Origin of the sequence: Helicobacter pylori, from assembly GCF_014498195.1 — a bacterium.
GTDB classification, from domain to species: domain Bacteria; phylum Campylobacterota; class Campylobacteria; order Campylobacterales; family Helicobacteraceae; genus Helicobacter; species Helicobacter pylori_DO.
Genome location: NZ_JACTGH010000003.1, coordinates 57,672 through 114,798 on the forward strand (window position 1 = coordinate 57,672; position 57,127 = coordinate 114,798).

The window sequence follows — 57,127 nt, forward strand, 5'->3', positions numbered from 1 at the left end:
TTAAAAAACTCGTGTTGCTATTGAGCGTCCCTGAAAAGACTTTATCGCCGACTTTTTTATAAACCGGCAACGCTTCACCGCTTAACATGCTCTCATCTAATTCCCCTTCGCCCTCTATGATTTCACCATCCACCGCAATCGCGCTTCCAGGGAGGACTTTTAGAATATCCCCCACCACAATGCTATCCACTAAAACTTCAATCTGTTGGTTATTTTGCATTTTAAGGGCGGTTTTTGGGGCGTTTTTCATCAAGGCTTGCATAGCGTCTAAGGCTTTGTCTTTAGAAACGTTTTCAATGCGTTTGCCCACCATCACAAACGTTAAAATCACGCACACGCTTTCAAAATAATAATGCCCATAAGACCACTGATTCGTATAAACGAAATACAATTGCCACAGGCTTGAAGCTAAAGCAGCGCTTGTGCCTATGGCGATAAGGCTACTCATGTTAGGCTGTCTGTGCCATAAGGCTTTAAACCCTTGAATGTAAAAATCCCTCCCCCAATGCATGACAATGAGCGTGCCTATAAGCTGTAAGCAAGCGTTTAAAAAATTACTATGGTTGTTAATCGTAAGCAAGCGTTCAGGTAAAAAGCTAGGAATAAGCATCGCCCCCATAGAAAGATACACCACAAAAAGCGTGAAAATAACCGCCAACGCTAATTTAACATTAGGGCTAAAAAATTCTTTTTTTTCTTTTGTGAGGGTTTTTTTAGGGCTGTAGCCCAATTTTTCAATGAGTTTAAAAATTTCGTCTAAATTGGTTTCGTTTTCGTTAAATTCAATGTTAGCGCTCTTATTTAAAAGGCTCACTTCTATTTTTTTCACAAAACTTTTACGCCCTAAAGAGCGTTCAATCCCACTAGAACACGCCGTGCAAGTCATTCCTTCTATGTAAAAAGATTCTTTCATGCGCTTTTATTTTTATTAAAAATAATTTTTACCATTAAAAAGATCCACCGAATGATGCCATAAATCAAATACAACCCCATAAACACGCTTAAAGCCTCTAAAGGGTGCACAAACACTAACGATAAAAAAATCAACACTAAGATGAAAAGCTTGAGATTCCACTTGACTTTTTTAAAATTAGGGTAGCGGATATTGCTCACCATAAGCACCCCTAATAAGACAATAAAGCCTAAAAATAACTTTTCGGTATTGCCTTCTAAGAAATGGTATTTATTATCTAATAACACACAAAGCACCACCAATACCGCCGCCGCAGGAATAGGGATACCGATGAAAGAATAGGGATCGCTTGTGTTGGTGCTGATATTGAATCGCGCTAATCGTATCGCTCCAAAAATCACAAACAACGCGCTCACCGCCATGCCTATACGCCCAAAATTATACCCCACATAAAAGTAAGTAATAAGGCTTGGGGCGACTCCAAAAGCGACCACATCAGCTAAAGAGTCAAATTCAATACCAAATTTGCTGGTGGTGTTGGTAAGCCTTGCGACACGCCCATCAAGCCCGTCTAAAATAAGGCTCGCTACCACTAACCAACACGCCATGACAAATTGATAACTGGAAGCGTAAAAAATACTCATCATGCCTAAAAAAATACTGCTAGCGGTGAAAAGATTGGGGAAAAGATAGAGAGGGTTAATAGGCATTAGAGATTCTTTTTAACTTGGCTTGGTGTTTTAGAGTAGGAATAAAAACGATTTTAAAATCCATTATGGGAATAAAAATCTTACAAGCGTTAAAAAACTTACAAGAAAAGAGCGTTAGAGCAAACGCTTTATAACGCTGTTGATAAGTGCGGGTTTTTAGAAAACAAAATTTAAAAAAAAGCTTTAAACAAACAGAATGTTTATCATAAGGCTTTAAACCCTTATCAAAAATCTGTTTGCAATCTCGCACTTTTAACTCGCTTGCTCTTCTAAAGGGATCAAACGGCTTTCTAAATTGTTGGCGGTTTCGTATTCGCTGATGATTTCACGCACCCTTTCGCCTGTAATGACTTCTTTGTCAAACAATTCTTTGACCATGATTTCAATCGCCTCTCTATAGTCGCTTAAGGTTTGTTTGACATGCTCATAGCGCTCTTCTAGCAGGTTTTTAATGAAAAGATCCATTTCTTCTGCGGTTTTTTCGCTAAATTCCCTACTGCTCCCATAACCGCCCCCTAAAAAGGCGTTCCGTTGCTTTTCTAACACCATAAGCCCGCTGACACTGCTCATGCCATAATAACTCACCATGCCTTTAATAATATCAGTCGCTCTTTCTAAATCGTTGCTCGCACCGGTAGAAATTTCTTCCAAAAAGACCTCTTCAGCCGCCCTCCCGCCTAAAAGCACATCAATTTCAGCGATGAGTTCATGCTTTTGCATCAAGTATTTGTTTTCTTCAGGCGTGTTAAGGGTGTAGCCTAAAGCCGCCATGCCCCTTGGAATGATAGAGACTTTATTCACCCTAGCACTCCCTTTAGTCATTTCAGAAATCACGGCATGCCCGCTTTCATGGTAGGCGACGATTTTCTTTTCTTTAGGACTGATACGCCTACTTTTCTTTTCTAACCCAGCAATCCCTCTTTCAACCGCTTCTTTTAAATGCTGTTGCCTGACTTCTTTTTGGTTGTTTCTTCCTGCTAAAAGCGCGGCTTCATTGATGATATTCGCTAAATCCGCTCCCGCAAGCCCTGCAGTGAGTTTGGCGACTTCTTGCAAATTCACATCATTAGCGAGTTTCACGCCTTTAATATGCACTTTTAAGATTTCTACTCTGCCATTAAAATCAGGCTTATCCACTAAAACCTGCCTGTCAAAGCGCCCTGGACGCATTAACGCCGGATCTAAGATTTCGGGGCGGTTCGTTGCGGCTAAGACAATCACAGGCGCGTTTTCGCTCCCAAAGCCATCCATTTCGGCTAAGAGCTGGTTTAAGGTTTGCTCTCTTTCATCGTTCCCGCTCACCACGCCTCCAGCCGCTCGGCTTTTACCTATGGCATCAATTTCATCAATAAAAATGATGCTAGGGGCTTGTTTTTTAGCGGTTTCAAATAAATCCCTAACCCTGCTTGCCCCTAAGCCCACAAACATTTCAATGAAACTGCTCCCTCCCATAGAGAAAAACGGCACATGCGCTTCGCCGGCTACCGCTTTTGCTAAAAGGGTTTTACCGGTTCCTGGAGGCCCCACTAATAACACGCCTTTAGGGATTTTAGCCCCTAAATTGGCGTATCGTTCAGGGTATTTTAAGAAATCTACGATTTCTACCACTTCTTCTTTGGCTTCTTCATTGCCTGCCATGTCATTAAAACGCACATTGGGTTTTTCAGCGTTAATGAGTTTTTTCGCACTCCCCATGCCAAAAATACCCCCACCCATATTTTTTTGCATGCGGTTTGCCATAAACATCCATAGCCCTAAAATCACTAAAATAGGCATGAGCCACCCTAACATGTCCGTAAAAAAGTTAGACTCGCTAAAACCAGAATAATTGATTTTCTTCTCGTCTAACAAAGGCACTAAGGTCAAATCAGGCACTCGTTTAGCGATATAGATCACACGATTGTTGCCCTCTTTGTGGCTGGCTTTGATCAAAGTTTGACCGATACTCACATTTTCCACTTCATTATTGCTGATGAGCTGTTTGATTTCATGGTAGCTCACATTTTTAGTGCTAGAAGCTAAGAAATTGTCCGAAAAACTGCCATCAGAATTGAAAGAGCACAGAAAAAAAATGAGTAAAATCCCTCCAAGAACCGCAAGGATAATGGGACTTTGAAAAAAAGGTTTTTTAGGTTCGTTCGTTGGTTTCATTATAATCCTTAATTTATTGATTGTTTTTTAAGCAATTTTAGAGCGACCCATTCGTTACGCTGTCGCTGTTCTAAAACCTCAAATCCATTATAATAGATCTGTAAAACAGAGTTTAAATGGGTTTCTAAAATCCCTGATAAAATAAGAGTGTGGTTACAAAGCCGCACAAATTCACTATACAAACTCTTAATCACATCAGCGACAATGTTCGCCACAATGATATCAAAACGCCCTTTAATTTTTTGCGTAGAGCCATAAATGATTTTATCTTGCGCTAATAGGGTGATTTGATTCAAGCTAAAATTTTTTAGGGTTTCTTCAATGGCTAAACTATCCGTATCGCAAGCTACTAAAGCGCTAACGCCTTGTTTTTTTAAAGCGATGCTTAAAATCCCGCTCCCACAGCCCACATCTAAAGCGTTTTTGCGTTTTAAATCAAGATCAGAGAGCAGTTCCAAACACATAGAAGTGCTTTCATGATGGCCTGATCCAAAGGCCAAAGCCGGATCAATCATTATGCTATCATCTGTAGCGACATGGCTTGGTTTTTGATGCCAACTAGGGTGTATGTAAAATTTGGCGCATTGCACCGGCAAAATAGCTTGTTTGTAGGCTTCTAGCCAGTCTTTTGAAGCCAGATTGCGTGAAAGATAGAAAAAATCAAACTCACTTTGCAGGTTTTGTTTTAAATTCAAACAAAACGCTTCTAACGCCGGAAAAAGCGAATCGCTCAAATTTTTTTCAGAGCGTAAAATAACGAAATTTTTGAGATATGGGGGTTTTTCTTTTAAATCTTCCTTTAGGGGGTCATGAGTGGTGAAATAACGCCAACTGGATTGGCTTACAAATTCAATGGTTTCTTCATCGTCAAACGCTTTTAAATTGTCTAAGCTTGATTCTTCTAAGGCTAGATGTGTGGTGTCTAAAAGAAAGCTCTCAAAAAGCTCTCGCTCCTTAGGGAAGATAAAGAAAAACTCATAATACATTGATTCTAACACTCAATCGTTCGTCCCTAAAACAACCTCTAATTTTTCTTTCAAAACTTGGGGGGTAAAAGGTTTCACAATGTAGTTATTCACGCCCGCTTTTAAAGCCGTAATGACCTCAGCTTTACCGCCCTCTGTGGTGATCATAATGATAGGGATTTCTTTAAAACGGCTATCAGAGCGTACCTTTTTAACAAGATCCAAGCCGTTCATTTCAGGCATGTTCCAATCTGTAATAAGCACCTTAGTGTCCGCATTAGCGTCTAGTTTCTCCCAAGCTTCCACCCCATGCTCAGCTTCTAAAACATCTTCATAGCCTAAGCGTGAAAGTGTATTTTTAATAATTCTTCTCATAGTTGAGCTATCATCTACTACTAGTAGTTTCAAAGTGCTTCTCCTTTTAAGATTGCATTTAAATTAGGCTCTTTTTAAACAGCCAAAGCGTCTCTAACGCCTTATAATAATAAATCATTCCAAATAATAGCATGTTTTGATTAAAATTACCTTGACCGACAATAATCATTGGCTAAATGGAGCGTTTAATGAGCGTTCTCATTTGTAAAAAAATTCAGTTTGTTTGCTATCATAATAGTTTAAAAGTAATAAAATAACTTTTGAGTGCGATAAAGGGTCATTGGATGGTTTGAAAAAAGAAAGACAAGGATTTCACAAGTAAGTGTATTATTTAAGAATTTTAATACTGGGTATAAGTTTTTTAAATATTTTAAATGCTGAAAATTTGAGTTACATGTCTTCTTCTTATCAAATAGGCACGGTGTTTATGCGCCCTTTAAACACTAACAAGCTTTTACAAGGGGCTTCAATCCTTCAAGGCTATGAAGTGAATCCTAAAAACGATTGGGCTTATTCTAGGTATTATTTCTTTATAGATTATGGCAATGTGCTTTTTAATAATGACTCTACTTTGCAAGCGAACATGTTCACTTATGGGGTGGGAGGGGATTTTATGGTCGCTTACGCTAAAAACCCTATCAACCGCTGGGCTTTTTTCTTTGGCTTGCAACTGGCCGCCAACACATGGATACTCAACAATAAAGTCAAAGATTTGGTGGTGAACACTTGGGATTCGTTAAAAGATTTCAATTTTCACAACACTTATTTCAGGGCTATTGGGAAATTTGGGGTGCAGTTTCGCACGATCGTTTTGTATCATAAGGTGGATGTGGAAATTGGCATGAAAATCTTTCTAACCCCTGAAAGGCACAGCTTGTTTGAAAGGAGCTTTTTGTTTTTTATTTCGCATTCGTGGCATTTTTAAATGGCGGAGAGAGAGGGATTCGAACCCTCGAAGGCTTGCACCTTACACGCGTTCCAGGCGTGCTCCTTCAACCACTCGGACATCTCCCCTTAAAAAGGGACTATTATAACTAAGATTTGTTTAAAAAGGGCTTATTTTAAAAGGAGTGAATCTTTAGAAATCACGCCATCTATTTGATTTTTAGCGCAAATTTCCCACGACTCTGTATCGTTTAAATCCATAAAAAACAAGATTTTGCTATCTAACAAGTAATTCGTGGCGTGTTGTTGGGCGAGTATGGCTTGCTTAATATCCTTAAAAATGCAATAGAGCGGTTTGAAAGCGTTGAATAAAAAAAAGGCGTCCGTTTCTATCTTGTGCGATAAAAAGATCACGCTAAAATTGACGCCATTTTCACAGCAATACTTAGCTAATTCCAAATTTTTTGGGTGCGCTTCAAAACACACTATATCGTTATTGGTGCTAGAATGAATAGCATCGGTGTTTTTAATGAAAACAAAACGAGCGCTAGGGATTAAAGGGTGTCCTAAAATAAGCATATTTACCCCTTATTATTCAAACAGGTTTCACTGCAATAGGCTACCGCTCCGCTATAAATAGCGTCTTTGCTAGAGACATAGGTTTGGCATTTAGAGCATACAATCATGTGATCTTCTAATTCTTTGGGGGTTTGTTGCGTGTAAGAGTGGTTGTCTCTGTGGTCGTTTTTGTGGGGTTTTTGCCTCAAAAACAAACGCCATAAAACCCACACAATAATGAGTAGGGGGATTAAAATTCTTAACATAAACTTTCCTTTGATTTGTAAAAATAAACTCGTTTTTGATGCACAAAGCATTCAGTGTCTTTACAAGCGATTTCATCTTTTAACTGCTCGCCTTTGTAGAATAAAAAATGCCCCTTATCTTTTAGGAAACATCGGCTTTTTTCTATCAAAAAAGAAGAGCTAGCGACCGCTCTAGAAGTGATTAAATCCACTTGTAAAAGATTTTGATAATCTTCTAAACGCTTTTTAATGATTTCAATGTTTTTTAAAGGCAAAACGCTTTTAAGGTAGTTTAAAAAAGCCGCTCTTTTTATTCTTGGCTCTAAAAGAATGAATTGCGCTTCAGGTTTTTCAAGGGCTAAAGGGATAGCAGGAAGTCCCGCCCCGCTCCCAATATCCAAGCAGCTTTTAAAATCTTTGATAAATTCTAAGGGCTTTAGAGCGTCTGTGATCTGGGGTTCTAACTCGCTTAAATTCCTCGCGCCGCTCAAGTTGTGCGTTTGATTCCATTCTAAAAGGATGTGCGCATAATCTTGCAATAAGGGGTTCATAAAATCAGCATCCCATCGCCATAAGAATAAAAACGATACTTCTTTTCTATGGCTATTTTGTAGATTTCTTTGGTTTTTTCTAATCCTATCATGGCACTCACAAGCATTAAAAGGCTAGATTTGGGCAAATGGAAATTAGTGAGCAAGTAATTAGCATGCTGGATCGGATTAGCAAGATGCAAGAATATATCGCATTCAAACGATTCTTGATTAGGGTTTTTTAAACGCTTAAAGTATTCCACGCTCCTTAAAGCGGTCGTGCCGATGCATAAAATCTCTTGGGATTCTTGCAAAATTTCTTGGCTCTTTTTAGGAATATGCAAAACTTCTGTATGGATTTGATGCTCTCTAATGTCCTTAGTTTCTACGCTAAGAAAAGTCCCAGCTCCCACATGCAAGGTCAAAAAAGCGTGCTTGAAATCTTTCAATAATTTTTCTAAGGTATTTTGAGAAAAATGCAATGACGCCGTAGGGGCAGCCACCGCGCCGATGTGTTTAGCGAACACGCTTTGGTATTCATGCGCATCCAAACTCTCATCCGCTCTTTTAATATAAGGAGGTAAGGGCATATGTCCGTATTGCTCTAAAAGCTTTAAGATATTTTCTTGATTTAAGGGGGTTTGATTGTCATAAAAAGCGATCAAGCGCTGGCCGTTATGAAGCAATTCCAAGACTTCAGCGTGATAATTTGCATCAAAAAAGATCTTGTCCCCCGCTTTGATCTTACCCTTGATTTGAGTTAAAGCGGTATTGTCTTTAAAAAAGCGGTGGAAAAACACTTCGGTCGTTTTTGATGGCAAAAAGGCATGCTTAGATCCAAAAAGCCTGGCCTTCATCACTTTGGTGTCGTTCAACACCACAAGGGCGTTTTTAGGGAAAAAATCTAAAACATGCTCAAAAGTGGTGTGCGTGATTGTTTGCGAACGCCTTTCATAGACAAGTAATTTAGCCTTTTCTTTGGGCAAAACGGGGTAGTTTGCGATCAATTCCTTAGGTAAATAATAATCATAGCTTTCTAAATCAAATTCTTTCAACTACGACTCGCTCTTTGTATGCTCTTTGGTGTTATTTTCGTTGTTATTTTCATTATCTTTAGGAGCCGGATTGACCATTTTGGCGATTAAAATAGAAAGCCCATAAAGCCCCACTAAAGGCAACGCCATAAAGATTTGACTCACCACATCAGGAGGAGTGATAATGGCTGCTACAATAAAAATCACTACAATAGCGTATTTGAAATACGCTTTCAAACTCGCATCGGTGATCAAGCCCACTTTGGCTAAAAAATACGCCAAAACAGGCAATTCAAACGCCACGCCAAAGCCTAAAATCAAGCGTGTGAAAAAGCTCACGTAACTAGACGCAGAAATATTGGCCGCAAACACATCGCTCCCAAAAGTGGCTAAGTATTCAATAATGAAAGGAAACACCACATAATAAGAAAACGCCACCCCAATCAAAAACATGCCGCTCCCAAAAAACACAAAAGGCAAAATCACTTTTTTTTCATTCTTATAAAGCCCTGGAGCGATAAAGAGCCACAATTGCCAAAAAATAATGGGCATGGAAATGACGATAGCGGCTGAAAAACTGATTTTGACCGCTACCATGACCCCTTCAATAGGGGAGAGTTGAATGAGCGTGCCTTTATAAGAATTTTTAACAAATTCAAAAATATTTTTCCAAAAATGAAAACACCCCAAAAACGCCACTAAAATCGTTCCTACAGAAACCATCAAACGCTTTCTTAATTCCTGTAAATGCGGTTTTAAATCTTCAAACATGCTCTTTTTCTTTGTCGTGTTCTTTGGCGTTGTTATCAGTTGCTAATTGGACTTCTTTAGGAGATTCATCGCTTGAAACCTTTTCATTTAAAGCTTCTTCATTGGAAACTTCTTTATTGGAGTGGTTAGGGAGCGTGTTGGTTTCTAAGCTGCGTTTATAATCTTGCATCAAATCCTGAATGCTTTTAATCTCATTTTCTGCAGTTACTTTAGCGTCTTCTAATTCTTCAATCTTAACGCCCTTAAGACTCTCTACTTTGTTTTCAAAGAGTTTTTGATACTCTAGGGTTTCTTTTTTGATTTCTTCAATATTGATTTCTTTATCTAAAGTGTCCTTAGCGTCATTGAGCGTTTTTTTAACCGTGCGAAAAAACTTCACCATATCCACGACAGCTTGGGGGAATTTTTCTGGCCCTAAAAAGATAATCGCCACAATCAACACCACAAGGATTTCAAAAAAGCCCATGCCAAACATAATAATCTACTTTCACACCCTTTAAATTTTATCGTTATTGTAGTGTAATTTTCTTTCTAAACAAGATTAAAATAAAGTTTGGGGGTTTAAAGTGGGGATTTTTAAAAGCGCGTGGGTTTTAGGCGTGGCGATTCTGCCTTTAGCGGTGCGCTCTAAATAACCATTAGCGAGTAAAAAAGGCTCAATCACGTCTTCAATCGTGCCTTCATCTTCCCTCATAGACGCTGCAATCGTGTTCAAACCCACCGGCTTTCCTTGAGCGTTAGCTAACAAAGATAAATACGTCAAATCCGCTTCATCAAAGCCCAATTCATTCACGCCCAATTCATTCAAAGCATGCAAAGTGATGTTTAAATCCATCAAGCTTGAATTTTTGACTAGCGCAAAATCGCGCACCCTTTTTAAAAGCCTTAAAGCGATCCTTGGCGTGCCTCTACTCCTTTTAGCGATTTCATCAGCGCTTTCTTCTTTGATGTCTTGGTTGAGTTTAGCAGCGGCTTTTTTGATGATGAGAGCTAGTTCACTAGGGCTATAAAATTGCATCCTAAAACTCATGCCAAATCTGTCTCTTAAGGGGTTAGAGAGCATTCCGGCTCTGGTGGTAGCACCGATGAGGGTGAAAGGGGGTAAATCAATTTTAATGGTTTGAGCCGCTGGGCCTGAGCCTATGATAATATCCAGTCTAAAATCTTCCATCGCCGGGTATAAAACCTCTTCAATCGCTGGGCTGAGCCGGTGGATTTCATCAATAAAAAGAATGTCTTTAGCTTGCAAATTCGTCAAAATGGCGGCTAAATCACCGCTTTTTTCTATCATGGGAGCGGCGGTGATTTTGATATTGGTTTCCATTTCTTTAGCGATGATATGGCTGATTGAAGTTTTACCCAAACCGGGCGGGCCAAAAAAGAGCATGTGATCCAAACTTTCTTGGCGTTTTTTAGCCGCGCAAATAGAAATTTGCAAATTGCTTTTAATCTTTTCTTGACCGATAAAATCTTCCCAAAGACTAGGGCGCAAACTCACTTCTTGAGAAGTTTCAAAATCCAAGGTTTCTAAATTGACTATCCGTTCTTTCATTTAATGATAACTTTCTAATTCGTTAGGGAAGTTTCCCTTTTTCACATCATCAGCGTATTGCTTGATAGCGTTTTGAACCAATTCTTTCCCCTTAAGGTATTCTCGCACGAATTTAGGCTTAAAGCTATCAAAAAAGCCTAACATATCGCTCCACACTAAAATCTGCCCGTCGCAATCTTTGCCACTCCCTATGCCGATCGTGGGGATTTTGATTTTTTGCGTGATTGTTTGGGCGATAGGGGTGGTTATACCCTCTAAAACCAACAAACCCACCCCAGCTTCTTCTAAACTCAAGGCGTCTTCTAAAAGCTTTTTTTGTTGCTCTTCATTTTTGCCCTTAATCTTATAGCCTCCATCAAGACGCACGAATTGAGGCATCAAGCCAATATGCCCTACCACAATAACACCCTCATTAGTGAGCGTTTTAACCAGCCTCGCTTTTTCTTTCCCCCCCTCTAATTTGATCGCGCTCGCTTGGGTTTCTTTATAAATCCTAATGGCGTTTTTTAGGGCTGTTTTTTCATCTTTATAGCTTCCAAAGGGCATGTCTGTGATGATAAAAGGAGTCTTAGCGCCCGCGCACACGGCTTTAGTGTGATAGAGCATCATTTTTACACTCGCGCTTAAAGTGTCGTTTTGATTGAAAAAACTCATATTCAAACTATCGCCCACTAAAATCACATCCACTAGCGGATCAAATATTTGAGCGAACAGCGCATCATAAGCGGTAATAGCGATGATTTTTTCGTGATTTTTTTTAGCTTGGAGGTGGTTGAGAGTGGTTTTTTTAATTGGGGCGGTTTGCATGCTCATTAAAAATCCTAAGTGTTAAATATAGTGGCATTGTAGCATGACTTTATTGGGGTGGGTAAAAATTTTACTCCATTTTAACCGGTCATTTTAATTATTTTAGTATAATTGAGAGAAACTTTTAACAAACAATTCAAGGGATTTGGCGATTTTGGGTCTTAAAAAATATGCTATTTTATGGTCTTTAATGGGGTTTTATGCAGGATTGAACGCGCTTGATTATGACACCCTAGACCCGAAATATTACAAATATATCAAGTATTATAAAGCTTATGAAGATAAAGAAGTTGAAGAATTGATCAGAGACTTAAAAAGGGCGAACGCTAAAAGCGGGCTTATTTTAGGGATCAATACCGGGTTTTTTTACAATCATGAAATCATGGTTAGAACCAATAGTTCCAGCATCACGGGGAATATTTTAAATTATTTGTTCGCTTATGGCTTGCGTTTTGGCTATCAAACTTTCAGGCCGTCGTTTTTTGCGCGCTTGGTCAAGCCAAATATCATTGGCAGGCGCATCTATATCCAATATTATGGAGGGGCTCCTAAGAAAGCGGGCTTTGGGAGCGTAGGGTTTCAATCGGTTATGCTGAATGGGGATTTTTTATTGGATTTTCCTTTGCCTTTTGTGGGGAAATACCTTTATATGGGGGGTTATATGGGTTTAGGTTTGGGGGTTGTGGCGCATGGGGTGAATTACACGGCGGAATGGGGGATGTCTTTTAACGCAGGATTGGCTCTAACGGTATTAGAAAAAAACCGCATTGAATTTGGGTTTAAAATTTTGAATAATTTCCCTTTTTTGCAATCTAATTCTTCAAAAGAGACTTGGTGGGGAGCTATAGCAAGCATTGGGTATCAATATGTGTTCTAAAAAAATAAGAAATCTCATTTTATGCTTTGGTTTTATGTTAGGCTTGAGCGCTGAAGAAAATACGGCTCAAGAGAATACGACTGAAGAAAACATGATTAAAGAAAATACCTCTAAAGACGCTCCCATTCTTTTGGAAGAAAAACGCGCCCAAACGCTAGAGCTTAATGAAGAAAAAAAAGAAGTTGCAAAGAGCGTTGATGAAAAAAGCCTGCTTGAAGAAATCCATAAGAAAAAACGCCAGCTTTACATGCTTAAAGGGGAATTGCATGAAAAGAATGAATCTCTCTTATTCCAGCAAATGGCTAAAAATAAGAGCGGTTTTTTTATAGGCGTAATCCTTGGCGATATAGGGGTTAGCGCTCATCCTAACGCCCGATCTTATGAGAGCTTTGAGTCTTTAAATAATATTCAGGCTTCTCCTTTGTTGTATGGCTTAAGGAGCGGGTATCAAAAGTATTTTGCTAACGGGATTAGCGCCTTACGCTTTTATGGGGAGTATTCAGGGGGGGCGATGAAAGGGTTTAAAAGCGATTCTTTAGCCTCTTATCAAACCGCAAGCTTGAATATTGATCTATTGATGGATAAGCCTATTGACAAAGAAAAAAGGTTTGCGTTAGGGATATTTGGAGGCGTTGGAGTGGGGTGGAATGGGATGTATCAAAATTTAAAAGAGATTAAAGGGTATTCACAGCCTAACGCTTTTGGATTAGTGCTAAATTTAGGGGTGAGCATGACGCTTAACCTCAAACACCGCTTTGAATTAGCCTTAAAAATGCCTCCCTTAAAAGAAACTTCGCAAACTTTTTTATATTATTTTAAAAGCACTAATATTTATTATATTAGTTACAACTATTTATTGTAAAGGCTAAAATGTTGAAATTTAAATATGGTTTGATTTATATCGCGCTCATTATAGGACTTCAAGCGACAGATTATGGCAATTTAGAAGAAGAAAACCAACAATTAGATGAAAAAATAAACCATTTAAAGCAACAGCTCACCGAAAAAGGGGTTTCGCCCAAAGAGATGGATAAGGATAAGTTTGAAGAAGAATACATCAATCGATCTTATCCTAAAATTTCCTCCAAGAAAAAAGAGAAATTACTCAAATCTTTTTCCATAGCCGATGATAAGAGCGGGGTTTTTTTAGGGGGTGGGTATGCTTATGGGGGATTTAATCTTTCTTATCAAGGGGAGATGCTAGACAGATATGGTGCGAATGCCCCTAGCGCGTTTAAAAACAATATTAAGATTAACGCTCCTGTTTCTATGATTAGCGCTAAATTCGGGTATCAAAAATACTTTGTGCCTTATTTTGGGACACGATTTTATGGGGATTTATTGCTTGGGGGAGGGGTGTTAAAAGAGGATGCAAGCGAGCAATCTGTAGGCTCGTTTATTTATGTTTTAGGGGCTGTTAATACCGATTTATTGTTTGATATGCCTTTAGATTTTAAAACTAAAAAGCATTTTTTAGGCGTTTATGCGGGTTTTGGGATAGGGCTTATGCTCTATCAAGACAAGCCTAATCAAAACGGGAGGAATTTGGTAGTGGGGGGCTATTCAAGCCCTAATTTTTTATGGAAATCTTTGATTGAAGTGGATTACACTTTTAATATGGGCGTGAGTTTAACGCTTTACAGGAAACACCGCTTAGAGATTGGCACCAAATTACCGATTAGCTATTTGAGAATGGGAGTGGAAGAGGGAGCGCTCTATCAAAATAAAGAAGATGATGAACGATTGTTGATTTCAGCTAACAACCAGTTCAAGCGATCCAGTTTTTTATTAGTGAATTATGCGTTCATTTTTTAAGGCTTGATCTTGGAGTTAAGGTTTAAAATTTTAGCGTTAGTCGTTTTGATTTTAGGGGGTTATTTGATTTTTAACGCTTTAATCACAAAACCCAGAGCTTTAAGTTTTAGTTTGAATAGCAAAGAGGATGCACTCAATAACAATGATGAAGCGCTTTTTTGGGATCTAAAAAAACCCATTAAGATTAAAATAGCAGCCCCAAAGGGCATCAAACGCTATGAGATAAAAGTAACCACAAAAGACAATTTGATCTTATATAAAAAAGAAAGTCTGGTATTGGATAAACCCAAGTCTTTAGAAGTGCCTTTAATTAGGCCTGAAATCATGGGGTTAGAAGACAAGTGCCTTTTGTATGAAATTCAAGCTAATGATTGGAGCTATGCTAATTTTTTCAATGGCAATAAAGCGTCTTTCAAACAAAAAGTGTGTGTTGATACGATAAAACCTTCCATTAAAGTTTTATCTCGTTCCCCAAGCATCGCTTATGGAGGGAGCGCGGTAGTTGTCTTTGAAGCTTTGGATAAGAATTTGTCTCAAGCGTTTGTGCGCGTCAAAAAAAAGGATTTTAAAGCTTTCAGGCTTTTAGAATTCAAACAGCGTAACATTTTTATCGCTCTAGTGCCTTGGTCTTATAAAAATAAGGATTTTAAGGCGTTCATTGTCGCTAAAGATAAAGCCTATAACTCTAATACCACCCCTTTATTACTCAAGCGAAAAACCCATCATGTGAGGGAAAAAGATATAGACTTAAGCGCCTTAAAAGATAAGATTGTAAAGCAAGAAAAATTTCAAAATCACACTGAGCAAACTTTATTAGAAATGTTTTCCAACGCGCGCTTAAAAGATTTAGAAAAAATCCAAAAAATCGCTTTAGAGCAAGGGGATTTTGGTAAGGATTTTTCCCATTTTCAAGCGCTAAAACCCTTGAACGGATCTTTTAAAATGATAAGCAATTTTTTAGAAAATCGGCGTCTCTTAAAGGACAATCAGGTGTTGTTTAAATTCTTGCATTTAGGGGTGGATTTGATGCCCAGTAAGGATTTATCTTTAGCGTTTGATCCATTGGTGGAGAGGGTTTTTAAGGGGGAGTTGGATTTTTATGGTAATAGTTTAATCAATTGCTATGGGTTGGGTTTGTGCGTTTTTTTAGCGCATTTAAAAGATGATGAAAGCGTGGGGAGTAGTGGTTTGAAATTAGGGAGCGGGTTGCATTTAGGGATGCTTTTGCAAGGGGTTTTTGTCCGGCCCAATGAATGGCTTAATGAGCAATGGATAAAAACCAATATCATTGCCCCCATAGAGCAAGCCAAACGGCTTTTAATGAAAGGATAGTCATGTTAAAAACGAATCAAAAAAACGTGCATGCGTTTGAAATTGAAAAGCAAGAGCCTGAAGCGGTCATAGGATTTTTAGAAAAAAACCACGCCCTTTTGCAATATTTTCTTATTATTTTTAAATATGATATTGAACCAGAAGTCAAAGCCATTTTGCACAAACACCAGCTTTTATTTTTAGAAACGAATCGCGTTTTAAACGGACGCCATATCAAAACCATGCCTTTAAAAGAAGAAACCAACCATTCAAAACCCAATCATTCTAAAACAGAACCTAAAACAACGATTTATGAGCGCCATATCAGGAGTGGGGAAGAGATTTATAGCGCTAATCATCTTATTTTTTTGGGTAATATCCACAATGGAGCGAAGATTATTTCAGAGGGCTGTGTGTCGGTTTATGGGGTTTGCGAAGGGGCGATTGTGTGCTTTGGAGAGTATTTGATCTTAAAAGAAGTCAAGAGCGCTCAAATCGTTTTTCAAAACAAAATTTTATCTCTAAAAGAGGTTGAACCGCTTTTGGTAAATAAAAATATTAAAATAATCACTAAAAATGACGATATACTAGACATAAAGGAAGTATTATGAAACAAACAACCATTAACCACTCTGTGGAATTAGTAGGGATAGGCTTGCATAAGGGCGTTCCTGTGAAGCTTGTTTTAGAGCCTTTAGGAGAAAATCAAGGCATTGTTTTTTACCGCTCTGATTTGGGCGTGAAGCTCCCCTTAAAACCTGAAAACATCGTGGATACCAAAATGGCAACCGTGTTGGGTAAGGATAACGCTAGAATTTCTACGATTGAGCATTTGCTTTCGGCTGTTCATGCGTATGGCATTGATAATCTTAAGATCTCTGTGGATAACGAAGAAATCCCTATCATGGATGGGAGTGCTTTGACTTATTGCATGCTTTTAGATGAAGCGGGGGTTAAAGAATTGGACGCTCCTAAAAAGGTGATGGAAATCAAGCAAGCCGTTGAGGTTAGAGAGGGCGATAAATTCGTTAAAATTGAGCCAGACAGCCAGCTTTCTTTGAATTTCACGATTGATTTTAACCATCCGGTTATCGCTAAACAAGCCCATCATTTCGTCTTTAGTAAACCCGCTTACAAAGAGCAAGTCGCTAAAGCCCGCACTTTTGGGTTTTTGCAAGAAGTGAATTACTTGCGATCCATTGGTTTAGCCAAAGGGGGGAGCTTGAATAATTGTATCGTGTTAGATGAAAACAGCATTTTGAATAAAGAGGGTTTGAGATGCGAAAAGGAATTCGTGTGCCACAAGATTTTGGATGCTATGGGGGATCTAATGGTCTTAGGCATGCCCGTGATGGGCAAATACACTTCTTTTTCAGGGAGTCATAAGCTCAATTCCATGTTGGTTAAAGCCATTTTAGCGGACGCTAAAAATTACGAAGTTTTGATCGCTACGGATTCGGCTAAAGAATTTGCGTTGCAAAAGGCTTTCGCTTAATCCTGAATTAGGGTTTATTTTTTGGAATTGGATTTAGTGCTTATCTCTTTAGGCGAGGGGGTTTTGCTTGGGGTGTATCAAAACAATTTTTTGTACGCTTCTTACACTTCCAAATCAAAAACAAGCGAAGCTTTAGTGGAAGTTTTTTCGCAATTATTCAAAGATTTTAAAAACCCTACTTTACCGGCGATTAAGGGGGTTTATTACGCTAAAGGGCCAGGGAGTTTCACTAGCCTAAAGCTCACGCATGTTTTCTTACACACTTTGGTTTTAATCCATGACTTTGAACTCTATTCAACTACAGGCTTTGATTTTAACGACAACACACCCATTTTGGCGTATGCCAATAAATACTTTGTTTCAAAAGAAAGGGAAAGCTTGACCGATTTTAAAGATTTGAAAATTGCGCCAAAAGATTTCATGCTGCCCTCTTTTTTAGAGAAAGACAAATTCACTCAATTGAACACGCCGTTTTACATTTTGCCTCCTATTTAGTGTATAATGCTAGTTTTAAAAATGAAAGGGTATCAACAATAGGGGTTTAAAATTTGGTAGTGAGTGTTCCTGCAACGAGTGCGAATTTAGGCCCCGGTTTTGATTGCTTGGGTTTGAGCTTGAATTTACGCAATCGTTTTTTTATTGAGCCTAGCAGTTTCCATGCGGTGAAATTGGTTGGGGAGGGTGAAGGGATCCCTAAATTTTTAACCAACAATATTTTCACTAAAGTGTTTTATGAGATTTTAAAAAAGCATGGGAATGACGGATCGTTTAAATTTTTATTGCATAATAAAGTCCCTATTACAAGGGGCATGGGGTCTAGCTCGGCGATGATTGTGGGGGCGGTCGCTTCAGCGTTTGCGTTTTTAGGGTTTGATTTTGATAGAGAAAATATTGTCAATACCGCTCTAATTTATGAAAACCACCCGGATAATATCACCCCAGCGGTCTTTGGGGGGTATAATGTAGCGTTTGTGGAAAAAAAGAAAGTGATAAGTTTAAAAACCAAAATCCCTTCTTTTTTAAAAGCGGTGATGGTGATCCCTAATAGGGCCATTTCTACCAAGCAATCGCGCCACCTCTTGCCCAAGCGTTACAGCGTGCAAGAAAGCGTGTTTAACCTTTCGCATGCGAGCTTGATGACGATGGCGATTGTGCAAGGGAAGTGGGATTTGTTGCGTTGTTGTGCTAAAGATAGGATGCATCAATACAAGCGCATGCAAACTTATCCTGTGTTGTTTGCGATCCAAAAGCTCGCTTTAGAAAATAACGCCTTAATGAGCACGCTTTCAGGGAGCGGTTCGTCGTTTTTTAACATGTGTTATGAAGAAGACGCCCCTAAATTAAAGCAGGTTTTGAGCAAGAAATTCCCTAAATTCAGGGTAGCGGTTTTAGATTTTGACAATGATGGAGTCCTTATTGAGAAAGACTGAAATTAAAATCCGCATGTGCGTGGCGTGCAGAATGCGCCAACCCCAAAAGGATTTGTTGCGTTTGAAAAGCTTTGACAATCAAATCATGGAGTTTGATGGCACAGGCCGTAGTTTTTATGTGTGTGGAAATTGTTTGAAAAATGGAGAAAAAAAGTTATTGAAAGCGGTTTCAAAAATAAAGAATGCCCCAAAAGATGTTAAAAATATCATTACTTGGATTAAGGAGAGAAGCATAGCATGAGTGGTATGGTTGATTTAAAGGAATTTTTAGCCGAGCTTGGTAAGACCCAAAAAGAGCTTAAAAATGTGATCGAGCAAGCCAAAGATATTGGTTTAGAGCTTAAGACAAATTCTAAAATGACCCCAGAGCAGGCAGGCAAGCTATACAAATACATTGTGGATGGCATTAAAGAACAAATACAAGCTAATCAACCCGCTAAGAATCTTGAACAAGACAATAAAGACGATTTGAATACAGCCGTAGCGTCTAAATCTCTTAACAAAAAGGTTTCCAAAACGCCTAAAAAAGAAGAAACAAAAAGCCAGCCAAAGCCCAAAAAAACTAAAGAAAAGAAAAAAGAAGCTCCCACGCCCATTGCCAAAAAGAAGGGAGGGATAGAGATTGTCAATACTTTTGAAAACCAAACGCCCCCTACAGAAAACACCCCTAAAGCGGTTAGCCATTCTCAAATAGAAAAAGCCAAGCAAAAACTCCAAGAAATCCAAAAAAGCCGAGAAGCCCTAAACAAGCTCACCCAAAGCAACGCTAACAGCACCAATAACGCTAATAACGCTAATAACGCTAAAAAAGAAATCAGCGAAGTTAAAAAGCAAGAGCAAGAGATCAAACGCCATGAGAATATCAAAAGATACACGGGCTTTAGGGTGATTAAACGCAACGATGAAACTGAAAATGAAACTGAAAACAGCGTAACAGAAAGCAAAAAACCCACTCAAAGCGCGGCAGCTATTTTTGAAGACATTAAAAAAGAATGGCAAGAAAAAGACAAACAAGAGGCTAAAAAAGCCAAAAAACCCAGTAAGCCCAAAGCCACCCCCACAGCCAAAAACAACAAATCCCATAAAATTGATTTTAGCGATGCGAGAGATTTTAAGGGCAATGATATTTATGATGATGAAACCGATGAAATCTTGTTGTTTGATTTGCATGAACAAGATAATTTCAATAAGGAAGAAGAAGAAAAAGAAGTGCGCCAAAATATCAACGACAGGGTGCGCGTCCAAAGGAAAAACCCTTGGATGAATGAAAGCGGGATCAAACGACAATCCAAAAAAAAGCGTGTATTCCGTAACGATAACAGCCAAAAAGTGATCCAAAGCGCGATTGCAATCCCTGAAGAAGTGCGCGTCTATGAATTCGCACAAAAAGCGAATTTGAATTTAGCCGATGTGATTAAAACCCTCTTTAATTTAGGGCTTATGGTAACTAAAAACGACTTTTTGGATAAGGATAGCATAGAGATTTTAGCCGAAGAGTTCCATTTAGAAATTTCTGTTCAAAACACTTTAGAAGAATTTGAAGTAGAAGAAGTGCTAGAGGGGGTGAAAAAAGAGCGCCCGCCTGTGGTTACTATCATGGGGCATGTGGATCATGGTAAAACTTCACTACTGGATAAAATCCGTGATAAAAGAGTCGCTCACACGGAAGCTGGGGGGATCACTCAGCACATTGGCGCTTACATGGTGGAAAAAAATGGCAAATGGGTGTCTTTCATTGACACCCCAGGGCATGAAGCCTTCAGCCAGATGCGTAATCGTGGGGCTCAAGTAACAGATATTGCAGTGATTGTGATAGCGGCTGATGATGGCGTGAAGCAGCAGACTATTGAAGCGTTAGAGCATGCAAAGGCCGCTAATGTGCCTGTGATTTTTGCGATGAATAAAATGGATAAGCCTAATGTGAATCCGGACAAACTCAAGGCCGAATGCGCTGAACTTGGTTATAACCCTGTGGATTGGGGCGGAGAGCATGAGTTTATCCCTGTTTCAGCTAAAACGGGCGATGGCATTGATAATCTGTTAGAAACCATTCTTATCCAGGCGGATATTATGGAATTAAAAGCTATAGAAGAGGGCAGCGCTAGGGCGGTTGTTTTAGAAGGGAGCGTGGAAAAAGGGCGTGGGGCAGTAGCCACTGTGATTGTCCAAAGCGGGACTTTGAGCGTGGGGGATAGTTTTTTTGCCGAAACGGCGTTTGGTAAAGTAAGAACGATGACTGACGATCAAGGCAAGAGCATTCAAAATTTAAAACCCTCTATGGTGGCTCTCATCACAGGTTTAAGCGAAGTGCCGCCTGCAGGATCTGTTTTAATAGGGGTAGAAAACGATTCCATCGCACGCTTGCAAGCTCAAAAGAGAGCGACTTATTTACGCCAAAAAGCGTTGAGTAAAAGCACTAAAGTGTCTTTTGATGAGCTTTCAGAAATGGTCGCTAATAAGGAATTGAAAAATATTCCTGTAGTCATTAAAGCGGATACGCAAGGAAGCCTAGAAGCCATTAAAAACAGCTTGTTGGAGCTTAATAACGAAGAGGTGGCGATTCAAGTGATCCACTCAGGGGTGGGGGGCATTACTGAGAATGATTTGAGCCTAGTCTCTAGCAGTGAGCATGCGGTGATCTTAGGCTTTAATATCCGCCCCACCGGTAATGTGAAAAATAAGGCTAAAGAATACAATGTGAGCATTAAAACTTACACGGTGATTTATGCCTTGATTGAAGAAATGCGATCGTTGTTATTAGGCTTGATGAGTCCTATTATTGAAGAAGAGCATACCGGACAAGCGGAAGTGAGAGAGACCTTTAATATCCCTAAAGTTGGCACGATAGCCGGGTGTGTGGTGAGCGATGGGGTGATTGCTCGTGGCATTAAGGTGCGTTTGATTAGAGATGGCGTGGTGGTTCATACCGGCGAAATCCTTTCTTTGAAACGCTTTAAAGATGATGTGAAAGAAGTTTCTAAGGGCTATGAGTGCGGGATCATGCTAGACAATTATAATGAGATTAAAGTGGGCGATGTGTTTGAAACCTATAAAGAAATCCATAAAAAAAGAACCCTCTAATGAACGCTCATAAAGAACGCTTAGAATCCAATCTTTTAGAATTACTGCAAGAGGCTTTAGCGAGTTTGAACGATGGCGAGTTGAATTCTTTGAGCGTTACTAAAGTGGAATGCTCTAAAGGGAAGCACCACGCTTTGGTGTTTGTGCTTTCATCAGATCATAAAATCCTTTCCAAATTGAAAAAAGCTGAGGGTCTTATCAGGCAGTTTGTTTTGCAGGCGAGCGGGTGGTTTAAATGCCCAAAACTCAGTTTTGTTTTAGACAACAGCTTAGAAAAGCAGCTCCGCCTAGACGCCTTATTTAATGAAATCGCTAAAGGGAAAGATAATGACTAAAAAAATAGAAGAGAAAATAGAGGGCGTGATTGAAAGTTTGGGATACTTGCTTTATGATGTGAGTTTGGTTAAAGAAAATGAGCAGCATGTTTTAAGGGTGAGCCTTAAAAACCCTAATGGGGCGGTTAGTTTGGACATTTGCCAACAAGTGAGCGAGGTGATTTCGCCCTTATTAGATGTGTGCGATTTTATTCAAGACGCTTATATTTTAGAAGTGAGCTCTATGGGGTTAGAAAGAACGCTTAAAACCCCCAAACACTTCAAGCTTTCTTTAGGCGAAAAAGTGGAAGTCAAACTCATCAATAAAGAAAGCTTTCAAGCTGTCCTTAAAGACGCTAACGATTGGAGCGCGGATTTTGAATTAGAGGATCACGCTATCAAAAGCGTGGAATATAAAGATTTAAAGAAAGTTAAAACGCTTTTTGAGTGGTGAAATAACGCGAAACGGTAGCGTTTCTGCACTCTATAAGAGATGCTTGATTAAAATTAACTCTTATTATTTAGCTAAAAAACGCCAAAAAGCATTTTTTAGATTTCATTCCTCCATTTGAGCGATGCTCATTATTTCTTTAACCACATTCACATCTTCTAGCGTGCTTAAATCTTGAGTGATGGGCTCCTTTTTGGCGATAGATTTCAAAAGCCTTCTCATGATTTTCCCGCTTCTGGTTTTAGGTAAACCCGGCACATACATGACATTGTCTAATTTCGCGATCTTTCCAATCTCAACGGATAAGATATGATTCATTTCTTTTAACAATTCTAAACTCTCGCCAAGATTACATTTAGCCCCATCACACAGCACCACAAACGCAAATAAGCCCTCTCCTTTAATCGTATCAGGGATACCCACTACCGCACATTCAACCACCATTTCATGTTTAGAAATAGCACTCTCCACTTCAGCCGTGCCAATCCTATGCCCGCTCACATTCACAATATCATCTGTGCGCCCAATAATAGTAATGTATCCGTTTTCATCCACGATAGCGCCATCTCCAGAGAGGTAGACATATTCCCCATTCAACTTGATCTGAGAAAAATAGCTATCAATGTATCGTTTTTCATCGCCCCAAATGTTTCTTACCATAGAAGGCCATGGCTTAGTGATGCATAAAAACCCTTGCTCTCCGGGCTTTGTTTTGGTGCCGTCTTCGTTTAAAACTTCTGCATGGATTCCAGGCAAAGGTAAAGTTGCACAGCTGGCCCTTATAGGCGTAGCTCCCGGTAAAGGGCTGATGATATGCCCGCCTGTTTCTGTTTGCCACCAAGTATCCACGATACTGCATTTTGAGTTACCGATTTTTTCATAAAACCATTTCCATGCCGTAGGGTTAATGGGCTCTCCCACCGTTCCTAAAACTTTGAGCGATTCTAAATTATACTTTAAAGGTTCGTTTTCGCCTTTAGCATGCAACATTCTTATAGCGGTGGGGGAAGTGTAGAATTTATCCACGCGGTATTCTTCTATCATCCTCCACCATCTCCCATAATCCGGATAAGACATCGTGCCTTCTAGTATCAAAGTCGTCGCCCCACAAGCTAAAGGCCCATAAACCACATAAGTGTGCCCTGTGATCCAACCAATATCAGCGGTGCACCAAAAATTATCGTTATCTCTAATATCAAAAACCCACTCCATCGTCATTTGCGCCCACAGCAAATACCCCGCACTGCTGTGTTGAACGCCTTTAGGTTTCCCGGTTGATCCGCTTGTATAGAGCAAGAATAAAGGATCTTCAGAGTCCATCATTTCAGGTTCGCATTTATCGGATTGGTAATGGACCATTTCATTATAGACAAAATCGCGCCCTCTCACATAGTCAATCTCTTTGGCGTTTCGTATCACAATGAGCGCTTTTTCCACACTAGGGCAGGCGTTATTTTCTAGAGCCTTGTCAAGGGCTGGTTTGAGCATGTAAGGTTTGCCTTTTCTAAAAGTCCCGTCCGCTGTGATAACTAATTTAGCTTGAGCATCGTTGATCCTATCCCTTAAGGCTTCAGGGCTAAACCCAGCAAAAACGATGCTATGGATCGCTCCAATCCTAGCGCATGCGAGCATCATATAAACGCTTTCTACAATCATGGGCATATAGATAATGACCCTATCGCCTTTTTTGACATTGAATTCGTTTTTTAAAAGGTTGGCTGTTTTATTGACTTCAGAGTGGAGTTTTCTGTAGGTGATGACATTATAATCCCCCATTTCCCCTTCAAAAATGATCGCTACTTTATTTTTTTTGTCTTTTAAATGCCTGTCTATGCAATTGTAAGAAACATTGATTTTGCCGTTTTCAAACCATTTGAAAAAAGGGGCGTTATCGCTGTTTAAAACCTTATCAAAAGGTTTAAACCATGTGAGTTTTTGCTTGGCTAACTCGCCCCAAAAATGTTCATAATCTTCATTGGCTTCATGCACTAAATCTTTATATTCGCACATGTTTTTAATCCTGGCTTGCTTGGCAAACGCTCTGTTAGGGTTAAAGATTTTTTTAGCGAATTCTGAATCATTGTCTAATTGCATCGCATCTCCTTTTTCATGGTTTTAAGCACATTTTTTATTATTGTATCCAAACTCACACTCTTTTAAAGGGAGGGATACTTTTCTCTTTCTGTGGGGGTTGAGACTGATAAAAAAGGAAACAATAGCAAGATGAAACCTAAAGGGAGCATTAGCGTTAATATGCTAATATAAACCAAAACATTATGACTACAAAAAGGGTGATATGCTGATCTCCATAGCGTTTTTATTGGTTTTATGTTTTTTGAATTATAGTTCTTTTAGGATGTTAAAATCGTTTTTAACCCTAAAGAAAATCTCTCGATACGCTTATTTGGGGTTTTTCATCCTTTTGAGTGCGGGCGAGGCGGCTTTTGTTTTTTATAGGAATACTATGCCTAGCCATTTGTTTGTTTTGACTTCGGCGTGTTCGTTTGTATCTTTTATTATTTTTATCCTTTCTTTAAGTTTTTACGGGTTTTCTTACTCCATAGAAAAAATAGATTTCTTACCTTCAAGGCGTAAAGGTTTAAAAAACTTTTTAAAATTAGGGTTTTATCTGGCGTTGTTAGGGTATTTTTGGCGCGGGTTTTATGAGGGGTTGGCCCGCCCTAAAATCAAAGAAACCCCTATTTATTTGGATAAGCTAGACAAGGAATTAAAGATTATTTTACTCACAGACATGCATGTGGGGAGTTTGTTGCAAAAAGATTTTGTTGATTACATTGTAGAAGAAGTCAATCAAAAAGAAGTGGATATGGTGTTGATTGGGGGGGATTTAGTGGATGAAAGCATTGAAAAAGTCAAATCTTTTTTACTGCCTTTAAACAACCTTAAAAGTACGCATGGCACTTTTTATGTGCCAGGAAATCATGAGTATTATCATGGCATAGAGCCGATTTTATCGTTTCTTAACACGCTTGATATGACGATTTTAGGGAATGAATGCGTGCATTTAGGGGGGATCAATTTGTGCGGTGTGTATGATTATTTCGCGCGAAAGCGTCAAAATTTTGCCCCCAATATTGATGAAGCGTTAAAAAAGCGCGATGAGAGTAAGCCCACGATCCTTTTAGCCCACCAGCCCAAACAAATTAGAAGCCTCAAAGAAAGCCACTCTGTGGATTTAGTGCTTTCAGGGCATACCCATGCAGGGCAAATCTTTCCCTTTAGCCTTTTAGTCAAGTTGGCGCAAACCTATTTACATGGTTTATACAAGCACAGCCCCACCACTCAAATCTATGTGAGCAGTGGGGCAGGGTATTGGGGGATTCCTTTAAGGTTTTTAGCCCCTAGCGAGATCGCATACCTTAGGCTCTTACCTAAAAATCAAGCTTAGTTGAACAAAATCTTAAAATCGTAATCAAGCGGTTAAAAATAAGGACTAAACAAGGATTAAAAAAACAACCGCCAAGACAAAGGGAAAGGAGGGGGAGGTGACCCTTCAATCTTAAGCGGTGCCAACCAAACCACAAGGAATGGTTGGATTTGCAATTATACAATAAAATGGTGATTTTTGGCAAATGGTTTTAAAAATTATCCATAAAAACGCTCAAAGGCATTTTTACAACCAATAATCAAGGGCTTGATTTTAATCAAGCGATAACTTTTATTAATATTTTCTTAAACTAATTTAAAATTATGATATAATCAGTGCTTGAATTACTCTTAAATGCAGGAGTCATACACCATGCGCGTTCTACTGATTGAAAAAAATTCTGTTTTAGGTGGAGAAATTGAAAAGGGCTTAAATGTTAAAGGCTTTATGGCTGATGTAACAGAGAGTTTAGAGGATGGGGAATATCTTATGGATATTAGGAATTATGACTTGGTTATGGTTAGCGATAAAAATGCTTTAAGTTTTGTTTCTAGAATCAAGGAAAAGCATTCTTCTATTGTTGTTTTAGTTTCTTCTGATAACCCTACAAGCGAAGAAGAAATCCATGCGTTTGAGCAGGGCGCGGACGATTACATCGCTAAGCCTTACCGCAGCATTAAAGCTTTAGTCGCAAGGATTGAGGCTCGTTTAAGGTTTTGGGGTTCTAATGTGATTGAAATTGGGGATTTGACCATTAGCCCTGATGAAGAAAAGATTATTTATAAGGGGCGTGAAGTTGAGGTTAAAGGGAAGCCCTTTGAAGTGCTGACCCATCTTGCCAGGCATAGGAATCAAATCGTCTCCAAGGAACAGCTTTTAGACGCTATTTGGGAAGAGCCTGAAATGGTTACCCCTAATGTCATTGAAGTGGCTATCAATCAAATCCGCCAAAAAATGGATAAACCCTTGGGGATTTCCACGGTTGAAACCGTAAGGCGCAGAGGCTATCGTTTTTGCTACCCCAAACCGGCGTGTGAAGAGTAAATTCCGTGGTTTGCTAAAAAATAGATTAGAATGAGAGTGTGGAGTGGGTAAAATCAAATATTTTAATAACGATAGTAGAGGCACTCATATCAAGTTGGTGTTTAGCTAGGAGCATGATCATTTTATCTGCGATTGGTAGGGTGTTTTGGTTAAAAAAACACTCAAATAAATTCGTATCAATTCATGGATTTAAATATTTATCAAAATACAAACTTTGGCTCCGTTTTCATTGGATATTGACAAAGTCTTATTTTTGTGGGATTTTTATGGGATACAAGAAAAATACACAAAGAAAACGCTAGTTAAACTCTAGCTTGCACTAAAATTTTAGTATAGTGGCGTTGTGAGAACCATTAAAACTATGATTGCTAATAGTAGTTTCATAGTTGGTCATCTCCTTTTTAAGATAACCGCTCACTATTACCCCAAACCCTAACATGCTCCAAATACCCGCAACAAAAAAAACAATAAAATAGAGAGATAACTTAAAATGATTATTTGCGTTGGCGTGATGATAATTTAAAAAACCTAAAAATACTAAAAAAGCATTTTTTTACAATCAAACTATTAAGAGAGCTTGCGAAAAGTAAGCGATGAATTTTTAAGCGACCTTTTGGGGGTTAGGGGGATTTAGTTGGAGGTTTGATAGGGGGAGAATTATTTTAAAATATCTTCTATCCTTAAAGAAATGAGTTTATACAAAATGATAGAATGAAAATTTTTAAACCTTATCAAAAAGAGCTTTTAAACTCTTGTTAGTTTTTGTTAGCTTTTTCTAAACAGCTTATTTTTAAGCGTTATTAAAGATTTCTTCAATTTGTTCTTTAATATCCCTGTAATTAAAGCTTTCTCTAAAGCCATCAATCTTGCCTCCGCTCGCATTCCTATGCCCGCCTCCATTAAAACACATTTGACTGAGTTCGCACACATCGCAATTCCCGTTCGCTCTTAAGCTCACATTCCCTTTAGAATTCACATCTATATAAAAATCAAAATCCGGATTTTGCGTTAAAAAAAGGTTAGCCAACACGCTAATACCCCCCATAGAATAGCTTAAAAACCCTTTTTTATCCCGGTAATAAACGCTGCAATCATGCTTTTTTAAAGAGAGCAAATGCGTTTGCGCGTTTGAAGAGATATTGTCCATCGTTTCTGTATCGGGGTCGCCCCCTAGAGCGATTTTTTTAAGCCTGAACAAATCGTTATCATAGGCTACAGGGGCATTTTCTAAAAACAAATAGTTTTTAACTTCTTCTAAAAGCTTTAACTTATAGTTGCGGTTTTCATCATCAAACATGAAACGATTCAATTCAGAGCTTTGAGTGATCATGCGCATGCACACCTTGCCTAATTCAAAGCCATAACCTTGCGTGTCCCAAATATCCACAGAATTGACCATTTCCACCAAAGGCTCTAGCCATGTTGTGTTTTTTGGCTCTAAAATAGCGTAATGTTTTTTCAAAAATTCATACACGATTTTAGTCGCGCAACGGTTCGTGTCTAAAAAATACCAATGGAAACTCTCAGCCACTTCCTTACCACTGATATGGTGATCCAAAAGCTGGATTTGAATGTTTTTGTTTTGCAAGCGGTGTTCTTGGATTTTATCTTGCAGATACTCTGCTTCGTTTAAGTTCAAATTCAAATCGCTGATCAAAATAAGGAATTCACTCTCTTTAGATTGAGCGATTGCGTTTAAAATCTCATAAATTCTCGCTGAAACTTCACGCCCGTAATTAGCGTTATAGCATTGGGTATTTTTAAAAAATTGTTTTGAAACAAGCTGGCATGCATAGCCGTCTAAATCAATGTGTGAAAGGTGGTAAACTTGCATCATTCTCCTTTTTTTATCAATTATTTATCCATTAAAAGTTAATATGGATCGTGCCTAAAGCTTCAAAATTGGAGTTAGGATCTAATTCCGCATGGCTTAGCACGACCACATCAATCCTGGCCTGCTCCATTTGATTGGAAAGGGCTTTTCTTAAATTAGGCTCTACGATCAAAATCACCGGAGCGATCCCTTTTTGCAAGACTTTCATAGCCTCTTCAGAAACCACTTCAATGAGTTTTTGCAATTCGCTCACATTGAGCAACAGACTCTTAGAAGCGCCATTTTCTCGCAATTTATTAAGCAAAAATTGTTCGCTATCGGTAGAAAAGGTTAAAAATTTCAAACGCCCGTCTTCAGATTTAAAAGCGTTAGTGATCACCCTAGAAAGCCTCGCCCTCACTTGTTCGGTTAAGATATTCACATCGTTTTGAACCAATGGGGCAATATCGGTAATCGTTTCTAAAATAGTGAGCATGTCTTTAATGGGGATTTTTTCATGCAACAAGGCTTGCAAGACTGAGCGGATCGCACCGGTGGGGATTTTTTTACTCTCTTCTACAATCGTAGGATAGTCTTTAGCCAAGCGCTCTAAAAGGGATTTCACTTCGTCTTTAGTGATAAAATCTTCAGCGTATTTTTTCACTAATTCGCTGGTGTGTGTCGCAATAACGGTGCTTGGATCAATAATGGTATAGCCTTGAATAATGGACTCTTCTTTATTTTTGGTTTCAATCCATAAAGCGTCCATTCCAAAAGCCGGCTCTTTAGTAGGAATGCCTTCAATTTCTTTATTCACAAAACCGGTATTCATGGCTAAAAACTTATCTGGCATCACCATGCCCTCACCAATCACAATGCCTTTAAGCTTGATTTCATAATGCGTTGGGGGGAGCTGCAAATTATCCCTGATCCGGATTTGAGGCATCAAAAAACCATAATCGCTCGCTATCTTTTTTCTAATACCCCTAATCCTTTCTAACAAATCGCCCCCTTGTTTCATGTCCGCAAGACTGATGAGCTGATAGCCTAAAGCCAATTCTAAAAATTCAATCTTTAACACTTCATCAATCGCTTGTTCTTCTTCTCTTTTAAGCTCTTCTTGGGTTTTAGCCCTTGTGGTTTGGGTGTGGGGTTTGATTTTGGAGCTGTGGGGTTTTTCGCTCAAATCCAAGCCGAATTTTTGACTCAAATAATTTTCTAATTTAGTGAGCAGCCCATCTTTTCCCTCCCTGCTAATCAGCCATGCGATGAACAAAAAGAGAGTCCCTACAAACGCTAAAGAAAAGGTAGGGAGTCCAGGAATGGTTGCAAAAAGCAATAAAATCGCTCCCACAATCACTAAGGTTTTGCTTTTATTGGTGAGCTGTGTGATGAGTTTGGAAGCAAAGTCCTCTTCTTCGTTTTGCGTGGTGCGAGTGGCGACAATACCGGTCGCTGTTGCAATGATTAAGGCAGGGATTTGCCCCACAAGCCCATCGCCAATGGTTAGGATAGTGAAAGTGCTAGCGCTAAAGCTCAAACTCATATCCCTTTGGAACACGCCCACTAAAAACCCCCCAATGATATTGATAAGCGTGATAATGATAGAAGCGATCGCATCGCCTTTGACAAATTTAGACGCGCCATCCATCGCGCCATAAAAATCCGCTTCTTGGCTTAGAGCGGCACGCCGTTTTTTAGCTTCCTTATCATCAATAAGCCCTGAATTTAAATCCGCATCAATCGCCATTTGCTTTCCTGGCATAGCGTCTAGGGCAAATCGCGCCCTAACTTCAGTAACCCTAGTAGAGCCATTAGTAACCACTAATAAATTCACTAACACTAAAATACTAAAGATAATAGCCCCAATCACATAATTCCCGCTCACGCTAAATTCCCCAAACGCCGTGATAATATCGCTCACCGCGCTAGGCCCTTTATAGCCTTGGGTTAAAATCATTCTAGTGGTGGCGACATTTAAAGCCAAGCGGTACAAGGTTACAATGAGCAATAAAGTGGGGAAAGCGCTAAAATCAGTAGGCTTGTCAATATAAAGCCCGATTAAAATAATCAACACCGATAGCGCGATAGAAATCGTGAGTAAAAAATCCAACACAAAAGGCGGTAACGGCACGATAATGATCGCTAAAATAGCTATCACAAAGACCACAAGGGCTAAGTCTTTGGATTGCAAGAAGCGTTTAAAGACGGGGAAAGTCTTTTTAAAAGCTAATTTGGAGCGTTCGTTTGCCATAATCTAAAATCAATGCCTTAATTTTGGTAGGTGTGTTTGTCTCTTATTATAATATAAAGTTTAAAAGTATGACACAAAAAAGCTTATTTTACGCTATAATGCGATCTTTATTAAATTACCAATTAGGAGGTCGTTATGGCTTTGAATCTGGAGAAAAAACAAGAAATCATTAAGGCGTTTGCCACTAAGGAAAACGATACGGGTTCTTGTGAGGTGCAAGTAGCGTTGTTGAATGAAAGGATCAAGCTTTTAACCGAGCATTTAAAAGCTAACCCCAAGGATCATTCCAGTCGTTTAGGGCTTTTAAAATTAGTCGCTCAAAGACGCAACTTGTTGAAATACATCAAACGCACCGATCATGCGCGTTATGTGGTTTTGATTGAAAAGTTAGGCATTAAAGACAGATAATTTTTATCGGCTTTAGGGCATGGCGAGTTTGTGTTGAAAGAGCGTTTAAAAGCCTTTTTTAGTGCGGACTCTGTTTTCACTTTAATTTTTGCCCTTTTCTTTCTCACTTCGTTTAAAAAGCCTTTAACTCAAGTCTTATTGATTGTTTTAATGGTCTTTTTGTTTTTTAGGTGTTATTTCCAAGCGTCTTTGAAAGAGACTTTTAGAATTAATCATCTAAAAACAATGCCTTTCAAATGGCTTACTTTGGCTTTTTTAGGCGTGTTTTTAAGCATCTTCCCTAACATGTTTAACATGCATGATAGCCAAACTTTCCGCTACAATTTATTCGCTCTAAACATGTCCTTAACTTATGCTTGCGGAGCGTTATGCTTGCTTTTTGCCAGTTGTTTAAGAATCAAATTGAATCAAAAAATCCTTTTTTACAGCATGGCTGTTGCCAATTTCATCAATGGCTTGCTTTCATTGGTGCAAAAAATTTATTTTAACATGCCCAGAGCGCAAGGGTTTAGCACGGTTAAGGAGTATGTGGTTTTAGTGAGCGTTTCCATTTTGGGCTGTTATATTTATGCGCTTTATTCGCAAAATCAAAAAGAAAAACTTTTTTTCACCCTTTCTGTTTTTGTGGGGTTTTTAGTCGTTATTTTAAGCGCTACAAGGAGCGCGACAATCGCCTTTGTAGCTACTTTTTTAATCCTTTCTTGCTTTATTTTATACGCCAAAAAATCGCTCAAACCATTGGGTTATATGGTGGTTGTGAGTCTTATTTTGAGCGCTTTGTATATGGGGAGTAACGCTTTAGAAAAAAAGGGGGCAATAGAGCAATCTAGGGTTCAAAACCAAAGTTTTGAAGAAGATTTGAAACGCTACGCTAAAAAGGACGCTGATAGCAGTATCGGGTGGCGTTTGGAGCGCTGGAAAGAAGCCCTAACGGTTTTGCGTTTAAGGCCCTTTTTTGGTATGGCCGCTAGCGAGAAATGCCAGAGGTTAGAAGAGATTTTATCCTTATCAAAGTCTTATAGAGCCAAAGATTTGATCCTTTGTTATGAAAGATACGACAATCAAATCATTCATGTTCTAGCCACTAGGGGGATCATAGGCTTTTTAATCTGGCTCTTTTTTTTATTAGCGGTTGTAAAGATTTTTTGGAGCGGGATAAAGCAAAACTCTTTAATATCGTTTTTTATATTAACGACACTCACTTTTTACCTCATTTTTGGCATCGGGTTTGACCCCTTTGATTTCTTCATTACGGGAAGTTTTTTTGTAGGAATGATCATGATGGCTGTTTTTTTAAAAAAAGATAAAAGCGCTTTTTAGCATCAAAAAATTTAACGCTAGTCAAGCGGTAGTTTCTTGACAATGCGTTCTTAGGGGGATTTAAGGGGTAAGATAAAAACTTATGCTATAATGCGGTTTCATTCCATATTCAACAAGGAGAAATAAATTAATGAAAATTTTAGTGATTCAAGGGCCTAATTTAAACATGTTAGGACACAGAGACCCAAGACTTTATGGCATGGTAACCTTAGACCAAATCCATGAAATCATGCAAACTTTCGTGAAACAAGGCAATTTAGATGTAGAATTAGAGTTTTTTCAAACCAATTTTGAGGGCGAAATCATTGATAAAATCCAAGAGAGCGTGGGCAGCGATTATGAAGGGATCATCATTAACCCTGGAGCGTTTTCGCACACTTCTATTGCGATTGCAGATGCGATCATGCTAGCGGGCAAACCCGTTATTGAAGTGCATCTCACTAACATTCAAGCCAGAGAGGAATTCAGGAAAAATTCTTACACCGGAGCGGCTTGTGGAGGCGTGATCATGGGATTTGGCCCGCTTGGTTATAACATGGCTTTAATGGCGATGGTCAATATTTTAGCCGAAATGAAAGCGTTCCAAGAAGCCCAAAAAAACAACCCTAATAACCCCATTAACAATCAAAAATAAAAGGGGGCTACCCATGAAAGGATTAGAAAGAGAATCGCATTTCACGCTCAATGAGAACGCGATGTTTTTTGAGTGCACTTATAGTTGTGATAACGCTTTGTTTTTGCAATTAGACGATCGCTCGTTCTTTATCACTGATTCTCGTTACACCCAAGAAGCTAAAGAAAGCATTCAGCCTAAAAATGGCGTTTTAGCGGAAGTGATAGAGTCTAGCGATTTAGTCCAAAGTGCGATTGATTTGATTGCAAAGAGTTCGGTTAAAAAGCTCTTTTTTGACCCCAATCAAGTGAATTTACAAACCTACAAGCGTTTGGATTTAGCGGTTGGGAATAAGGTTGTTTTAGAGGGCGTGCCTAGTTACCACCGCCAAAAACGCATCATTAAAAACGAGCATGAGATCCAACTCCTCAAAAAATCTCAATCGTTGAATGTTGAAGCTTTTGAAAATTTTGCTGAGTATGTGAAAAAGATTTTTGATGAAAAAGAGTCATTGAGCGAGCGGTATTTGCAGCATAAGGTTAAGGACTTTTTGACTAAAGAGGGGGTTTATGATCTGAGTTTTGAGCCTATTTTAGCCTTGAATGCGAACGCGAGCAAACCCCATGCCTTGCCTAGCGCGAAGGATTTTTTAAAAGCGGAGCATAGCATTCTTTTGGATATGGGGATCAAATACGAACGCTATTGCTCGGATAGGACTCGCACGGCTTTTTTTGACCCTAAAGATTTTGTCTTCACAAGAGAGCAGAGTTTCAAGGATAAAGAGCGTCAAAAGATTTATGACATTGTGAAAGAAGCGCAAGAAAAGGCTATTTCAGGCATTAGAGCGGGCATGACCGGTAAAGAAGCGGACAGCTTGGCTAGGGGAGTGATTAGCGATTATGGTTATGGGCAGTATTTCACTCACAGCACCGGGCATGGCATTGGCTTAGACATTCATGAGCTTCCTTATATTTCATCGCGCAGTGAAACCATTTTAGAAGAGGGCATGGTGTTTTCTGTAGAGCCTGGGATTTATATCCCTGGATTTTTTGGGGTGCGCATTGAGGATTTAGTGGTGATTAAAAATTCTAGGGCCGAGCTTTTGTGATGCGAGAGATCCTTACTAACCGCTTTTTCCCAAGCCTTTTTAAAAAAAGGCTTGATTTTTCTAACAGGGTGGTTTTAGGACTAGGATCTAATCTTAAAAATCCTTTAAAAATATTAAAAAATTGTTTTTTATATTTTAAAAATCATAGTAAAATCGGGAAAATTTTTTCTTCGCCCATTTATATCAATCCGCCTTTTGGTTACACTAATCAACCCAACTTTTACAACGCTACGATCATCCTTAAAACATCTTTAAGTTTGCGCCATTTTTTTGCTCTGGTTTTTTATATAGAAAGGCGTTTTGGGCGTCAAAGGAAGCGCGATTTTAAAGACGCTCCAAGAACTTTGGATATTGATATTATCGCTTTCAACCAAGTCATTTTAAGACAGAACGATTTGACTTTACCTCATCCTAAATGGGGTGAAAGAGATTCGGTGTTAGTGCCGTTGGCTTTGCAACAAATTCTTTTTAAAAAAGGGGAGTGGTGAAATTCTATACCTATAGTGGGGAGACGGCCGCTGAAGCTTTAAAGATCGCTCAAAGCCACCATGGGGTGGATACGCTGGTGTTTAAAACCCAAGAAATCCGTAAAAAAACGCTCACTTCTTCTGGGCTTTATGAAATCGTTGTGGCGGTTGAAGAAGAGAGCGAAAACAAGCCCCCTAAAGCCCCTCTCATTCCAGAAAGTTTGTATGATGAAGAATTGAATGAAGAAGATGTGGTCATGCAGCTTTCAAGCACTGTAGAAGAAATGCGCAAACTCGCTGGGGTTTCATCTAATCAGCGCAACTATAGTTTTTCAAAAAATAAGACCCTTTTAGAAAAAGACGCCCCGTTAGAGGATGCGCCTTTAGAGGCTAGTAAGCAAGACGCTTTATTGCAAGCTTTAAAAGATGAAGCTAATCATAAAAAAGAAAGAGAAAAAAGAGAAGTTAAACAAGAAGAAGAAATTAAAGATATTAATCTGCAACTAAGTAAAATCAGAGACAGCCTAAAGCTTATTCAAAACATGTTTTGGGATGAGAAAAACCCCAATTCTGTCAATATCCCTCAAGAATTTGCAGAAATTTACAAATTGGCCAAACAAAGCGGGATGAAATCCAGCCATTTAGATGAAATCATGCAATTGAGCCTGGAATTGATGCCTTTACGCATGCGCGAAAATTCTGTAACGATCAAGCGCTATTTTAGAGAAGTGTTGCGTAAAATGATTTTGTGCCGCCCTGAAGATTTGAATTTGAGGCAAAAACGCATCTTAATGCTTGTAGGGCCAACAGGCGTAGGGAAAACGACGACTCTAGCCAAATTAGCCGCGCGCTATTCTAGAATGCTAGCGAAAAAATACAAGGTGGGCATTATCACTTTAGACAATTATCGCATTGGGGCTTTAGAGCAATTGAGTTGGTATGCTAATAAAATGAAAATGAGTATAGAAGCGGTGATTGACGCTAAGGATTTTGCTAAAGAAATTGAAGCTTTGGAATACTGCGATTTTATTCTAGTGGATACGACAGGGCATTCGCAATACGATAAAGAAAAAATTGCCGGTTTGAAGGAATTTATAGATGGGGGTTATAATATTGATGTGTCCTTAGTGCTTTCGGTTACCACTAAGTATGAAGACATGAAAGATATTTATGATTCTTTTGGGGTGTTAGGGATTGACACTTTAATCTTCACGAAATTAGATGAGAGTAGGGGGTTAGGGAATTTGTTTTCTTTAGTGCATGAAAGCCAAAAGCCTATCAGCTATCTTTCTGTTGGGCAAGAAGTGCCTATGGATTTGAAAGTGGCTACTAATGAATATTTAGTGGATTGCATGCTAGATGGCTTTAGTAACCCTAATAAGGAACAAGCATGAACAATCAAGCGAGCCGCTTAGATAATTTGATGAATCTTAAAAACCCCAAAAGTTTTTTTGATAATAAGGGGAATACCAAATTCATCGCTATCACAAGCGGTAAGGGGGGCGTGGGGAAATCCAATATTAGCGCTAATTTAGCCTACTCTCTATACAAGAAAGGTTATAAGGTAGGGGTGTTTGATGCGGATATTGGTTTAGCGAATTTAGATGTGATTTTTGGGGTGAAAACCCACAAAAATATCTTGCATGCCTTAAAAGGTGAAGCCAAATTGCAAGAAATCATTTGCGAGATTGAACCCGGGCTTTGCTTAATTCCCGGGGATAGTGGCGAAGAAATTTTAAAATACATTAGCGGAACAGAAGCTTTAGATCAATTCGTGGATGAAGAGGGGGTTTTAAGCTCTTTGGATTATATTGTGGTTGATACAGGCGCTGGGATTGGAGCTACTACACAAGCGTTTTTGAATGCGAGCGATTGCGTGGTGATTGTTACCACACCCGATCCTTCAGCGATTACGGATGCGTATGCTTGCATTAAAATCAACTCCAAAAATAAAGATGAATTGTTTCTTATTACTAACATGGTAGCCCAACCTAAAGAGGGTAGGGCGACTTATGAAAGGTTGTTTAAAGTAGCTAAAAACAATATTGCTTCATTAGAATTGCATTACTTAGGAGCGATTGAAAACAGCTCTTTATTGAAACGCTATGTGAGGGAGCGCAAAATTTTGAGAAAAATAGCCCCTAACGATTTGTTTTCGCAATCCATTGACCAGATAGCGGGTCTTTTGGTTTCTAAATTAGAAACCGGCACTTTAGAAATACCAAAAGAAGGTTTGAAAAGCTTTTTTAAAAGGCTTTTAAAGTATTTGGGGTAGGCTGATGAAAGTTCAAAATTTTATCCATTTTTCTGTTGTGGTGGGGTTTTTTTTAGGGTTAGTGTTTTCGGTGTTGAAATTCAATGAGCCAGAGAGCATTTTATTATGGACGGTGTTATCCACGCTTGGGGGATACTTGATCGCGTTGTTGTTTGCGTCTATTTTTATCGCTTGCACGGATTTAGATATTTGTCTTTTTGACAAAAAAGGCACTGAAGAGAGCTTGCTTCGTTTCAACCATGAATTTAAGAACAGAGAAAAAGAAGTGGCTAGTATTTTAGAATACATTAGAAGTTATGATTTTGATGATGGAAAATAGAATGCCCAAAGGAATTCAAAAAACTGAAACCAGCGAAAAAAATATAGAAAAGGTTTTGAACGCCTATGATAAGCAACAACACCACCATCAAGACGATCTCGCTATCCAGTATTTACCAGCCGTGCGTGCGATGGCGTTTCGTTTAAAAGAGCGCTTGCCCAGCTCTATTGATTTTAACGATCTGGTTTCTATTGGCACTGAAGAATTGATTAAATTAGCCAGGCGTTATGAGAGCGCGTTAAACGATTCTTTTTGGGGGTATGCTAAAACTCGTGTCAATGGGGCGATGCTAGATTATTTGCGCTCTTTAGATGTGATTTCTCGCTCTAGCAGGAAACTCATTAAAAGCATTGATATTGAAATTACCAAATACCTTAATGAGCATGGGAAAGAGCCTAGCGATGCGTATTTAGCAGAAACTTTAGGCGAAAATATTGAAAAGATTAGAGAAGCTAAAACGGCCTCAGATATTTATGCGTTAGTGCCAATAGATGAGCAATTCAATGCGATTGAGCAAGATGAAATCACTAAAAAGATTGAAGCAGAAGAGTTGTTAGAGCATGTCCAAAAAGCACTGAATCAAATGAGCGAACGAGAGCAAATCCTTATCCAGCTTTATTACTTTGAAGAGTTGAATTTGAGCGAGATCAAAGAGATTTTAGGCATTACTGAATCGCGCATTTCTCAAATCATTAAAGAAGCGATTAAAAAGGTGCGTAAATCCTTAGGAGTGGATCATGGCTGATATTTTAAGCCAAGAAGAAATTGATGCGCTTTTAGAAGTCGTTGATGAAAATGTGGATATTCAAAATGTCCAAAAAAAGGATATTATCCCGCAGCGCAGCGTAACTCTCTATGATTTCAAACGCCCTAATCGTGTGAGTAAGGAGCAATTGCGTTCTTTTAGGAGTATCCATGATAAAATGGCTAGGAATCTTTCTAGTCAAATTTCTTCTATCATGCGTTCTATTGTAGAGATCCAGCTCCACAGCGTGGATCAAATGACTTATGGCGAATTTTTGATGAGTTTGCCTAGCCCTACAAGTTTTAATGTCTTTTCCATGAAGCCTATGGGAGGAACAGGGGTTTTAGAAATCAATCCTAGCATCGCTTTCCCTATGATTGACAGGCTATTAGGGGGCAAGGGGAGCGCGTATGATCAAAACAGGGAGTTTAGCGATATTGAATTGAATTTATTGGATACGATTTTACGCCAGGTGATGCAAATTTTAAAAGAAGTGTGGTCGCCCGTGGTGGAGATGTATCCTACCATTGACGCTAAAGAATCCAGCGCGAATGTGGTCCAAATCGTCGCTCAAAATGAAATTTCTATCATGGTGGTTTTAGAGATTATCATTGGGCATAGCCGTGGGATGATGAATATTTGTTACCCGGTGATTTCCATTGAAAGCATTCTTTCTAAAATGGGGAGTAGGGATTTGATGCTTTCAGAAACGAACTCTAAAAAGAGCCGTAATAAGGAATTGCAAGCGCTATTGAGCGGGGTGAGCGTGGATATGATGGTGTTTTTGGGCGCGGTGGAATTGAGCTTGAAAGAAATGCTGGATTTAGATGTGGGGGATACTATTCGCTTGAACAAGATCGCTAATGATGAAGTGAGCGTGTATGTGCATAAAAAAAAGCGTTATTTAGCGAGCGTGGGGTTTCAAGGGTATAGGAAAACCATTCAAATTAAAGAAGTGATCTATAGCGAAAAAGAACGCACTAAAGAAATTTTAGAAATGTTAGAAGAGCAGCGCAGAGGCAAAGTGGGCGATATTATGAAAATAGAAGAAGAGTGAGAAATGCAAGATTTTATTAAAATTTTTATTCAAGAGGTTGTTTCTACTTTAGAAGGGTTAGTGGGTAAGGCTCCGAGCGTGGGATTAGAAAAGGAAGTTTCTAACAATGAAGAAGCGAGTTTAATCAGCGTGCCTTATGCAAGGGTTAAGATTAGCGCGATTGAAAAAGAAGAGAGTCCTATTGAATTATTGGCTCCGGTAGATTTAGTTACCGCTTTAAGCGATTTGATGCTAGGGGGTGAGGGGGCGAGTAAGGAAGAAATGGATAATGACGATTTAGACGCTTTTAAGGAAATGGCTTCTAATATTTTTGGCGCGATCGCTACAAGCTTGAAGTCTCAAGAGTTGCTCCCCAAACTCAATTTCACTACCACGGACGCTGAAATCGCTAAAGAGCTTCCTAAAAAAGAAGATTATACTAAGGCGATGGTGTTTTCTTTTAAAATGGAAGCCATCAAAGAAAGCCAAATCGTTTTATTGACTACGGCGGCTTTTGAACGCCAATTTGAAAAAACGCATAAAGAAGAAAAAGAAGAAACGACACAGAGCGCTACTGAAGAGATTAAAACCCATGATGCGTCTTTAGAAAACATAGAAATCCGCAATATCAGCATGCTTTTAGATGTGAAATTGAATGTTAAGGTGCGCATCGGGCAAAAAAAGATGATTTTAAAAGATGTGGTCTCTATGGATATAGGGAGCGTGGTAGAGCTTGATCAATTGGTGAATGACCCTTTGGAAATTCTTGTAGATGACAAGGTGATCGCTAAGGGCGAAGTGGTAATCGTGGATGGGAATTTTGGCATTCAAATCACGGATATTGGCACTAAAAAAGAACGCTTAGAGCAACTGAAAAATTAAACCATTTTAAAGTAAAAAAGGAAGGATTATGGCCATTTTTGGGGAATTAAGCTCGCTTGGGCATTTGTTTAAAAAAACGCAAGAATTAGAAATTTTGCATGCGTATTTAAAAGAGGTCATGCAAAAGGGTAGTAAAGCGAATCAAAGGGTTTTAAACCTCGCGTCTAATACAGAATTTCAAACGCCTTTAGGGCATGGCATTTTTAGTATAGAGCAGAGCTATTGTTTAGAGCATGCCAAAGAAAGCGAGAAAGGTTTTTTTGAAAGCCACAAACAATATGTGGATTTCCAGCTGATTGTCAAAGGCGTTGAGGGGGCTAAAGTGGCAGATATAAATAGGGCTGTCATTAAAACCCCTTATGATGAAAAAAGAGATTTGATCGTTTATGAGCCGGTTAGTGAAGCTTCTTTTTTACGTTTGAATGCGGGCATGCTGGCTATTTTTTTTGAAAGCGATGCGCATGCGTTGAGGTTCTATGGAGAGTCTTTTGAAAAATATAGGGAAGAGCCGATTTTTAAAGCGGTCGTTAAAATGCCTAAAGGATTGATCAAATTAAAATTATGAAATTGGTGAGTCTTATTGTAGCGTTAGTTTTTTGTTATTTTTTAGGGGCTGTAGAGTTGCCTGGAATTTATCAAACTCAAGAATTTTTATACATGAAAAGCTCTTTTGTGGAGTTTTTTGAGCATAACGGGAAGTTCTATGCTTATGGTATTTCTGATGTGGATGGCTCTAAAGCCAAAAAAGACAAACTCAATCCTAACCCAAAGCTAAGGAATCGCAGCGATAAAGGCGTGGTGTTTTTAAGCGATTTGATTAAGGTTGGAAAACGATCTTATAAAGGCGGTAAAGCGTATAATTTTTATGACGGCAAGACCTACTATGTGAGGGTTACTCAAAATTCAAACGGGGATTTGGAATTCACTTCAAGCTATGACAAATGGGGGTATGTGGGCAAAACCTTCACCTGGAAACGCCTGAGCGATGAAGAAATCAAAAACTTAAAGCTCAAGCGTTTTAACTTGGACGAAGTCCTTAAAACCCTTAAAGATAGCCCTATTTAAGCTAGCTTCTTTAAATTTTTTTTAATCATCGCTCTCTTGGCATTCTTTGCACCACACAAACATTTTCATGTCATGGCTAATCAGCTTGGCTTGGTATTTTTTAACGACTTCATTCTGGCGGTGTTCAATTTCAGGGTCTGCAAATTCAATGATCTTACCGCAATGCAAACAAATGATGTGATCATGGTGTTCTTTAGCCGCAATTTCATAACGCCGACCGCTCTTTGAAGTCTCTAAAACACAGATAAAATTTTCTTTTTCTAAGAAATTCAAAATGCGATAGACTGAAGAAATGCTGGTGTTTTTGTCCTTTTGGCGGATAGAATGCGTGATTTCTTCAGGGCTTAGGTGTGTGCCGCTGCGATACAAAACGCTCACCACTTCTTCTCTTTGTTTTGAATTTTTGAGTCCGTTTTTTTTGATAGACATCCTCAAGCGCTCTAAAATAGATTCTAAAGTTTCTAATCTTTTCATGTTAATATTTTCCTTATCCGTAAAATGATTTTTATAACTAGAATATTATTATACAATAATAATGCGATGAAACATAGATAAAACTCATTATTATTTTAATTTAATCAAAAAATATTGATTTTTTATTACCATTATCGCATTTTAATGTAACTTATAAGATCAATTTCTTATCTTATCAAGCCATTCTAAAAGGGTTTTTTCAAACCCTATGCCTTGAGAAGAAACCAAATTGAGGGGCTTTTCCAAATAATCTTGTTTGACATAGCCGTTATAATCATGCGGGTAAAGGTAATCTTTAGCGTTAGGCAGCAGGTGTTTAGGAATGGGGTAGAGCAAGCCCTTTTGAACGCAATCCAAAGCCTGATTGATCGCTTTATAAGCCGTGTTAGACTTGGGCGAACAAGCCAGATAAATCACGCACTGGCTTAAAATGATGCGCGCTTCAGGGTAGCCGATTTGTTTGACTGAAAACAAGCAAGAAGTGGCTAAATTAAGGGCGTTTGGGTTAGCGTTACCAATATCTTCGCTCGCAAAAATCACTAGCCTTCTGGCGATAAATTCCGGGTTTTCCCCGCCAGCAATCAGGCGCGCCAGATAATAGATGGAAGCGTTTTCATCGCTCCCTCTTAAAGATTTGATTAACGCGCTAGTAAGATTATAATGCGTATCATCGCTATAAGATCCGTCATTTAGGCTATGGGGCCGTAAGGATTGCAAGGTTTTTAAAGTGATAGGATTTTCTATTTTAGCACTCAAATCTAAAAGGTTTAATAACGCTCTGGCATCGCCAGCGCTGTTGTTTAAAAGATAGGTTTTAGCGTCAGGCTCTATTTGTTTTTTGAGTAATGTTAAAGCTTTAGCGCAAAGCTTGTCTAAATCGCTCTTTTTTAGGGGGGTTAATTCAAAAATAAAACTTCTTGAGCGGATCGCATGGCTTAGGCTGTAATTAGGATCTTGCGTGCTAGCCCCTAAGATTAAAGCGTGATCTTTTTCCATAATGGGGAGTAAAAATTCTTGTTGGGTTTTATTCAATCTGTGGGTTTCATCAATAAAAACAACGGGTTTTAAAAGGGTGTTTTGGTAATTTTTAAGCTTAAGGCGCAAATCCTCTAGCTTAAAATCTGTCGCATTAAATGAAAGAATGGGGCGCTCTAGGGAGCGAGCGATGATTTGAGCCAGGCTTGTTTTACCCACGCCAGGAGGGCCATAGAAAAAGGCATGGGGGAAGTGTTTGGATTGTAAGGCTTTAAATAAGGGGGCGTCTTTCCCTATTAAATGCTCTTGGCCTAAAAAATCTTCTAGGCTTTTTGGGTTTAAAAGCGAAGTCAGGCTCATTTTTTAAATAAAATCAATTCGTAAAAATTAGTAGGGGTGTTTAAATTTTTCGTTGGGGTTTTGGTGTTTTTAGAGTGTTTTTGCAGAGCGTCTTGCAATTCTTTATTGAGGTTGTCTAATTCATCAAGCTTTTCTTTTAAACGCAAAATAATATCCACGCCCGCTAGATTAACCCCCATATCCCTTGTAAGGCGTAAAATCGTTTTGATTTTGTCCATGTCTCGTTGGGAATACAAGCGCATTTTCCCATCAGTCCTGCTAGGCTCTATCAAACCCTCTTTTTCATACTGGCGCAAGGTTTGAGGGTGCACGCATAAGATTTTAGCCACGACGCTGATTAAATAAAGCGGTTCATCATAATCGCACACGATTCCTCCTTACAATTCTTTTTCTAATAACGCTTTTAACTCATTAGAAAGCGTTTCCGTTTTAGGCAAAATCAAACGAGCTTGCAAATACAAATCTCCCACATGCGAAGTTTTTCTGTTTTTGATCCCTTTTTCTTTAATGCGGAATTTTTGCATCGCTTTGGTGTTAGGAGGAATGGTTAGGGTTAAGGTTTTATGCCAAGTAGCGATTTCAACCTTCCCTCCAAAAAGAGCCGTTTTTAAGGGTAAATCAAAGATTTGGATAATATCGTCTTTCTCGCGCTTGTAAATTTCATCTTCTTCAATATGGATCTGCAAGAGCAAATCGCCCCTAGTCGTTCGCCCCGTTTTCCCTTTGTTGCGAACCCTGATTTTTTCGCCCTCTTCTACGCCAATAGGGATTTTAAGGCTAAAAGTCTCATTATTGATGCTCACTTGTTTTTTATTGCCTAAAAGGGTGTCTAAAACAGAGACATTTAAAGTGGCGGTCATGTCTAAATTTTCAGGGGCGAAATTGGAAAAATTAAAGCCAGAAAAACCTTGCGAGTTTTGAGAAAATCTTTGCGAAAAGCCTCCTTTCCCAAAAATAGAGCTTAAAATATCGTCTAAATCTTCACTAGGACCACGGCTTCGGGCAAAATCGCTGAAATTCTGCCCGCCAAACATGTTGTCGCCAAACTGATCGTATTGGCGGCGTTTTTCTTCATCGCTCAAAATTTCATAAGCGGCGTTGATTTCTTTGAATTTCTCTTCGGCTTCTTTGGTTTTATTCAAATCCGGGTGGTATTGCCTAGCTAAACGGCGGTAGGATTTTTTGATTTCATCTTGGCTGGCGTTTTCGCTCACGTTTAAAGTTTGGTATAAACTCTTACTCATGAATCACCTTTAAAATAGTTTTATTAGAATACTATCATAAATCTTTAGTGTTAGTCAATCAAGTTTATTGATAATGTTTAGTGGTAATTGAGATTTTAAACCCGTTTCAGCGCAATTAAAAGGAATTTTAACTAAAATATTGAGTTTAAATCCACGATGAGTTTTTAATGCAATATAAGAAAAATAAGAAAAGATATTATTATTTAGCGTTAGGGATCTTTTTTTTAAATGGTCTGTCTTTGAAAGCTTTAGAAATCGCAGTCAAACCTTTTGGCTATCTGGGGCTATTGTATAATCAAGGGGCACAAAAAAACCCTCACAGCTATGTGGGGGCTTTGACGCGTCTTGGAGTGGATTTTTCTTATAGCAATGGGTGGTCCTTTGGCATTGGAGCGATTGGAGCTTGGAATATTTATAACAAACAGCGTTTGGCTAACCTTTACATCAGTCTAGGGAATTTTTTTGGTAACCCTAACAACGTTAAACCTTATTTGAGCGCTGGCGATGTTTCTGATGCGTATCTCCAATACACTAACCAGCGTTTTAAAATCGCTTTAGGGCGTTTCAATACCGATTTTGTGGATTTTGATTGGATAGGGGGCAATATTCAAGGGGTCTCTGTGGCTTTCAAGCAAAATTCCATGCGTTATTTTGGGATTTTTATGGATAGCATGCTTTATAACGGGCATCAAATCAATAAAGAGCAAGGGAATCGGATCGCTACTTCCCTAAACGCTCTAGCGTCTTATGATCCTGTGTCTAAACGCTTGTATGTGGGGGGGGAAGTGTTTGTTTTGGGCACAGAATACAAAAATAAAAATTTGACATTCGTTCCTTTTATTTTAACGGACACCCGCTTGCCTTTGCCCACCCAAAATGTTTTAGTGCAAGTGGGGGGTAAGTTAGAGTATGACGCTTCTTTAGCTAAGGGTTTCACTTCGCGCACTCTAGTGCATGGCATGTATCAATACGGCAACACTGATATTACTACAAGCGCTAAAAATGCCGGCTTGTTTTTGATCGATCAAACTTTTAAATACAAAATTTTTAATTTTGGAACGGGTTTTTATATCGTTCCGGCAAGGAACAATAAGGGCTATCTATGGACTTTTAACGACAGGACTAAATTCTATGGCCGTGGGATCAACGCGCCCGGCGTGCCAGCGATTTATTTTGCAAATTCTAGCATTTCAGGCTATGTTTTTTTAGGGCTTAAGACTAAAAGGGTGCGTTTAGACGCGATGGTGGCTTTTGGGGATTACCAAGAATATTCTTTAATGAGCAGTTTTAGGGTTTGGACTTATAGGAGTTTGTCTTTTGATATGGGTGGGGGGTATGTGTATGCTTATAATTCTAAAGCCACGAGAAAAAGCCTTGGAGATAGTTCTTTTGTCTTTTTTGGGAAGTTTTTGTTTTAAAAAAATGCCATTTTTACAATCAATAGCAAAGGGCTTGCCAAAAGTAAGCGATAAAGTAAGCGATAATTTCTTTTTTAAAAAATCAACATTAAAAGAAGTTTTTGTTTTAAGAAATTCTTTTAAAATCAGGTCTTTGGGATTTTTTAGGGAAAAAAGTTTTTTTAAACTCAGGCTCCCATAGTTTGATCACGCCATGGTGGGTCATCTGGTGCATATTGACTAAACGCATGTTTAAAAGAGCCTTTTCTTTAGCTTCGCTGTCGCTCAAATCTTCTTTAATTTTGAACGCTTGAATGATCTGTTCCCACAGCTCATGCTCTTTAGCGTCTTCGTTTAAAAAATCTTTATAGTTGAAGCCACCAATCCCTTTAACCCCTTTAATATTATCCCCCTTATCCCCCACAACGCACTGGTAATAAGCAAAAAAATGAGCCTCTTTTTGACTCACATTAAAAAAAGCGTTTGTTTTGAGATTGAAATGAGAACCTCTATTGGAATACAAAATATCCTTATCCATGCTGGCTATCACATAATTGTTGGGGTCTTTCTTTTTGTAAAAAGAGATAATATCATCGGCTTCATATTCAAAACAATGTTCGCCCTGGATTTTAGCCCCTTTTTTTAGAGGGTATTTTTCCACCAAAGCGATTTTGAGAGCTTTTAAAAGGGATCTAAAACCTTCATCAAATTGGTGGCGTTTTTGTTTGTAATGATCGCACAGCTGGTAGCGGAAACTCTCTCTGCCCCTAGTGATAAAAAAAAGCGTTTTAGAGCAACGGGTCTTGCGCATGATAGATAAAATTTGAGTGGTGAGGAAAATAACGCCCACTTCTTGCAAGCTGTAAGCGGCGAATCTTTTAGGGAGCGTTTTATTAGAGAGCAAACGCCTAACAATATTAGGGATAACGCAATCAATGTCTAGTAAAAGAGTTCTTGAATGCATGGATCTTGTTTTGCTAAACGCTTGCCTAATGGTTAATCCTTAAGTTGAATTTCTCTTTCTAAAAGATAAACTATTATAGTAAATATATAGCAAATAATAAGTTATTTTAATAATAATTAGCTCTATTCTCATTAAATACGCTAAATTTTAAGAGGTTATCGCTTGCTTTAGCTCTTTTGATTGTAAAAACGCTTTTGGCATTTTTACATTTTATGATCAACGCCCCACAAAAACAGGGCTTAAGGATTTTCTGTTATTTGCGCGGTAAGTTATATTTCCGGCGTTTTTCCCAAAGGCTTTTACGGCTAATGCCAAGCTTGCTGGCTAATTCCGTATCGGTGCAAGTAGAAGAAAAATGCCTAATGGCTTCTTTTTCATACTCTTGAATGGAAAGGAAAGTCGTGTTATTGTTGAACAAAAATAGGGGTCTATTGCCGCATTCAATGCTCACAATTTTAGGAAATTCTAGGGGTTCTTTATGGGTATAGGACAAAACAATAGGGCATGAACGGGCCAATTCTAGCAATTTCAATTGCTCATCTTTTTTAAGCTCTTCTAAATGCATGATGTAAAAAGGGCGTTCTAGTTTGTCTTTATTTTTGTATAGATCTTTCCAAGTGGTATCCTTTAAAGAGAAAAAAGAAAAATCCATTTGCCTTTCTTTAGCGTATTGCAATAAATAAGCGTTCGCAAGCTCTTGAGAGGGCGTGTGGATAATAAAGGGCGGCCGGTAAGAAAAATCTCTAGGCAAGGGCAATTCCGCATGGATAAAGTCCAAGTAATTTTCATAAAATCCCAAGCGAGCGGTCATTTCTTGGTAGGCTTTGTGGTATTGGATCTTGCGCAACAATTCATCCATTTTAAAAGGCTTTAGAATATAATCTCTCGCTCCCGCTTGAATGGGTTTATTCACGCCATCTTCATTGACATGCGAAGCCATCATGATAATGATTTGCTTGGAATTATAACGCACAAAATGTTCGCAACGCCCTTGAGTGCAAACTTTAGAAGAAACTAAAATCACATCATAAGGCTCTTTATTTTCTTCTGAAATGCTAGAGATGATCTCGCAAAAATGCCCTAAATCATGCAAATTATGCGAAATACTCCTGGCTAGCGCTAAATCGTCTTCAATGATTAAGATTTTCATCCATTCTTCCTTTTATCGCGTTTAAAGTTTTTGTTTATAACGCATGCTCACATGCGCTTGGACTAACAGCCCTTCTTGTTTGCCAATGAACCCCATTTTTTCCATTGTAGTGGCTTTCAAGCTGATTTGAGATTTTTCTAAACCCAAAAGTTGGCTCAAATTCTCTAAAATCGCCGGTTTGTAAGGAGTGATTTTAGGGATTTCGCTAAAGATGGTCGCCCCCATTTCAAACAATTCAAACCCAATGCTTTGAGAAAAATCCAACACGATTTTTAAAAGCTCTTTAGAAGAGGCGTTTTTGTATTTGGGGTCATTATCAGGGAACCACTCGCCAATATCCCCCCCTTTAATCGCCCCTAAAATCGCATCAATAATCGCATGCAACAAAGCATCGCCATCGCTGTGAGCCTTTAACCCAAACCCGCAATCCAAAACAACCCCCCCTAAAACCATGGGCTTATCTTTAATGAACGCATGCGTATCAAAGCCCATGCTGATAAAAGTGTCTTTTGCTGGGTTGAAAAAGAGTGCGAAATGTTTCAAATCATCGCTTGTGGTGAGCTTGTGCAAATTTTTACTGCCTTCAATATAGCTCACACGATCAGGGAAAGCTTGTAAAATCGCGCTGCTTTCATCTTTAAAATCCCCTTGATTTAGGGCTGATTGGAGTGCTTTGGTGTGGCTTAATTGCGGGGTTTGAATGAGTTTGATCGCTTCTCTATCTAAAACCTCGTTATAATAGATCGCCGTGTCATAGCAAGGCAAGTAAGGGGCGATGCAATAATGGCTTGTTTGTTGGAGGGTTAAAAACAAACTTTTGAGCACTTCAATATTGGCTAAACCCCTAGCCACATCGCTGGTGAGCGTGTAAGCGCTATCAATTATTTTTAAAGCGTTACAGACGGATTCTTGCCTTGATGCCCCGCCTTTTACAAGCTTGATTTCAGGGTAATGGCGTTGGATATAAATATAATCCAATTCGCTTACGACTAGAATGATTTCTTTAAAGTCTAGGGCTTCTTTAAAGCTTTCATAAACGCTGAGCCATAAGGGGGTATGATTAGAGCGTAGCCATTGTTTTTTGATGGTTTGAGAAAAACGCTTAGATTCCCCAGCGGCCAATAAAACAACGCTCGTTTGTTTAACAAGAATCTCTAGCGTTTCTTTAGTTTCAAAAGGGTCTTCTTCTAAACTTTCTAAAGAGAGTTTAAAAGCTTCCCCATTCACTCTAATCAAAGACATGCGACTAACAACCCACCTCTATCATTTCACCAAAATGATCCTATAACCTTGATTCAAGTCTAAGACTAAGAATCGTTTGGGTTTGCCTTTATATTTTTCTAAAGCATGGTTAAAATCTGCAACGCTTTTCACTTCAATCTCTTCAATTTTTGTGATGATGTTGCCTTGCCTGAAGCCGGCTTGCTCTGCTGGGGAATTTTCATTCACTTGAGAGACTAAAACCCCTTGAACATCATCGCTCAAACGCATAGACCTTTTGGTTTTTTGGGTTAAATCTTCTACTTGAAGCCCGTTCAATTGGCCTTGTGCGCCGTTTTGAGCAGAAATGGTTTCTTTTTTGTTAGGGTTTTTCCTTTCAGCTAGAGTGAGAGTGAAGGTGCGTTCTTTTTTGTCTCTAATGACTTTTAAGGTTACTCTTTGATTGGGTAGCATGGAGCCGATTAGATTTCTTAACTCATTCGTGTTTTTAACCTTTTTCCCATTGACTTCAGTGATCAAATCCCACACCAAAATCCCTGCTTTTTTAGCCGGAGAGTCTTTTTCTACGCTAATGACTACCGCCCCTTCTTTGTTGTCATAAGAATTTTGCAAATCGCCACTCAAATCTTGCAAGCCCACGCCCAAGTAACCTCTTTCAATCTTACCGGTTTTGATGAGTTGGGTTACAATATCCTTAACCATATTAGAAGGGATGGCAAAGCCAATGCCGTGGTTGCCCCCGGTTTTAGAGATAATAGCGGTATTGATCCCCACTAACCCTCCACGGCTGTCAATCAAAGCGCCGCCGGAATTTCCAGGGTTAATGGAAGCGTCTGTTTGAATGAAATTCTCATAGCTGTTGATGCCAATCCCGCTTTTATTGAGTGCTGAAACAATGCCTTGCGTAACGCTTTCGCCCACGCCAAAAGGGTTACCGATCGCAAAAACCAAATCGCCCACTAAAATATCATTAGAGTCAGAGAATTTGATCGTGGGCAGGTTGTCTTTAGTGATGCGAATCACGGCTAAATCGCTTTCAGAATCGGTGCCTACTAAAGTAGCGGAATATTCTTTATTGCTCCCTGGAATGGTTACTTTAATCTTGTCCGCGCCATCAATCACATGGTTATTCGTAACGATATAGCCATCTTTAGAAATGATGACACCGCTGCCTAAAGCCCTTTCCATTCTTTCTTTAGGGATCATGCCGCCCAAATCCCCAAAAAATTGTTGGAAAAAGGGGTCATTAAACACACCGCCACCTATAAAATTGTTTTTAATCTTCTTTTCAGTGGAGATATTCACCACCGCTTTAATAGAATCCTTAATAGAATCGTGGTAAGAATAGATCGTATCCTCTTTAGAGGGGACGCTTATTCGCTCTTTCACTTTGGGCATGCTTTGGATTTGGATATTGCCCGCATTCAAACTTAACGCTAAAGCCAAAGAGATAAAAAGGGTTTTTTTCATCATGGTTACTTCCTTAAAATTTGCTAAACTTCAAAATTAAAAAAAGATTATATCAAATCTTTTTTGTTATTTTCATTAGCTTTTTGTGTAAAATAGTATCCAATGTAACAAATAACAGCAAAAACAATCGTCAAAATCATCCCGATGCGTTGATCCTTATCCATAGCCGAACCGATCACGCCGATAATACACCCAGTGATCCCTATGAGTTGCAAAAAGGGCAGGAAAGGGGCTTTATAGGGCAAATCCTCTAAAGAATGCCCGGCTTTTAAGTATTGCTTACGGAAAGAATATTGCGAAACGGACACGCTAACCCACACGATAATCACCGTGAAACTGATCACATTAATCAAAGCTTCCACGACATTTTCTTTCGCATAAATTTGGACTAAAAGCCCTATAAGGGAAAAAGAAAGGGAAAAAAACATCGCATAAGTGGGCGTGCCTTGTCGGTTGAGTTGGGAAAAAACCTTAAAAAACATCTTTTGTTTGGACAGCCCATAAATCATGCGGCTCGCTCCATAAAGCCCTGAATTAGCGGTAGAAAACATCGCCGTAATGATAACAGCGTTCATTATATCAGCCACATAAGGGATACCCATGCCAATAAAGGGCAAATGGATGCGTTCTAAAACGCTCACAAAAGGGCTTTGCGCGATAGAAGAATCATTCATGGGTAAAAAAACAGAAATGACAAACACAGAGCCTAAAAAGAAAAAGACAATCCGCCACAAGGTCGCTTTAATCGCTTTGGGCATCACTTCGCTAGCGTTTTTAGTCTCTCCCACAGCCACCCCAATCACCTCTGTGCCAGTGAAAGCAAAAATGACAGCGAGCATAGCAGAAAAAACCGCTGCACTCCCGTTAGGGAAAAACCCTTTATCGCCAAAATGGAAGTTATCAAAAATAGAACTAAACCCATGCAAATAGATTTGATAAATAATCCCAATTACGCCAATGCTTATAAAAGCGATCACCGCTAAAACTTTAATCAGGCTAAAGAAAAACTCGCCCTCGGCAAAAATTTTAACCGAAAAAAAGTTCAATAAAAAAACCAACGCAATGCATAAAATAACCCAATAATGGATGGGAATATCAGCAAACCAACGTTGCATGAGCATGCCTATAGCGATGTATTCTAACGCCACCGTGATCACCCAGCCAAGCCAATACATCCAAAAAACCATATAGCCCGTGCCAGGGCCTATGAATTTAGCCGCATAATCCCCAAAGCTTCCCGTAGTGGGATAAACGCTAGCCAATTCGCCTAAAGAGAGCATGATGCAATAAACCACAAGCCCTCCAAAACCATAAGCGATCAAGGTCCCTAAAGGGCCAGCGTTCGCAATATTACCCCCAGTGCCTACAAAAAGCCCTGTGCCGATCGCTCCTCCAAATGCAATCATTAAGAGATGGCGCATTTTCATGTCTCTTTTAAGCTCGCCTTGTTTTTGCGTGGTATTTTGATGCGTTATCTTTTGATTGTCCATGCGACACCTCCTTAGATTGAAAATAAAAATAGCTTGAATTATAACAAAAATAAAATAAAATGATTTTTTTTAATTGAATATTGAAAATAAAATTTTAAACAAACGAAAGAATGCTAAAGTTAATGTTTATCAATATTTGATGAGAGCAAAGTTTTAAGGTGTTTTTTTAAAGAACGCTAAAAACTCCTTTTAAAACATTAAGATTTATAATATTTAATCGTGTAATCTATCCCTGAATAAAGGGTTAAAAAAACCGCTATAGCCACAAGCACATAGGAGTAAGTTAAATTGGCTAATAAAGCGCCAATCGCCACGACTTGAGACACGGTTTTATACTTGCCTAACGCATTGACAGGAATATCCTTTTTTTCATTAGCGGCTAAGACTCTAAGCCCTGAAATAAAAAATTCACGCCCTAAAATCACAAACGGGATCCACGCATTCACACGATCCAAATAAACTAACCCTAAAAACGCGCTCAAAATAAGGATTTTATCCGCTAAAGGATCAAAGATTTCCCCAAAGCGCGATTTGGCTTTATAGCTTCTAGCGATGTAGCCGTCCAATAAATCCGTGAGCGCGGCAAATAAAAAAACCAATGAAGAGATCATGTTGATGTGAAAGGGGGTTAAAAAACTAAAATAAGTGCGCGTGTTTAACAATAAAAATAATAAAAATAAGGATAAGACAATGCGTAAAATCGTTAAAAAATTAGGCAGGAGTTTTAAAACTTTCATGCTTTCAAAAAGACTTGTGAAAAATTCAAAAACGCGCGCCCTAAAAAGCCAAGCGCTACACACATTAAAACCACAGCGATCGTTAAAAAAATGATAACTAACGCTTGCACTAAAATCCCTAAAAGAGCCAACATGAAACTAAAAAGCAACAACCTAAACCCGCTTAAAAAAAACCTTTCTTGCGTGTAAAGGCTCAATTCTCTATAGAGTTTGTGCAAATAAAAAATAGAAACGCCATTACCGATTAGCGAAAGAGCGTTACTGGCGTTAGGGATAAGATAGCTTAAAAGGGCGCATAAAATCACCGCCAAAAAACTGAAAGCGAAATTTTCAAAAAAACTCAGATGGCGTGTGATTTTAGAAAGCCTGTAAAAACCAATCGCTCCGGCAATGAACCCAAGCGCGCACAAAAAAAGAGACAATAAAACGATATAAGCTAGTTGATTGTTAAAGAGGTTAGAAATTTGAAACGATTTTGCCCCACTTGAAACAAGAAAAAACACCAACAAAATAGCCCCACACAAAGGGGCGAAAAAATAGCCCAACAAGCATTTTTTAATGAATTGCAACTCTTTGTTTTGGTGGATGTGGATAATGTTTTTCAAAAAAAATCTTTATTTAAAAGTAGTCCCACCATCCACAACGATCGTTTGCCCTGTAAGCCAACCGCTTTGGGTCTCATCGCATAAAAAATAAGCCGCCCCGGCTAGATCGTTAGGATTGCCCATGCGTTTTAGGGGCGATTGCTCTTCTACTTTTTCTTTAATCTCCATATAATCAGGGAAGGCTTTCAAAGCGTCCGTATCAATAGGCCCGCCGCTAACCGCATTCACTCTAATGTTAAATTCGCCTAAATCCACAGCAGCGTATTTGACCATGGTTTCTACGGCGTTTTTGGAATTGCCATGCCCGGCGTAATTGGGCATATAGACCAAATTCCCAGTAGAGCTTAAGCTCACGATCGCCCCGCCGCCTATTTTTTGCATGCGTTTTGCCGCTTCTTGAGCCCCTACCACAAACGCTAACACGGTGGCTGTGTAAATATTGTTTAACCCCTTAGGTTTTAATCGCATGAAAGGTGCAAATCCGCCCACGACAGAGCGCCCATAAATAATAGCGTTAGAAATAAAAAAATCCACTCTGTCAAAATCAGCGTCAATTTGCTTGAAAAGCTCTGCGTATTGCTCAGGCTCTAAAACATTAAGGGGGTAGGCTTTGGCTTTGATGGAATACTTTTGCTCCACATCTTCTATGATTTTATTCGCTTCTTCAACATTTTTATTGTAAGTGAAAGCGATATTCACGCCGCTTTGAGCGAAGCGATACAATATCGCCTTACCAATCCCTCTAGTCGCGCCGCTGATCACTAGGGTTTTATTTTTCATGTGGTTGGAATGATTCATGCAATTACCTCATATTGTTGTAGGGTTTTTTCTAAAAGTTTGATCGTTTCTTTGCTTGGGGCCACTAAAGGCAGTCTGTAGCTTGGGTTTTCAATCAAGCCGGCTAAATGCATAGCCATTTTAATAGGGATGGGATTCGTTTCTACAAAAAGGGCTTGGTGCAAATGAAAAAGCTTATTTTGGATTTCTAGGGCTTGTTGGTATTCAAGTTTGAGCGCGCAATTGACCATCTGTGAAATCAGATTGGGCATTAAATTACCGGTCACTGAAATCACGCCGCACCCCCCTGAAAACATGATAGAGTGGTTGAGTGAATCTTCCCCACTAAAAATTTTAAAATCTTTTTCATAATAATGCAATTCTGTTACCCTTTTCAAAGAGCCAGACGCTTCTTTAATGGCTTTAATGTTAGGGATTTCTCTAAAGAGTTTGAGGGCGGTTGGAACTTCAATAGACACGCCTGTTCGGCTTGGCACATCATAAAGCATGACAGGGATTTCCACCGATTGAGCGATGGTTTTATAATGTTCAAACAGGCCTTGTTGGGTGGGGCGGTTATAATAAGGGCTTACGCATAAAATCGCATCCGCACCGATTTTTTGAGCGAACTTTGCTAAAGAAAGGGACTCGCTCGTGGCGTTACTGCCCACGCCGGCTAACACTTTCATGCGTGAATTGGAGAGCGTTTTAGTGTTTTTGCAAGTCTCTATGGCGATTTCAATGCAACGCATATGCTCTTTGTGGGTGAGCGTGGCGGATTCTCCTGTCGTGCCAACAGGCACGCATGCGTCCATGCCTTGAAAAATTTGGCGCTTGATCAAGGATTCATAAGCGGCCTCATCAACGCTCAAATCTTTTTTAAAAGGCGTAATTAACGCACTAGATGAATGAAATTGCATGCGATAAGGCTCTTTTAAGGTTTCAAAAACACGGTGGTTGATTGGGTGTCTTTAAAATATTCATTAGCCACACGCACCAAATCGCTCACTTTTAAATCCAAAAATTGTTGCTGATAATCCGTCAAGCCTTGAATATCGTTTTGCACTAAATAGTCCGCAAAAAGCCCCGCCACATCGCCAGAACTTTCTAAGTTAGAAATAAAGTCAGCTTTTTGATTGATTTTGAGCTTGTCTAACTCCGCCTGAGTGATTTCGCCTTTTTTAAGCTTTTCTAAAAGTGCTACGATTTCTTTTTGTAAGGCTTCAGCTTTGATATTAGGGTTACCCCCGGCAATGAATAAAAACACGCTTTCATCTTGCAATTGCATGTTGTGTGAGAAAGCTTGAGAAGCCAGGCGTTTTTTATCCACCAATTCGCTTTGTAACCATGAGCTTTTACCTTCGCCTAAAAGCCTGCTTAACGCATCTAAAGCGACTTGATCTTTATGCTTGAAAGCAGGCACTTTATACCCTAACGCTACCCATTCTAAATGGACCCCATCTTTATGCACGACTGCTATTCTTGCTCCATCTTGTTTAGGCTCTTTCATGTAAGGGGTGGGGATAGCTTTTTCATCAAGGTTTTTTAAGGATTCAAAATGCTTTTTACTCAATTCAAAAACCTTTTGGGAATTGACATCGCCCACCACTAAAATAATAGCGTTTTTAGGCTGATAATAGAGCGAATGGAATTTTTTAATGTCTTTTAAAGTCCAGTTTTGAATATCATCCATAAAACCAATGGGTGTCCAATGGTAGGGGTGATAGACATAAGCGGTGTTAAAAAAGCGGAAATAAAGCATGCCGATAGGGGAATTATCGGTGCGCCATCGCCTTTCTTCAGCGACCACTTGACGCTCAGGCAAAAACTCATCTTCTTTTAAATTCAAAGAACCCATGGTTTCAGCGAACAACTCTAAAGACTTATCCAAGTTAGCCTGACTGGTTTTAATGAAATAGCGCGTAATATCAAAACTCGTAGAAGCGTTACTCACGCCCCCAAAACGCTTCACGATCTTATCAAATTCGCCGGCTTTAAGGTTTTTGGTGCTTTTAAAATTCAAATGCTCTAACATGTGAGCGATCCCGCTCTTGCCCATGACTTCGTTTCTAGAGCCGACTTTATAAAGCACATCCACTTCTATAACCCCAGTTTTATTTTCTAAGGGGACGCTTACGACTTGCAACCCGTTTTTTAAGGTAACGCTCTCATGTTTGGGTAGGTAAGATTGTGCGTGCATGCTCGCTCCTAAAGTGACTAACAAGACAGAACTAAGCCTCAAAAGTCTTTTAACAGAAAAATGTTTCATCTTAAATCCGCTCCTATAGCCTCTTTAACGCTCAAAAATCCATCTTTTTTGAGTAATTTTACCAAATCTTTAAGAATATTTTGGCATAAATTTGGCCCATTGTAAATAAAAGCGCTATAAATTTGTAACAGACTCGCTCCCATTTTAATCCTTTCATAAGCTTCTTTCGCATCGCTAATCCCCCCCACAGAAACAAGAACGCTTTTATTAAAAAAAGCTTTAGCCAACTCTTTAAAGATTTCACGGCTTTTTTTAGTCAAGCATTTCCCGCTCAAGCCCCCCATTTCTTTAGGGGCAAACACCAGGCTTTTATCAATGGTCGTGTTAGTCGCAATAATGCCATGCGCTCCCGCTCCAATAGCGCTATTGACGATTTCTAGCATGTCATCTGTTTCTAAATCCGGGGCGATTTTTAAAAATAAAGGCTTATGAGTCATTTCTTTAGCCATGCAAAAAAGCTCATGCACAAACGCTTTGTTTTGCAAATCCCTTAAATTAGGGGTGTTGGGCGAAGAAAGGTTGAAGGTGTAATAATCGCCAATGTTTAAACATTTATTTAAAACCGCCTTGTAATCTTCTAGGGCATGCGCTTGCTCTATGTGTTTGTTTTTGCCTAAATTGATGCCAATAGGGGTTTTATAAGGGGCGAAGCGATTGAACGCTCTTACCCCCAAAATCGCCCCGTAATTATTAAACCCCATCGCATTTTGTAAGGACTCTTCTTCAATGTGCCTGAAAAGCCTTGGTTTTTCATTCCCGCTTTGCGCAATATTAGTCAATGTGCCTGCTTCTAAATAGCCAAACCCAAAAGCGGTTAACGCCCTGAGCATGGAAGCGTTTTTATCAAAGCCGGCGGCCAAGCCCAAAGGGTTAGGGAAGTTTAAGCCTAAAATGTCATTTTCAAGCTTTGGGTTTTTATAACCCCATTGAGAATCAATCAAATTACACAAAAAGGGTGATGAAGAAAGCGTTCTTAAAATTTGACAA

The 57,127-nt window shown here is 39.1% G+C and carries 61 protein-coding genes and 1 tRNA gene (2 of these 62 only partly in view); 29 read left to right on the forward strand and 33 right to left on the reverse strand.

Annotated features, from left to right (window positions below; translation table 11 throughout):
- The 6 genes in view from copA to H7N67_RS02220 are tightly spaced (at most 12 nt apart) and all read right to left on the reverse strand, a layout consistent with a single transcriptional unit that may run on beyond the window.
- On the reverse strand, positions 1–913 hold the 5' portion of the coding sequence (gene copA / locus H7N67_RS02195; protein WP_187938899.1) for a copper-translocating P-type ATPase CopA. It extends 1,313 nt beyond the left edge of the window; 913 of the gene's 2,226 nt are visible here — the first part of the coding sequence; its start codon is at positions 911–913; the stop codon falls past the left edge of the window.
- The gene (gene pssA / locus H7N67_RS02200) at positions 910–1,623 is read right to left on the reverse strand and encodes a CDP-diacylglycerol--serine O-phosphatidyltransferase (RefSeq protein ID WP_187938900.1); all 714 of its coding nucleotides are present in this window, start codon (positions 1,621–1,623) and stop codon (positions 910–912) included. Before pssA ends, copA begins: the two co-directional genes overlap by 4 nt.
- Positions 1,613–1,873, reverse strand: coding sequence for a hypothetical protein (locus H7N67_RS02205; RefSeq protein ID WP_187938901.1), 261 nt, complete (start codon positions 1,871–1,873; stop codon positions 1,613–1,615). Before H7N67_RS02205 ends, pssA begins: the two co-directional genes overlap by 11 nt.
- A 2-nt stretch (positions 1,874–1,875) precedes the next feature.
- Positions 1,876–3,774: an ATP-dependent zinc metalloprotease FtsH gene (ftsH, locus tag H7N67_RS02210; RefSeq protein ID WP_187938902.1), complete on the reverse strand. Its 1,899-nt coding sequence runs from the start codon at positions 3,772–3,774 to the stop codon at positions 1,876–1,878.
- A gap of 8 nt (positions 3,775–3,782) precedes the next feature.
- On the reverse strand, positions 3,783–4,760 hold the full coding sequence (prmA, locus tag H7N67_RS02215; protein ID WP_187938955.1) for a 50S ribosomal protein L11 methyltransferase: 978 nt from the start codon (positions 4,758–4,760) through the stop codon (positions 3,783–3,785).
- 12 nt (positions 4,761–4,772) lie between these two features.
- Positions 4,773–5,147, reverse strand: coding sequence for a chemotaxis response regulator CheY (locus H7N67_RS02220; RefSeq protein ID WP_000772151.1), 375 nt, complete (start codon positions 5,145–5,147; stop codon positions 4,773–4,775).
- A gap of 289 nt (positions 5,148–5,436) precedes the next feature.
- Between H7N67_RS02220 and H7N67_RS02225 the strand changes: the two genes are divergently transcribed.
- Entirely contained in the window at positions 5,437–6,039 is a 603-nt protein-coding gene (locus tag H7N67_RS02225) for an outer membrane protein (protein ID WP_000291619.1), read from the forward strand.
- Between the two features lies 1 nt (position 6,040).
- Here the strand turns inward: H7N67_RS02225 and H7N67_RS02230 are convergent.
- The 9 genes from H7N67_RS02230 to panB all read right to left on the reverse strand — a co-directional run bounded on the left by H7N67_RS02230 (position 6,041) and on the right by panB (position 11,502).
- Positions 6,041–6,128: transfer RNA gene (locus H7N67_RS02230), tRNA-Ser, on the reverse strand.
- 42 nt (positions 6,129–6,170) lie between these two features.
- Positions 6,171–6,578, reverse strand: a complete 408-nt coding sequence (locus H7N67_RS02235; RefSeq protein WP_000906049.1) for a hypothetical protein — start codon at positions 6,576–6,578, stop codon at positions 6,171–6,173.
- A 2-nt stretch (positions 6,579–6,580) separates the two neighbouring features.
- On the reverse strand, positions 6,581–6,823 hold the full coding sequence (locus H7N67_RS02240) for a PP0621 family protein (protein ID WP_164499429.1): 243 nt from the start codon (positions 6,821–6,823) through the stop codon (positions 6,581–6,583).
- Positions 6,817–7,353, reverse strand: a complete 537-nt coding sequence (gene rsmG, locus H7N67_RS02245; RefSeq protein WP_187938903.1) for a 16S rRNA (guanine(527)-N(7))-methyltransferase RsmG — start codon at positions 7,351–7,353, stop codon at positions 6,817–6,819. The genes H7N67_RS02240 and rsmG overlap by 7 nt, the downstream gene beginning before the upstream one ends.
- Positions 7,350–8,387, reverse strand: coding sequence for a tRNA preQ1(34) S-adenosylmethionine ribosyltransferase-isomerase QueA (gene queA / locus H7N67_RS02250; protein ID WP_187938904.1), 1,038 nt, complete (start codon positions 8,385–8,387; stop codon positions 7,350–7,352). The genes rsmG and queA overlap by 4 nt, the downstream gene beginning before the upstream one ends.
- On the reverse strand, positions 8,388–9,137 hold the full coding sequence (tatC, locus tag H7N67_RS02255) for a twin-arginine translocase subunit TatC (protein WP_187938905.1): 750 nt from the start codon (positions 9,135–9,137) through the stop codon (positions 8,388–8,390).
- Positions 9,130–9,612: a Sec-independent protein translocase protein TatB gene (gene tatB, locus H7N67_RS02260; protein WP_187938906.1), complete on the reverse strand. Its 483-nt coding sequence runs from the start codon at positions 9,610–9,612 to the stop codon at positions 9,130–9,132. Before tatB ends, tatC begins: the two co-directional genes overlap by 8 nt.
- A 66-nt stretch (positions 9,613–9,678) precedes the next feature.
- Positions 9,679–10,689: a Holliday junction branch migration DNA helicase RuvB gene (gene ruvB, locus H7N67_RS02265; protein ID WP_187938907.1), complete on the reverse strand. Its 1,011-nt coding sequence runs from the start codon at positions 10,687–10,689 to the stop codon at positions 9,679–9,681.
- Positions 10,690–11,502, reverse strand: a complete 813-nt coding sequence (gene panB, locus H7N67_RS02270; RefSeq protein WP_187938908.1) for a 3-methyl-2-oxobutanoate hydroxymethyltransferase — start codon at positions 11,500–11,502, stop codon at positions 10,690–10,692. It abuts the gene before it with no gap.
- A gap of 148 nt (positions 11,503–11,650) precedes the next feature.
- Between panB and H7N67_RS02275 the strand changes: the two genes are divergently transcribed.
- Genes H7N67_RS02275 through H7N67_RS02330 form a run of 12 tightly spaced genes read left to right on the forward strand, consistent with a single transcriptional unit; the run spans position 11,651 to position 22,273 of the window.
- A complete protein-coding gene (locus tag H7N67_RS02275; protein ID WP_187938909.1) occupies positions 11,651–12,373 on the forward strand; it encodes a hypothetical protein in 723 nt (240 codons plus the stop codon).
- A complete protein-coding gene (locus H7N67_RS02280) occupies positions 12,363–13,235 on the forward strand; it encodes an outer membrane beta-barrel protein (protein WP_187938910.1) in 873 nt (290 codons plus the stop codon). The genes H7N67_RS02275 and H7N67_RS02280 overlap by 11 nt, the downstream gene beginning before the upstream one ends.
- 8 nt (positions 13,236–13,243) lie before the next feature.
- A complete protein-coding gene (locus H7N67_RS02285) occupies positions 13,244–14,188 on the forward strand; it encodes an outer membrane beta-barrel protein (RefSeq protein ID WP_187938911.1) in 945 nt (314 codons plus the stop codon).
- A gap of 9 nt (positions 14,189–14,197) precedes the next feature.
- Positions 14,198–15,520 (forward strand): M23 family metallopeptidase, encoded by a 1,323-nt coding sequence (locus H7N67_RS02290; RefSeq protein WP_187938912.1) that lies wholly within the window; start codon positions 14,198–14,200, stop codon positions 15,518–15,520.
- Positions 15,521–15,522: 2 nt separating this feature from the next.
- Positions 15,523–16,110: a septum site-determining protein MinC gene (gene minC / locus H7N67_RS02295; protein WP_187938913.1), complete on the forward strand. Its 588-nt coding sequence runs from the start codon at positions 15,523–15,525 to the stop codon at positions 16,108–16,110.
- Complete coding sequence (gene lpxC / locus H7N67_RS02300) at positions 16,107–16,994, forward strand: UDP-3-O-acyl-N-acetylglucosamine deacetylase (protein ID WP_187938914.1); 888 nt, start codon at positions 16,107–16,109, stop codon at positions 16,992–16,994. The genes minC and lpxC overlap by 4 nt, the downstream gene beginning before the upstream one ends.
- Before the next feature lie 21 nt (positions 16,995–17,015).
- On the forward strand, positions 17,016–17,489 hold the full coding sequence (locus H7N67_RS02305) for a tRNA threonylcarbamoyladenosine biosynthesis protein TsaB (protein WP_187938915.1): 474 nt from the start codon (positions 17,016–17,018) through the stop codon (positions 17,487–17,489).
- A 53-nt stretch (positions 17,490–17,542) separates the two neighbouring features.
- Positions 17,543–18,424 carry a homoserine kinase gene (gene thrB, locus H7N67_RS02310; protein WP_187938916.1) on the forward strand — a complete coding sequence of 294 codons (882 nt, stop codon included), beginning with the start codon at positions 17,543–17,545 and terminating at the stop codon, positions 18,422–18,424.
- On the forward strand, positions 18,411–18,665 hold the full coding sequence (locus H7N67_RS02315; protein ID WP_001232488.1) for a DUF448 domain-containing protein: 255 nt from the start codon (positions 18,411–18,413) through the stop codon (positions 18,663–18,665). Before thrB ends, H7N67_RS02315 begins: the two co-directional genes overlap by 14 nt.
- The gene (gene infB / locus H7N67_RS02320; RefSeq protein ID WP_187938917.1) at positions 18,662–21,505 is read left to right on the forward strand and encodes a translation initiation factor IF-2; all 2,844 of its coding nucleotides are present in this window, start codon (positions 18,662–18,664) and stop codon (positions 21,503–21,505) included. Before H7N67_RS02315 ends, infB begins: the two co-directional genes overlap by 4 nt.
- On the forward strand, positions 21,505–21,840 hold the full coding sequence (gene rbfA, locus H7N67_RS02325) for a 30S ribosome-binding factor RbfA (RefSeq protein WP_000991154.1): 336 nt from the start codon (positions 21,505–21,507) through the stop codon (positions 21,838–21,840). The genes infB and rbfA overlap by 1 nt, the downstream gene beginning before the upstream one ends.
- The gene (locus tag H7N67_RS02330; RefSeq protein ID WP_039093101.1) at positions 21,833–22,273 is read left to right on the forward strand and encodes a ribosome maturation factor RimP; all 441 of its coding nucleotides are present in this window, start codon (positions 21,833–21,835) and stop codon (positions 22,271–22,273) included. Before rbfA ends, H7N67_RS02330 begins: the two co-directional genes overlap by 8 nt.
- A gap of 102 nt (positions 22,274–22,375) precedes the next feature.
- On the opposite strand, the gene acs is transcribed toward H7N67_RS02330, so the two are convergent.
- Positions 22,376–24,364 (reverse strand): acetate--CoA ligase, encoded by a 1,989-nt coding sequence (gene acs, locus H7N67_RS02335; protein ID WP_079359590.1) that lies wholly within the window; start codon positions 24,362–24,364, stop codon positions 22,376–22,378.
- Between the two features lie 202 nt (positions 24,365–24,566).
- Here acs and H7N67_RS02340 point away from each other — a divergent pair, with 202 nt between their 5' ends.
- Together H7N67_RS02340 and hsrA are read left to right on the forward strand one after the other, a co-directional pair.
- A complete protein-coding gene (locus H7N67_RS02340; protein ID WP_187938918.1) occupies positions 24,567–25,679 on the forward strand; it encodes a metallophosphoesterase in 1,113 nt (370 codons plus the stop codon).
- Positions 25,680–26,030: 351 nt separating this feature from the next.
- Positions 26,031–26,702 (forward strand): response regulator-like transcription factor HsrA, encoded by a 672-nt coding sequence (gene hsrA / locus H7N67_RS02345; protein WP_187938919.1) that lies wholly within the window; start codon positions 26,031–26,033, stop codon positions 26,700–26,702.
- A gap of 790 nt (positions 26,703–27,492) precedes the next feature.
- Here the strand turns inward: hsrA and H7N67_RS02350 are convergent.
- Together H7N67_RS02350 and flhA are read right to left on the reverse strand one after the other, a co-directional pair.
- Positions 27,493–28,536 carry a 3',5'-cyclic-nucleotide phosphodiesterase gene (locus H7N67_RS02350; protein WP_187938920.1) on the reverse strand — a complete coding sequence of 348 codons (1,044 nt, stop codon included), beginning with the start codon at positions 28,534–28,536 and terminating at the stop codon, positions 27,493–27,495.
- A 31-nt stretch (positions 28,537–28,567) separates the two neighbouring features.
- Positions 28,568–30,769 carry a flagellar biosynthesis protein FlhA gene (gene flhA / locus H7N67_RS02355; RefSeq protein ID WP_187938921.1) on the reverse strand — a complete coding sequence of 734 codons (2,202 nt, stop codon included), beginning with the start codon at positions 30,767–30,769 and terminating at the stop codon, positions 28,568–28,570.
- Positions 30,770–30,904: 135 nt separating this feature from the next.
- Between flhA and rpsO the strand changes: the two genes are divergently transcribed.
- The 13 genes from rpsO to H7N67_RS02420 all read left to right on the forward strand — a co-directional run bounded on the left by rpsO (position 30,905) and on the right by H7N67_RS02420 (position 41,007).
- Positions 30,905–31,177, forward strand: coding sequence for a 30S ribosomal protein S15 (gene rpsO, locus H7N67_RS02360; protein WP_001207116.1), 273 nt, complete (start codon positions 30,905–30,907; stop codon positions 31,175–31,177).
- Positions 31,178–31,207: 30 nt separating this feature from the next.
- Entirely contained in the window at positions 31,208–32,497 is a 1,290-nt protein-coding gene (locus H7N67_RS02365) for an O-antigen ligase family protein (protein WP_187938922.1), read from the forward strand.
- 130 nt (positions 32,498–32,627) lie between these two features.
- Complete coding sequence (gene aroQ / locus H7N67_RS02370; RefSeq protein ID WP_000699284.1) at positions 32,628–33,131, forward strand: type II 3-dehydroquinate dehydratase; 504 nt, start codon at positions 32,628–32,630, stop codon at positions 33,129–33,131.
- Positions 33,132–33,144: 13 nt separating this feature from the next.
- Positions 33,145–34,218 (forward strand): aminopeptidase, encoded by a 1,074-nt coding sequence (locus H7N67_RS02375; protein WP_187938923.1) that lies wholly within the window; start codon positions 33,145–33,147, stop codon positions 34,216–34,218.
- Positions 34,218–34,706 (forward strand): 2-amino-4-hydroxy-6-hydroxymethyldihydropteridine diphosphokinase, encoded by a 489-nt coding sequence (gene folK, locus H7N67_RS02380; protein WP_187938924.1) that lies wholly within the window; start codon positions 34,218–34,220, stop codon positions 34,704–34,706. The genes H7N67_RS02375 and folK overlap by 1 nt, the downstream gene beginning before the upstream one ends.
- On the forward strand, positions 34,703–36,079 hold the full coding sequence (gene flhF, locus H7N67_RS02385) for a flagellar biosynthesis protein FlhF (RefSeq protein ID WP_183029735.1): 1,377 nt from the start codon (positions 34,703–34,705) through the stop codon (positions 36,077–36,079). Before folK ends, flhF begins: the two co-directional genes overlap by 4 nt.
- Positions 36,076–36,960 carry a flagellum site-determining protein YlxH gene (ylxH, locus tag H7N67_RS02390; protein WP_187938925.1) on the forward strand — a complete coding sequence of 295 codons (885 nt, stop codon included), beginning with the start codon at positions 36,076–36,078 and terminating at the stop codon, positions 36,958–36,960. The genes flhF and ylxH overlap by 4 nt, the downstream gene beginning before the upstream one ends.
- Positions 36,961–36,964: 4 nt before the next feature.
- A complete protein-coding gene (locus tag H7N67_RS02395) occupies positions 36,965–37,279 on the forward strand; it encodes a hypothetical protein (RefSeq protein ID WP_000868000.1) in 315 nt (104 codons plus the stop codon).
- Positions 37,257–38,024, forward strand: coding sequence for an RNA polymerase sigma factor FliA (locus tag H7N67_RS02400; RefSeq protein ID WP_150180651.1), 768 nt, complete (start codon positions 37,257–37,259; stop codon positions 38,022–38,024). The genes H7N67_RS02395 and H7N67_RS02400 overlap by 23 nt, the downstream gene beginning before the upstream one ends.
- Positions 38,017–39,081 carry a flagellar motor switch protein FliM gene (gene fliM / locus H7N67_RS02405; RefSeq protein ID WP_000763570.1) on the forward strand — a complete coding sequence of 355 codons (1,065 nt, stop codon included), beginning with the start codon at positions 38,017–38,019 and terminating at the stop codon, positions 39,079–39,081. The genes H7N67_RS02400 and fliM overlap by 8 nt, the downstream gene beginning before the upstream one ends.
- Positions 39,082–39,084: 3 nt before the next feature.
- Complete coding sequence (gene fliY, locus H7N67_RS02410; RefSeq protein ID WP_187938926.1) at positions 39,085–39,942, forward strand: flagellar motor switch protein FliY; 858 nt, start codon at positions 39,085–39,087, stop codon at positions 39,940–39,942.
- A 28-nt stretch (positions 39,943–39,970) separates the two neighbouring features.
- Positions 39,971–40,507: a NanQ anomerase/TabA/YiaL family protein gene (locus H7N67_RS02415; protein WP_187849063.1), complete on the forward strand. Its 537-nt coding sequence runs from the start codon at positions 39,971–39,973 to the stop codon at positions 40,505–40,507.
- Positions 40,504–41,007: a DUF2147 domain-containing protein gene (locus H7N67_RS02420; protein ID WP_187938927.1), complete on the forward strand. Its 504-nt coding sequence runs from the start codon at positions 40,504–40,506 to the stop codon at positions 41,005–41,007. Before H7N67_RS02415 ends, H7N67_RS02420 begins: the two co-directional genes overlap by 4 nt.
- A gap of 21 nt (positions 41,008–41,028) precedes the next feature.
- Here the strand turns inward: H7N67_RS02420 and fur are convergent, their stop codons facing one another.
- The 4 genes from fur to H7N67_RS02440 all read right to left on the reverse strand — a co-directional run bounded on the left by fur (position 41,029) and on the right by H7N67_RS02440 (position 44,060).
- The gene (gene fur, locus H7N67_RS02425) at positions 41,029–41,481 is read right to left on the reverse strand and encodes a ferric iron uptake transcriptional regulator (protein ID WP_000824988.1); all 453 of its coding nucleotides are present in this window, start codon (positions 41,479–41,481) and stop codon (positions 41,029–41,031) included.
- Positions 41,482–41,640: 159 nt separating this feature from the next.
- Entirely contained in the window at positions 41,641–42,816 is a 1,176-nt protein-coding gene (locus tag H7N67_RS02430; protein WP_187938928.1) for a replication-associated recombination protein A, read from the reverse strand.
- Entirely contained in the window at positions 42,813–43,184 is a 372-nt protein-coding gene (locus H7N67_RS02435) for a heat shock protein transcriptional repressor HspR (RefSeq protein ID WP_187938929.1), read from the reverse strand. Before H7N67_RS02435 ends, H7N67_RS02430 begins: the two co-directional genes overlap by 4 nt.
- A gap of 9 nt (positions 43,185–43,193) precedes the next feature.
- Positions 43,194–44,060, reverse strand: a complete 867-nt coding sequence (locus H7N67_RS02440) for a DnaJ C-terminal domain-containing protein (RefSeq protein WP_187938930.1) — start codon at positions 44,058–44,060, stop codon at positions 43,194–43,196.
- Between the two features lie 167 nt (positions 44,061–44,227).
- Here H7N67_RS02440 and H7N67_RS02445 point away from each other — a divergent pair, with 167 nt between their 5' ends.
- Positions 44,228–45,478, forward strand: a complete 1,251-nt coding sequence (locus H7N67_RS02445) for a hypothetical protein (protein ID WP_187938931.1) — start codon at positions 44,228–44,230, stop codon at positions 45,476–45,478.
- A gap of 106 nt (positions 45,479–45,584) precedes the next feature.
- Here H7N67_RS02445 and H7N67_RS02450 read toward each other — a convergent pair whose 3' ends face one another.
- The 11 genes from H7N67_RS02450 to H7N67_RS02500 all read right to left on the reverse strand — a co-directional run.
- On the reverse strand, positions 45,585–46,421 hold the full coding sequence (locus H7N67_RS02450) for a 5'-3' exonuclease (RefSeq protein ID WP_187938932.1): 837 nt from the start codon (positions 46,419–46,421) through the stop codon (positions 45,585–45,587).
- A 253-nt stretch (positions 46,422–46,674) separates the two neighbouring features.
- Positions 46,675–47,571 (reverse strand): OriC activity response regulator, encoded by an 897-nt coding sequence (locus H7N67_RS02455; protein ID WP_187938933.1) that lies wholly within the window; start codon positions 47,569–47,571, stop codon positions 46,675–46,677.
- Between the two features lie 21 nt (positions 47,572–47,592).
- Positions 47,593–48,813, reverse strand: a complete 1,221-nt coding sequence (locus H7N67_RS02460; protein WP_187938934.1) for a bifunctional 2-C-methyl-D-erythritol 4-phosphate cytidylyltransferase/2-C-methyl-D-erythritol 2,4-cyclodiphosphate synthase — start codon at positions 48,811–48,813, stop codon at positions 47,593–47,595.
- 21 nt (positions 48,814–48,834) lie between these two features.
- The gene (locus tag H7N67_RS02465; protein ID WP_000976646.1) at positions 48,835–50,265 is read right to left on the reverse strand and encodes a Do family serine endopeptidase; all 1,431 of its coding nucleotides are present in this window, start codon (positions 50,263–50,265) and stop codon (positions 48,835–48,837) included.
- A 44-nt stretch (positions 50,266–50,309) separates the two neighbouring features.
- Positions 50,310–51,752: an amino acid permease gene (locus H7N67_RS02470; protein ID WP_187938935.1), complete on the reverse strand. Its 1,443-nt coding sequence runs from the start codon at positions 51,750–51,752 to the stop codon at positions 50,310–50,312.
- Positions 51,753–51,949: 197 nt separating this feature from the next.
- A complete protein-coding gene (gene pgsA / locus H7N67_RS02475; protein WP_000866197.1) occupies positions 51,950–52,489 on the reverse strand; it encodes a CDP-diacylglycerol--glycerol-3-phosphate 3-phosphatidyltransferase in 540 nt (179 codons plus the stop codon).
- Positions 52,486–53,094 (reverse strand): hypothetical protein, encoded by a 609-nt coding sequence (locus H7N67_RS02480; RefSeq protein WP_187938936.1) that lies wholly within the window; start codon positions 53,092–53,094, stop codon positions 52,486–52,488. The genes pgsA and H7N67_RS02480 overlap by 4 nt, the downstream gene beginning before the upstream one ends.
- A 9-nt stretch (positions 53,095–53,103) precedes the next feature.
- The gene (locus H7N67_RS02485; protein ID WP_187938937.1) at positions 53,104–53,892 is read right to left on the reverse strand and encodes an enoyl-ACP reductase; all 789 of its coding nucleotides are present in this window, start codon (positions 53,890–53,892) and stop codon (positions 53,104–53,106) included.
- Positions 53,889–54,791, reverse strand: a complete 903-nt coding sequence (dapA, locus tag H7N67_RS02490) for a 4-hydroxy-tetrahydrodipicolinate synthase (RefSeq protein WP_187938938.1) — start codon at positions 54,789–54,791, stop codon at positions 53,889–53,891. The genes H7N67_RS02485 and dapA overlap by 4 nt, the downstream gene beginning before the upstream one ends.
- Positions 54,792–54,805: 14 nt before the next feature.
- Entirely contained in the window at positions 54,806–56,140 is a 1,335-nt protein-coding gene (gene pqqE, locus H7N67_RS02495) for a zinc protease PqqE (protein WP_187938939.1), read from the reverse strand.
- On the reverse strand, positions 56,137–57,127 hold the 3' portion of the coding sequence (locus H7N67_RS02500; RefSeq protein WP_187938940.1) for a quinone-dependent dihydroorotate dehydrogenase. The gene runs 65 nt beyond the window's last position; 991 of the gene's 1,056 nt are visible here — the last part of the coding sequence; its start codon lies off the right edge, out of view — the gene reads right to left on this strand; its stop codon occupies positions 56,137–56,139. The genes pqqE and H7N67_RS02500 overlap by 4 nt, the downstream gene beginning before the upstream one ends.

Coding starts and splice junctions, on each gene's coding strand:
- pssA (WP_187938900.1), bottom strand. CDS start 1,623: ATGCCTATTAACCCTCTCTATCTTTTCCCCAATCTTTTCACCGCTAGC.
- ftsH (WP_187938902.1), bottom strand. CDS start 3,774: ATGAAACCAACGAACGAACCTAAAAAACCTTTTTTTCAAAGTCCCATT.
- prmA (WP_187938955.1), bottom strand. CDS start 4,760: ATGTATTATGAGTTTTTCTTTATCTTCCCTAAGGAGCGAGAGCTTTTT.
- H7N67_RS02235 (WP_000906049.1), bottom strand. CDS start 6,578: ATGCTTATTTTAGGACACCCTTTAATCCCTAGCGCTCGTTTTGTTTTC.
- H7N67_RS02240 (WP_164499429.1), bottom strand. CDS start 6,823: ATGTTAAGAATTTTAATCCCCCTACTCATTATTGTGTGGGTTTTATGG.
- rsmG (WP_187938903.1), bottom strand. CDS start 7,353: ATGAACCCCTTATTGCAAGATTATGCGCACATCCTTTTAGAATGGAAT.
- tatC (WP_187938905.1), bottom strand. CDS start 9,137: ATGTTTGAAGATTTAAAACCGCATTTACAGGAATTAAGAAAGCGTTTG.
- tatB (WP_187938906.1), bottom strand. CDS start 9,612: ATGTTTGGCATGGGCTTTTTTGAAATCCTTGTGGTGTTGATTGTGGCG.
- ruvB (WP_187938907.1), bottom strand. CDS start 10,689: ATGAAAGAACGGATAGTCAATTTAGAAACCTTGGATTTTGAAACTTCT.
- panB (WP_187938908.1), bottom strand. CDS start 11,502: ATGAGCATGCAAACCGCCCCAATTAAAAAAACCACTCTCAACCACCTC.
- H7N67_RS02280 (WP_187938910.1), top strand. CDS start 12,363: ATGTGTTCTAAAAAAATAAGAAATCTCATTTTATGCTTTGGTTTTATG.
- H7N67_RS02285 (WP_187938911.1), top strand. CDS start 13,244: ATGTTGAAATTTAAATATGGTTTGATTTATATCGCGCTCATTATAGGA.
- minC (WP_187938913.1), top strand. CDS start 15,523: ATGTTAAAAACGAATCAAAAAAACGTGCATGCGTTTGAAATTGAAAAG.
- lpxC (WP_187938914.1), top strand. CDS start 16,107: ATGAAACAAACAACCATTAACCACTCTGTGGAATTAGTAGGGATAGGC.
- infB (WP_187938917.1), top strand. CDS start 18,662: ATGAGTGGTATGGTTGATTTAAAGGAATTTTTAGCCGAGCTTGGTAAG.
- rbfA (WP_000991154.1), top strand. CDS start 21,505: ATGAACGCTCATAAAGAACGCTTAGAATCCAATCTTTTAGAATTACTG.
- H7N67_RS02330 (WP_039093101.1), top strand. CDS start 21,833: ATGACTAAAAAAATAGAAGAGAAAATAGAGGGCGTGATTGAAAGTTTG.
- acs (WP_079359590.1), bottom strand. CDS start 24,364: ATGCAATTAGACAATGATTCAGAATTCGCTAAAAAAATCTTTAACCCT.
- H7N67_RS02340 (WP_187938918.1), top strand. CDS start 24,567: ATGCTGATCTCCATAGCGTTTTTATTGGTTTTATGTTTTTTGAATTAT.
- hsrA (WP_187938919.1), top strand. CDS start 26,031: ATGCGCGTTCTACTGATTGAAAAAAATTCTGTTTTAGGTGGAGAAATT.
- H7N67_RS02350 (WP_187938920.1), bottom strand. CDS start 28,536: ATGCAAGTTTACCACCTTTCACACATTGATTTAGACGGCTATGCATGC.
- flhA (WP_187938921.1), bottom strand. CDS start 30,769: ATGGCAAACGAACGCTCCAAATTAGCTTTTAAAAAGACTTTCCCCGTC.
- rpsO (WP_001207116.1), top strand. CDS start 30,905: ATGGCTTTGAATCTGGAGAAAAAACAAGAAATCATTAAGGCGTTTGCC.
- aroQ (WP_000699284.1), top strand. CDS start 32,628: ATGAAAATTTTAGTGATTCAAGGGCCTAATTTAAACATGTTAGGACAC.
- H7N67_RS02375 (WP_187938923.1), top strand. CDS start 33,145: ATGAAAGGATTAGAAAGAGAATCGCATTTCACGCTCAATGAGAACGCG.
- folK (WP_187938924.1), top strand. CDS start 34,218: ATGCGAGAGATCCTTACTAACCGCTTTTTCCCAAGCCTTTTTAAAAAA.
- ylxH (WP_187938925.1), top strand. CDS start 36,076: ATGAACAATCAAGCGAGCCGCTTAGATAATTTGATGAATCTTAAAAAC.
- H7N67_RS02395 (WP_000868000.1), top strand. CDS start 36,965: ATGAAAGTTCAAAATTTTATCCATTTTTCTGTTGTGGTGGGGTTTTTT.
- H7N67_RS02400 (WP_150180651.1), top strand. CDS start 37,257: ATGATTTTGATGATGGAAAATAGAATGCCCAAAGGAATTCAAAAAACT.
- fliM (WP_000763570.1), top strand. CDS start 38,017: ATGGCTGATATTTTAAGCCAAGAAGAAATTGATGCGCTTTTAGAAGTC.
- fliY (WP_187938926.1), top strand. CDS start 39,085: ATGCAAGATTTTATTAAAATTTTTATTCAAGAGGTTGTTTCTACTTTA.
- H7N67_RS02415 (WP_187849063.1), top strand. CDS start 39,971: ATGGCCATTTTTGGGGAATTAAGCTCGCTTGGGCATTTGTTTAAAAAA.
- H7N67_RS02420 (WP_187938927.1), top strand. CDS start 40,504: ATGAAATTGGTGAGTCTTATTGTAGCGTTAGTTTTTTGTTATTTTTTA.
- fur (WP_000824988.1), bottom strand. CDS start 41,481: ATGAAAAGATTAGAAACTTTAGAATCTATTTTAGAGCGCTTGAGGATG.
- H7N67_RS02430 (WP_187938928.1), bottom strand. CDS start 42,816: ATGAGCCTGACTTCGCTTTTAAACCCAAAAAGCCTAGAAGATTTTTTA.
- H7N67_RS02440 (WP_187938930.1), bottom strand. CDS start 44,060: ATGAGTAAGAGTTTATACCAAACTTTAAACGTGAGCGAAAACGCCAGC.
- H7N67_RS02445 (WP_187938931.1), top strand. CDS start 44,228: ATGCAATATAAGAAAAATAAGAAAAGATATTATTATTTAGCGTTAGGG.
- H7N67_RS02450 (WP_187938932.1), bottom strand. CDS start 46,421: ATGCATTCAAGAACTCTTTTACTAGACATTGATTGCGTTATCCCTAAT.
- H7N67_RS02455 (WP_187938933.1), bottom strand. CDS start 47,571: ATGAAAATCTTAATCATTGAAGACGATTTAGCGCTAGCCAGGAGTATT.
- H7N67_RS02460 (WP_187938934.1), bottom strand. CDS start 48,813: ATGTCTTTGATTAGAGTGAATGGGGAAGCTTTTAAACTCTCTTTAGAA.
- H7N67_RS02465 (WP_000976646.1), bottom strand. CDS start 50,265: ATGATGAAAAAAACCCTTTTTATCTCTTTGGCTTTAGCGTTAAGTTTG.
- H7N67_RS02470 (WP_187938935.1), bottom strand. CDS start 51,752: ATGGACAATCAAAAGATAACGCATCAAAATACCACGCAAAAACAAGGC.
- pgsA (WP_000866197.1), bottom strand. CDS start 52,489: ATGAAAGTTTTAAAACTCCTGCCTAATTTTTTAACGATTTTACGCATT.
- H7N67_RS02485 (WP_187938937.1), bottom strand. CDS start 53,892: ATGAATCATTCCAACCACATGAAAAATAAAACCCTAGTGATCAGCGGC.
- dapA (WP_187938938.1), bottom strand. CDS start 54,791: ATGCAATTTCATTCATCTAGTGCGTTAATTACGCCTTTTAAAAAAGAT.
- pqqE (WP_187938939.1), bottom strand. CDS start 56,140: ATGAAACATTTTTCTGTTAAAAGACTTTTGAGGCTTAGTTCTGTCTTG.